The organism is Mesorhizobium sp. ISC25, from assembly GCF_042295465.1.
In the GTDB taxonomy this organism is placed as follows: domain Bacteria; phylum Pseudomonadota; class Alphaproteobacteria; order Rhizobiales; family Rhizobiaceae; genus Mesorhizobium.
Window position 1 is genome coordinate 4,286,397 of the sequence record NZ_CP135441.1, and the last position, 57,149, is coordinate 4,343,545.

Sequence of the window (57,149 nt, forward strand, 5' to 3'; positions counted from 1 at the left end):
ACCGAAGACGCTGACGCCGGCCGCCTTGTAGCCGGCAAAATCCTTGTCCGAAACGCCGCCGACGGCGCCGACCAGCACACTGGCCGGCAGCACCGCGCGCATCGCCGAAATGCCCGCCGCGCCAAGTACGCTCGCTGGGAAGAATTTCAGCGCTGATGCGCCGAGCCGAATGGCCTGGAATGCCTCGGTCGGCGTGAACACGCCGGGCATTGTCACCATGCCGTACTGCATGGCACGGCCCATGACCTCGGCATCGATATTGGGGCTGACCAGCAGCCGCCCGCCGGCCTTGTGCAGACCGTCGACATCGGCGGTGGTGAGCACCGTGCCGGCGCCGACCAGGGCTGTTGGAGGAAGCGCTTCGACAATGCTGGCGATTGAAACAAAGGGCTCGGGCGAATTGAGCGGCACCTCGATCGCTTCGATGCCGGCGCCGAAGATCGCCTGGCAGATCGCCACCGCCTCGCTTGGCTTGAGGCCACGCAGGATCGCGACCAGACCGCGCTCGAGCTTTGGAAAAGGTGCGGTCTCTGTCATGCGGCAACTCCATTTCCGGCGATCATGCCATTTTCGCGCGCGGCTTCGGCAAGCCCGGCACGCACCGCCTCGTCGGCGTCGACCGCCCTGAAAGCGAGCCCGGCAAGGCCGAGCGCCTCGGCATAGAGCGCGCCAAGTGCGCCCGACGCGATCAGCACGGCGGGCACAGCACTTGCTCCATAACGGCGATTTGCCGAAGCGATCTCGCCGCCGATCAGCAGGCCGGACAGGCAGGCGGCGGCATCCTCGGGCTTCAGGTCCTGCAACAGGCTGGCGGCGCGGATCGAGAACAGTCTTGAAACGATGTCACCGCCCTCGGCCAACGCCTTCAGGCACCAGCCCCGGAAAAACGGACTTTCGGTGGCAACCGGCTTCGGCGGCTCGCCCAGCGAATGGCGCAAGATCGAGTGCGCGGCGAGCACAGAAAACAGCTCGCCGGTCGGCCATGTGCCGAAGCCGGCAACGGAGCCGTCCTCGACCAGTACCCATTTCGAATGGGTGCCAGGCATGCAGACGAGGTGGCGTCCCTTTGCCGGCAAACCGGCGCCGGCAAGCTGGGTTTCCTCGCCGCGCATGACGTCAGGTGCATCGGCGAGGCGTTGGGCAAGGCCAGGCACGATGCGGATATCACGGCGCTGGCCAGGGATGTGGGCAGCGCCGGCGAGGATAGCGCCAATCGGCGCCGGCACGCTGACATAGGGCGCCTCCAGCCAGCCCTGGCGCGAACCGGCCATGCCGCAAATGATGACCGGCAGCGCCTCGGCTGCACCCATGGCGGCCAGATGCCCTTCGAGAATGGACGAAAATCCTTTAGCCTGGGCGGTGATCAGTCCGTCATCGGCGCGCCGCTCGGCGAGAACCTTGCCGGTGCCGTCGAGCAGCCATACCCTCATGCGGGTGGTGCCCCAGTCGACAGCCGCGACAGACGCCGCCTTGCTCGGCGAGATCACAGGAACCCCCCGTCGACAATCAGCATCTGCGCGGTCAGCATGCGTGAAGCATCCGACGCCAGGAACAGCACGGTGCCGACAATGTCTTCAGGTTGCATCACCTCTTTGATGCACTGCTTGGCGACATGGGCGGCGAGCGCCTGTTCGGTGACCCAGAGCTTTCTCTGCCGCTCGGTGATCACCCAGCCGGGCGCGATCGCGTTGACACGGATGCCGTCGACGCCGAGCTTGCCGGCAAGACCCTTGGTGAGGCCGACGATGCCAGCCTTGGCGGCGGTGTAGGCCGGCATATCGGGATGGTTGATGAGAAACGACGTCGAGGTGAAGTTGATGATCGAGCCGCCGCCGGCCCGCTTCATGCCCGGCGCCACCGCCTGTGCGCTGAAGAAATGCGGACGCAGATTGATGGCATGGTTGTTGTCCCAGAACTCCACCGTGACGTCTTCGACGGCATGACGGTCATCCTGAGCGGCATTGTTGACCAGCACGGTGACGTCACCATGCGCCTCGGCGGCCTTGGCGACTGATAGCCGCAAGGCCTCGATGTCGCGTATGTCGGTCTTGAGGTAGAGCGGCCGCCGGCCGAGCTCCTTGTCTAGCCGATCGGCCAGCGCCAGGCTCGGACGGTCCGCTATATCGATGAAGGCGACCTTTGCCCCCTGGCGGACAAAACCTTCGGTCAAGGCAGCACCAATGCCGGAGCCGCCGCCGGTGATCAGCACCGAAGCGCCTTCGAGGTCGGCAAAGCGTGCCGATGGCATCATGAATTCTCTCCCGGTCCAATGATCTCGGTCGGCCGGCGCGCATCCTATCCAGCCGTGTCGGGCGGGCAAGGGCGAACGAGTGGATTGTCAGGACTTATGTCCGACAAAGGCCGCACGGGCCGCCGATCGATCAACTGCCCAGCCGGACGCGGTACAATTCGACGGCGGCTCCGCTGGTCCCGGCAACCGGCTCAAGCCATTCCGGCACGCTGCCGCGCATCAGCCCGGCAAGAAAGCCTGCCGGCGCCTTGGCGGCGAGGAGCTTGCTTTCGGCGCTGCCGGGGCACAGCGCGACGAGGCTGACGTGATGGTCCGCCAGGATCGTCCTGGCATCGGCATCGGACCCACGGAAGGCATCGAGCGCCAGCAGGTTGCCGGCGACGTTGCGATGATAGGGCCCGGCGAAGACGCGATGTCCGGAATAGGCCAGGATCGGCGATCCGAGATTGGAAATTGCCAGCACGGTGGTGCCGGGCAGGCGGCCGAGTGCTGCAAAGGAGGCCATGCGCTGGCAAGCGACATCCGTGCCGTCGCCATTATCGGCGGCGGTGTTGCTGTCGTCGAAGGCTACCGAGGTCGCCGCGGCAGCCCCAGTCCAGACCGCATTCACCGAAACCAGCCAGACGGCAGCCATACGCAGCGCCACACCGCGCGACGGGCTGGCCTCGGCCCGTTGACGCCATTTGGCAATCCAGGCGGCAAGCGGGATGACAGCGAAGGCGATCGAGAATGTCGAACCGCGCACCTGCCAGGCGCTAACGATGAAGGCCACGCCAAGCAGCGCGCCGACAAGGCTGTCCTGCCGCCTCCAGTCGCCGCGGCCAAGGCGAAGCGCCATCAGCACGAGCGCAATGAACGGCGTGGCATAGCGCGCCACCACCCTGGCCGGATCTTCAGCGAGCAGCTTGAACAGCGATTGCGCCTCGTCGATGTGATCAAGCCATAGCTCCTTGAGGCGCGGATCGAGATTGGCATAGGGCGCTGTCAGGCATTGTGGGAACAACAAGACGACGACAGCGCCCAATATCAGGGCAAGCAGGCCAAGTGAGGCGATACGCCGTTGGCGCGTGCGGCCTGCCGGCTCGATCGACGCTATGGCTGCAAGGCCGGTTCCGGCAATCGCTGCGACGACGAACTGCACGGCCGAGAAGGCGTCGCATTGCGCCTGACCCCAGGCGGACCACGGAATGGTGACGACAAAGACGAGGGCGGAGACGCCGGCAAAGCCGAGGCCGAAATCCCTGGTGATCGACCTCTCGCCATTGACGTCGAGGGCAAACAGCATGGCGACAGAGGCGCCGATGGTGGCAACGTAAGGCGCGGTCTCCATACCGATGGCCAGCATCAGCCCGGCGCACAGGCCGGAGAGCAATGCCGCCGGCTTGCGCAATGGCGCTTCAAGCAACAGCCTCAGGCTGGCCATGCTCAGCATCAGCTGGACATTGTGGTGATCGAGCGCGCCAGGCGAAAAAATGCCGAGGAAATGCAGTGCGGCGGCGCCGACGACGACAGCCGGCAGCACGGCGGCGTCACCGGCAAAACTGCGTGCGGCGCGAGCGGTGAAAAATACGGTCAGGCAAAAGAGCAGCGCCGGCCACAGCACTTGGGCGACATGCTCGGCAAGGGCCGCGCTGCCGGTCAGGGCCGAGACGGCCATGATGATCGCGGCGATCGGCGCATCGACCAGCCGCGACCAATGCATAACGAAGCCGCCTTCCAGGCCCATCCTGTACTGGTGAAGATCGAACCAGCCCTGGCCGGCCAGCATGTCGCGAACTTCGACAAGGCGCAGCAGATTGTCGTTGTCGCCGCCGGCATTGGTCAATTCCGGGAAGCCGGCAAGGGCATTGACAGCAAGTGCCAGCAATGTGGCAAGCAGCGCCAGCGCGATATCGGACCTCCAATTGGAGGCGCCATCGTCGGCTGTGCTCATATCAGGACCTTTGGAAGGAATAAGGGGCGGTTTAAACCTAGCCTTAACAGCTTCAATAAATAGTAAAGCCGCCCGAGCGAGGCCGGCGTTTGAGCGGTCAGGGGCATCACAGGGCATCCGGAGACGAAAATGCCACAAGAAGTGCGCCATGAGCCGAGCATCGCCGTGCTGCTGCCTTGCTACAATGAGGAGCTGACGATCGGCGAAGTGGTGCGGCGCTTTCGCGAAACGCTGCCTGCCGCCGCGATCTATGTCTACGACAACAATTCGCGCGATCTGACGGCGCTCCGAGCCCGCGCCGCCGGCGCCATCGTGGTGCGCGAGCCGCGCCAGGGCAAAGGCAATGTCGTGCGCCGCATGTTCGCCGACATCGAGGCCGACATCTACCTGATGGCCGACGGCGACGGCACCTATGCGCCGGAGGACGCGCCGCAACTGATCAACACTCTGTTGACCGAGCGCTCCGACATGGTGGTGGGCACGAGGCGCGGGGTCGCCGACGATGCCGGCAGGACAGGCCACGCCTTCGGCAACCGCATCTTCAACAGCCTCTACAAGCGGCTGTTCGGCTCGGACTTTACCGATATCTTCTCGGGTTACCGCGCCTTCACCAGGCGCTTCGTCAAGAGTTTTCCCGCCGTTTCCGGCGGCTTCGAGATCGAGACCGAAATGTCGGTGCACGCCTCGCAGCTCAAATTGCCGGTCAGCGAGATCGGACTCGACTATGGCCGCCGGCCGGAAGGCTCCTCGTCGAAGCTGTCGACCTTTCGCGACGGCGCGAAGATCCTGTGGATGTTCGCCATGCTGATGAAGGAGACGCAGCCGTTGCGTTTCTTCGGCGCGTTTTCGGTGTTTTTCCTGGCATCGAGCCTGTTTCTGATGGCGCCGGTGCTGATCGAGTTCGCCGAAACCGGACTTGTGCCGCGCATGCCGACCTGGGTACTATCGGTCGGGCTGCTGCTGCTGTCGATGCTGGCGGCGGTGACCGGGGTAATCCTCGATTCGGTGTCGCGCGGCCGGGCCGAGCAGAAGCGCATCTTCTATCTATCGATGCCTTCCGGCCGCGTCGAACGCGAACGCGCAAGCGCGCTCGCGACTTTGAAGGCCGGACCGCGCAAGACCCCACGGGCGGCTTAGAGCCCCAAATGGGACGCCTCGCCCGCTTCATTGTCGCCGGCGGCATCGGCTTCGTCGCCGACGCGGCGGCGCTTTGGCTGGTGCTGACGATAGCGCCGCTCGGACCTTTCGCGGCTCGCATCATCTCGATCGGTTTTGCCCTGTCCGTCACCTGGCTGATCAACCGCCATCTGACCTTCTCGCCTTCCAGCCGCGGCGTCGCGCGAGAGGGCGCACGCTACGGCGGCGTCGGTATTGCCACCAGCGTCGTCAATTATCTCGTCTATTGCGCCATGCTGTTCGCGCTGCCGATGGTGTCGCCGCTCATTGCCCTTGCGGTCGCCTCGCTGATTGCCATGGCGCTGTCCTTCCTCGGCTATTCCAAGCTGGTCTTCGACCGCTAGAAGGCACATCGCATTGGGGTCTGCGCCAAGCGAAGCGCAGCCTCATCATGACCTTGGCCGATTGGCAGAAGCCGCCGATTTCCTTATATCGCTGTCGTCGATGCATCGGCCTGAAAAATCGGAATCGATTTTCGGGCAGTACGATGCATGGATTCAAAAGTGTTTGGAGCGTATGTGCGTCCAGGTGGACGCACGTCGCTTCAAGTGCGTCGGAGAGCACCCATGCCCCTGAAAGTCGCCGTCCAGATGGACCACATCTCCACCGTGTCGATTGCCGGCGACACGTCGTTTGCGCTGTCGCTGGAAGCGCAGCGGCGCGGGCACCAGCTGTTCCACTACACGCCCGACCGGCTGTCGCTGCGCGACGGCAAGGTGTTTGCCCGCATCGAGGCGATGCAGGTCCGCGACGAGAAGGGCAATCATTACTCGCTGGGCGAAGAAGACCGCACCGACCTATCGGAGATGGACGTCATCCTTTTGCGTCAGGATCCGCCCTTCGACATGAACTACATCACCACCACGCATATCCTCGAGTGCATCCATCCGAAGACGCTGGTGGTCAACGATCCGGCCTGGGTGCGCAACAGCCCGGAAAAGATCTTCGTCACCGAATTTCCCGACCTGATGCCCGACACGTTGATCACCAAGGACCCGCTCGAGGTCGCCGCCTTTCGCAAGGAGTTCGGCGATATCATCGTCAAGCCGCTCTACGGCAATGGCGGCGCCGGCATCTTCCATCTGCACGAGGCCGACCGCAACCTCGCCTCGCTGCTCGAAATGTTCGGCCAGATGTTCCGCGAACCGTACATCGTGCAGCGCTATCTCAAGGAGGTGCGGGCTGGCGACAAGCGCATCATCCTGATCGACGGCGAGCCGGTCGGCGCCATCAACCGCGTGCCGGCCGAGCATGATTCGCGCTCCAACATGCATGTCGGCGGCCGCGCCGAAAAAACCGAGCTGACGGAACGCGAACGCGAGATCTGCGCCCGCATCGGCCCCTCGCTGAAGGAGCGCGGCTTCATCCTTGTCGGCATCGACGTCATCGGAGACTATATGACCGAGATCAACGTGACCTCACCGACCGGCATACGCGAAGTGCAGCGCTTCGGCGGCGCCGACATCGCCAGCCTGTTCTGGGATGCCGTGGAGGAGAAGCGTAACTAGTCTCGCTTCGGAGCGGCCGCCTTGCAAACCATTGCAGCCGCTGCGTTCAGCTGTTCCCCAAATGTTCTTGCCTTCGCCGGAAATCTGTGGTTGTCTCCGGTGACGCCGTTCGCGGCATGATCGCAAAGGCTTGGGGCAAAGCCTGCATCGGGGTGAAGACATGGTGGCGCGGGTTCGCACGGTTGCTTTCCAGGGCATCGAGGCCGTGCCGGTCGACGTGCAGGTGATGATCGCGCCGGGCAAGGTCAACATGCACATCGTCGGCCTGGCCGACAAGGCTGTAGCCGAAAGCCGCGAGCGGGTGCAGGCAGCACTGCATGCATCCGGCCTGTCGATGCCGTCGAAGAAGGTCACCGTCAATCTGGCGCCTGCTGACCTGCCAAAGGAAGGCAGCCATTACGACCTGCCGATCGCGCTCGGGCTGATGGCAGCGCTCGGCGCCGTTCCTGGCGACATGCTGGCCGGCTATGTCGTGCTTGGCGAATTGTCGCTCGACGGCACCATTGCCGCGGTGGCCGGCGCTCTGCCGGCGGCGATCGGCGCCAATGCCGAAGGCAAGGGCCTGATCTGCCCGTTCGCCTGCGGGCCGGAAGCGGCGTGGGCCGGCAAGGATTTCGACATACTGGCGCCGCGCAGCCTGATTGCCATCGCCAATCATTTTCGCGGCACGCAGGTCCTGTCACGGCCGGAAGCCGGCATCCATGCTTCGGCGCGCGACCTGCCCGACCTTGCCGACATCAAGGGCCAGGAGACCGCCAAGCGGGCGCTCGAGGTGGCGGCGGCCGGCGGCCACAATCTACTGACATTGTGGCTAATTAAATGGCCTGCTGGAAAGGTCACAAACTCCCGTCGCGGCAACGCGTTCCAGGCTTATGCACCGGAAAGCTCGCAACGGTGCCACTAGGGGGCTTTGATCACAGGCGACGCCGCGAGATCTCGACTTAGTCGCAACGCAAGTCGGCTCCAAGAATTCAAAGTCGATGAGGACATTCCGGCAAAGCCCTGCTATTGGTTAGTTTACCGTCCCATCTATTACTTGCCAATTTTTTCATTAGGTGTATACATTAGGTTCGACTTAAGGAAAGCGACGGGAATCGCTACGATTTCGTGGCGAGTGTTATTTCATTTCACCGGCATTAACCGAGTATTTCTGGGGTGCTGTACGACAGACGACTCAGTTCACGGTTATCCAAGTGAATTTGAGTATCGTCTTACATGCCAGTTGATTGGTATTAGGCGGGAGGGGCATGTGATCCATCGGCGCGACGTAACGATTGGACTTGGGGCCTTAGGTTTCTTTGCAACGACAAAGTCTGCCCCTACTAGTGGCGCTGACTTAGTTATTAAGGTGAACCTCCCCCTCGATAGAACGAAGACAGGCACCCTCTCCCTCGAGGCAGCTGATGGGAGCCTCCTGGTCTCCGACCTTGACGTGCTTGGTAAGGCGGATAACCAAAAGGCGATTTCGGTGGGGAACGTGAATCGGGAGCCCACCCTGCCTTTCGGAGATACTCCGGAGGGCACCTACTCCGTTCCTCGACTAACGGCTACCGGTGATGGGACGAACTACAGCACCCACAGCTATGGACCCAATGGGGCGATAGTCTTGAAGCCAGAAAGTGGCCAAGCAAAGCAGGCGGACGCCAACAATCGGATAGGACTGCTTATCCATGGCGGCGACCTTGGAGGTGGCGGAAAGCTGCGTGCCACTCATGGATGCTTGCGGCTCTCAAACGACGATATGGCTAAGCTGATACAGGCGATCGGCAATGCCGGAAACAACACAACGTTCAACCGCTGCGAGATAGTTCGTGTCTCGGTGTTAGTTGGGGGCGACGCTGAAGAGGGCGCTGGCGATGATGAAATGGATCCGCCTCCTGGGATCGGCGACTTGCTTAACCCGATACCGATTGGGATTCCGTGACACCGCATTTAGGTGCGCAAACAACAGCGCATGGGCGTAGGCGATATCTGGCCGACACACCGCTTGTGACGACGCAATTTCCTTAAAGAATGACTGCGGGAGGCCTGCCAGCCACAACGTCGACGATCAACAGAGTTGCTGTGCAACTTCAAGGGGGGTGTCTGTGCTGGATGGTTGGGTTCAATCGCTATTCGCCACGTCCAGGATTGGGGCGATTAGTGTTCTGCTGGCCTCATCGAGCTCAGTGCTGGGTGATGACTTCTCAAGCTGCGGCTCCCCAAATGCGGATCAGCATTGGGCGCTGGCGCGACAGATCCAAGACTTGACCGAGACGCCCCCTTTGAACTCGCCAACTGTCTTTGCGCAAGAAGGCTGGGAACGGATCGCTCGCAAACTAGCGACGCAAAGCACGGAAGCGCTAAAAGAAGCGCTCCAGAAGCCCACCGTACTCGAGGGGGCTTTGCTGGCGGGCGAAGATACAAAAAAGTTCTGCGCACAGCTTGGCAGTTTCGGAAACGGTAGCAACCAGATCGACGTGCCGGTAGAGTTGGTCGAGGCGCGCGAGGTAGCGGCAGCGATTGCGCCTTACCTTCCGGCTCTCGCCTCCACCATTCTAAACAGCCCTGGCCCTGAAGAGGCGCTAAACGACGTACACCGGGTGGTGGAGCAGGTCGTTTCTGATGACCGACTCGCCGCCGAGATTGATCTCTTCAGCCAGGATCTTTCGTCCGGTGCACTGCCCGTCCTCAAACCAGGCGACTGGTCGACCAGTGAGCCCTGGCCACCATCGTCCGCTCGGCTAACCGCTCTTGCGAGTACGCTACGCCATGCGTCTGCCGATTCTTTCAAGATCTGTTCAGCAAACGCAACGCAGGCCAAGAGCCCTAAGGATCTAGAGGCAAACCGTAGTGTCGCGAAGTTGATCGCGACGCAAGTGGAAAGCTGGGCCAAAGGCTGCGCGCTACCCGTCGCAAACGTCGTGGCTCCCCCGGTGCCGACGCCTCAAAAGGTTGCCCCACGAGTCGTTCCGCCGGCCGATGACCAGGTGTCGGCGTCGCCGGACCGTGCCAAGCTCGCTTTCATCCCCTTTGCCGACGATGGGAGCCGCTACTCTGTCGAGCTTCAGGCAGTCATTTCGAACGATGCCAGCAATACGAAATTCACGGTGCAGTGGCCGCTCGGCATCACCATTAATCACGTGACGGTAGTTGATGATCATTTAGTCATCGGCACTGACCCTATGCTCCCCAACATCCCCGTCGTCGATGTGAAAGCACTGGTCGAAACATTGCGCAAGCTCGGGCTACCTAACGGCGTCTCCGTCGTCGATGCCCAACTCATTGGGGTCGACCAAACCCTCCAGAATATGAGTTTGTCGCTCTATGTTGTCCTTGGGAAGTTGTACACCAAGACGATCACCTTAGATCTGATGAAGAACGGAACCTCGGTTGCGGTCGAGCCGCAGTTTGTGACGATTGAGAAGATTCTCCTAGCAGACGTCTCGGCCGAGCTTCAGAGAAGCCTCCCACCTCTGCATTTTGAAAGTTCTGATTTCGCGGTCACCGTAGGTGCCGTCGAGGTCGATATGATCGGTGGCAACGCGGTCATCCATGGGGTGATGCGGTTGCCGCTCGGAGGGTTCACCCTCAATGGCGGTGGCAGCACGGTCGAGACATCGGTTACGCTTTCCATTCCGTTCGCCGATCCGACCCATCCTAAGCTGATCGAGGCACACTGGCCCGATGGAGTATTGGAAGATGCCAAACGCCAATTCCTGAGCAAGCTGCCGAGCATCGATATTGCCGCGTCTCAGTGCCTTGGCGTTACAGGGCTTTCGCTCACCCAGCTCCCGAATGGAAACCTTGGTCTTTCTGCCACAATCACACAAGATGGGGAAACGGTTACATCGGTCTCGCTTGATACCTCGAACCCCTTCGGAGCTATTGCCGACCAGATCGGGGTGCTGGTGAAGGGTAAGCCTGTGCAGGAGTGTATCGCACGGCAGGTCCTCGCGATGACGAACGCGGCGGCGAGCGATGCGGTAAACGCACTTAAGACGAAGACTGTCAGCGTCGCCGGCCAACAATTCTCGTTCCAAAACGTCACATTTACCAACTCGGCGGGGAAAGTACTACTCAAAGCAGATCTCGTGTCTACAGCTGACGAATCCCTGCGCATCATAGGTATCAGCATTGATGGAAAATGGAAGGTTGGGGAGGATCTTCCGCTCGCGTCAATTAGCGTCGAGGGAGTAAGCCTGCCAGCAAGCACCGTGAAGCGACTGCTGGCGGTTCTCAATCCGACTCTCGCCGAATGGACCTCGATACGGCAGATCGCCTTCGCTAAGGGCAAACTCACTGTACGCCTCCGGCGAAGGCCGCCTTGCGGGAGGATGGCACGGTAGCGAGGCTGCGCTCTTAAGGTCGTCCTTACGAGCGTAGTTAGCAGCACAGCATGAGCCATGTGACGTTATTGACCGGGCCGGAGCGGCGGCGCCGTTGGAGTGAAGCGGATCAGTGCCGGATACTGGCCGCGGCATTCGCGCCCGGGGCCACGGTGGCGGCGGTGGCGCGTCAGTACGATGTCGCGACCAGCCTGATCTACAAGTGGCGCCGCACGATGAGAGCCCGCGAGACGGGCTTTGCCGAAGTTGTCGTGGCTCCCGACGAGCCTGTCGCCGTTTCGCGGCCGGCGGCATCCCCAGCGGTGATCGAGCTGGAGGTCGCCGGCAAGGTGCGGCTGCGGATTCCGCTGACCACGCCGCCGACACTGGCGGCGGCGATGGTGAAGGCGCTGGGCGTTTCATGATCCCGGTCCCGAGCCAGGTGCGGATCTGGTTGGCGGTCGGCCGGACCGATATGCGTCGTGGGATGCAAGGCCTCGCTCTGCAGGTTCAGGAGACGTTGGGCCGGGATCCGCATGCCGGCGATATTTATGTCTTCCGCGGCCGCAGCGGCAATCTGATCAAGATTATCTGGCATGATGGGCTCGGCATGTCGCTGTATGCAAAACGGCTCGAGAAGGGCCGGTTTCTATGGCCGTCGCCGGCGGACGGCATGGTTTCCATATCGCCGGCGCAGCTCGCCTACATGCTCGACGGGATCGATTGGCGCAACCCGGTTCACACCTTCCGCCCGCAGCGCGCGGGCTGAGTTTTTCTTTGAGTTTGCGCCATTTTCCGCGAGTCAGCGGACGCGTTTTATGATTCACTCCAGGGCATGGTTGCCACCGCCCAGGATGCTGTTCCGGACGATATCGGCGCGCTGAGAGCAGCGCTGACCGCGGCGCTGGCCAGAGCCGAAGACGAGGCTGCGCGCGCTGCGCTGGTCGAGGCCGAACTGGCGGTCGCCAGGGCCAAGGCATCGGATGATGCGGCGCTGATCGCGCATCAGCATCTGACGATCCGCAAGCTGCAGCGGGCGCTGCATGGTCAGAGTTCTGAACGCTCAGCCCGCCTGCACGATCAGATGGAGCTCACCTTCGAGGAACTCGAGAGCACCGCGACGCAAGACGAGATCGCCGCCGAACAGGCCGCGGCCCGGACCACCGAGGTGGCGCCTTATGTGCGCAAACGACCGGCGCGCCAGCCATTTCCCGAGCATCTGCCGCGCGAACGCGTGGTCGAGCCGGCGCCGACCGCTTGCCATTGCTGCGGCGGTCATCGGCTGCGCAAGCTGGGTGAGGATATCACCGAGACGCTGGAGGTGGTGCCGCGGCAATGGAAGGTGATCCAGCACGTGCGGGAGAAGTTCACCTGCCGCGACTGCGAGACGATCAGCCAGGCTCCGGCGCCGTTCCACGCCACCCCGCGCGGCTGGGCCGGTCCCGGCCTGCTGGCGATGATCCTGTTCGAGAAGTTCGGCCAGCATCAGCCGCTCAACCGCCAGGCCGAACGCTATGCCCGCGAAGGTGTGCCGCTCAGCCTGTCGACGCTCGCCGATCAGGTCGGCGCCGGCGCCGCGGCGCTGATGCCGCTGTTCAAGCGGCTCGAAGCCCATGTGCTGGCCGCTTCACGTCTGCACGGCGACGACACGACGGTGCCGGTCCTGGCCAAGGGCAAGACCGATACCGGCCGATTATGGACCTATGTGCGCGATGACCGACCGTTCGGCGGCGCCGATCCGCCGGCGGCAGTGTTCTACTATTCCCGCGATCGTCGAGGCGAACATCCCGCGGCGCATCTCGCCGGCTGGAGCGGCATTCTGCAGGCCGATGCCTTTGGCGGTTATGGCGATCTCTATGCGACGGGTCGTCAGCCGGCGCCTGTTCTGGAAGCCAGCTGCTGGGCCCACAGCCGGCGCAAAGTGTTTGAGCTGGCCGATGTCGAAGCGGCGGCGCGCAAGAAGGCGCACGGCGAGAAGCCCAACCTGGTCTATCCGCTAGCGGTTGAAGCCGTGAAGCGCATGGATGCCCTGTTCGATATCGAGCGCGCGATCAACGGCCTGTCGCCGGCCCAACGCCACGCCGGGCGCCAAGAGCGGAGCGCGCCGCTGGTCACCGAGCTCGAGCGCTGGATGATCGAGACGCGCGACAAGCTCTCGCGCGGGCACGACCTGACCAAGGCGTTCAACTACATGCTGCGCCGCTGGTCATCCTTCACCCGGTTCCTCGAGGATGGGCGGATCTGCCTATCCAACAATGCTGCCGAGCGAGCCCTGCGCGGCATCGCTCTCGGCAGAAAGTCCTGGCTGTTCTGCGGTTCCGATCGCGGCGGACAGCGCGCGGCCGTTCTCTACAGCCTGATCGTCAGCGCCAAGATGAACGATATCGACCCGCAGGCCTGGCTCGCCGACGTCCTCGCCCGACTGCCCGCCTATCCGGCCCATCGGATCGATGATTTGCTGCCGTGGAATTGGAGATCCGCAAAATTGCGGACCCAACCAGCGGCGGCCTGATCATGCAGCGCAATAAGGTGCATCACGTCTACACCGTCGAACGTGTCGCCAGGGACCTCGGCGTCAGCGAAGCGCTCATCCAGGAACTGACCCTCGGTCTCGAGCCCGAGGACGGCGTCATCTGGGTGTACGGCGCCAACGATGACGACGAGATCTTGGCCTTCACCGATGAAGGCTTCGAGGAGGTCAAACTCCTCCTCGAAGAATATCATCGCGTCTCCCCATCGAAAGCTTGACCCAGCACTCCGGTGCTCAGGTCCTCATGGCCACCAGATACGGACGTCTGCGGTCTTCACCGGATGGGTACAACTCACTCTATATGGGTCGCTCGCTATTCCGGGAATTGCCGAGCAGATCGAACTCGATGGGCTCGTCGTCGACCTGTCTGAGACGAAAGATGCGATACTTGATGTACTGGAGCACGCAGCGCTCGAAGCAGTCGACCATCAAGCAGTCAGTTTCGAGCAAGAGCTCGCATCGCTTGGCAAACTAAAATCGATCCAACTCGATGTCAGCAAGTCGTCGCTCATCAGGAAACTGGCACTGGTGTTCCATGTCGAGATCGAGCCTATCGACAACGTCACACTGCCGTTCTTGGTGCAGTTGATACCAACGTTCGAGGTCAAAGCAGAAGGCGACTTCACTTCCACGATGGTTAGCGGCGCGCTTGGCTTTCTTTCACAAGCCATAGGAAACCTGACCATCGACGACAACGGCATTGGAAACATCCAGCCGCTAATTGACAATGAGCATCGCCGATACGGTGTCACCTTAGACGCCGGGGTCAAACTTGCGGACATGATCGGTGTTAAACTGGGAGGCATCGTGATCGAAAGTCGCGGACTCAGCCTACCCGATAGCTTCTCGGTCACTATCAAAGAGTACATTCCGATTCCGCCCTACCTTGCCATCGGCCAGATCGACGGCAGCGTCTGGGTACACCCACCAGGCAAGTTTCGTGTAGGCGCCACTGTGGTCCTGATTGTCGATCCCGACGGGTTTATCCTGCAGATTATTGCTGCAGTTACAGGAAATGGTCCTGCGCAGACGATCGAAGTTGACGGCAGCTTGCGAATCTTCACTATTCCGCTTTTCAAAGCCCACGGACTCGCGGATTTTCGCGCGCAAATTTTATCGTTGGATGCTGAAACGCTGCCGCCATTATCCGCGATCCTAGCGATGAAAACTGTCGCCAAGATCGACGGCAAGGCGAAGAACATCACTGCCACTTCCGATCTGTCGCTGCTGGGACTCAAGACAACCGGTGGGCTCGTCATTCATCTAGGCGACGACAAGCTTGTAGTTGTTACCGGTTCAGCCGATTGGAAATCGCTGGGCGTTAAGGCCGATCTCTCCCTGAGGACGACGACCGAATTCCACCATCCCTCAGCGGGCGGTCACGCCCAGTTGGGGTTCATAGGTGTCAGCAGCGATTTCGATATCGACACCGGCCACGTAAAACTGGGCTTCAAATGGAAAGGCATTGGACTGACGGTGATCGCTCCGAATGTCGGTAGCGTCACGCCAGATCTAATCAAGCGCCTTATCGAATCTCTGTTCGATTTCAAGTTCAGTTTTGACCAGCTCAAGAACATGGATATCGTCGTCAATCTTCTCGACAAGAATGGCAACAAGACCGGCTCATATGGCGAGGGCGATGCTCCGGGTGGTAATAATGGTGATGGGCAGGGCATTAAGACGGCAGAGGAAAAACATGGCGGACTGGCCGGCGGAACGGTCAGTTCGACCGAAGCGGTCGTGCCTGACAGTTGCCCGCAGAGAATGCCGGAGAAGGGAACAACTCGCGTTTGGGCCAAGGAGCCCCAAATCGGAGCGGGAAATAGCATCGAGGGCGACCACGCTGGAAATGTCATCCTTATTTCGGACGACGCCCGCGTCATATCCGATGCAATGAAAAACATCCTTAATAGTAGCGTTGTGGTTGCCTGTTTCAGGCGACCCGACTCTCCACATCAACCTGTCCACTTCAAATTCAGCGACGGAAGCTACGCCGATATCCGAAGTGATCTAGTTGCGGTGCTAGTGCCGCGTGACGGTTTCAACAAAGTGCTTGCACTGGAGTTCGTCAAGGGATCAGCAGCAGTTGAGATCGCGCTGCCGACTGGCGCAGAAACCGCGATTTTTGGCGACAGGGGCCTTGCAGGCGTGGCTGCTTGGGAGGGAACTCCGTTCGGGCACCGCCTGCTTCGGAAGATCGTATTGGCCCAGCTCGACGCGGGAGTGAAAATTAAGGCGGTGCACGCGGTGCCCCAGATACCTATCATCCCAGGCTGGGAAGCTAAGCCGGTCAGTCTGATCGAGGAGACCAAGGATGGCCAAGATCAAATCGAGCTAACCGGAGCGCTTGAGAGCGACAGCGTCATATTGACACCCGACTCCGACCTTTACAGCCTACTGAAAGCCGAACCAATGGGAACACTTGCCCAACTCGCGGCGGGTTTCCACCCACTCCAACTTCTTAGCAACAATCCACCGCCTCTCATAGTTCGCCCAAAAATCGATCCAGCTTGCCAGTTGATCCTGATCGATGATCGTCAGGTCTCCTCCCGTTACGCCTTGGCGTTCGGGGATGCGGGATTGAGCATTACCAGACTTGTCGACTGGGCATCTTGGTCGCAGGCTATGAATGGCTGGCTCGATTCGCAGTGTGGACGTCTCGTTTCTTTGGGTGCGCATACCGATCTCAGGATTGCTCCCGACCAGCCGGTCGACGCGGCTCATTCACAAGCGGTGATCACTGGCCGAACTACGGACAAGGAGGATCGATCGCAGTCGGGCCTGTGGTGGCTAACTACTATCGCAAAACCTCCTGGAACGGCAGGCGACTTTGCGTGCGTTACCGAAGCGAACTTGAAGGCGCTTTTTCCGGATAAGTCGGCCGTTGTCCGCAACCCGTCGATCCTGAACTGGGGAGACATTGGAGCGCGCGCTGACATGCTTGCGAGCCTGTCCGGCTCAACCGACGTTTGGTCTCAAAATTTCTTTGTCAACCCGCTTGGCCTTTTCCGTAAGGCTTACTCCAACCCTTCCGATGGCAAACCATGTCCAACGACGGCAAATCAGACCAAGTAACATCGATTACCGATACCCTTCGCGGCAATTGGGTTGCCTTGCAGGCCTGGTTGACGCCACACATCACCAGTTTGCTTCGTCGTAGTCGGCTGGGTTTCCGGACCATTATGCGAAGACGACTGCGTGTAACATCGGTCGAAGATGGCCGAGTCCATGTCGCGCTCTCAATGCGAGCATCGTGGGTGCTCGCGACGGCTTCGCTGGCATTCAGCTCGTTCCTATACGCTGGGTTCATGTCCGACTTTCAGAGCTCACTGCATTCGAGAATTGAGACAACACCCATTGTCCGTGACATCTTGGATCCTTCGCTCGGCGAGCCACTCATGCCCTTGCCGGGTAGCGCGGTTTCCTGGGCGACGGTCTCTAAACCGGGAGACCAGCCAATTCCCGACTACGCAGACCAGTACGCGGTCACGCCAACGCAATGGCTCGAGGTTCTCAAACGCCTGGGGCTTGTGGAACCCGACCGTTCGATCAAAGATTTCGTTGGTGAAAAGGCCGAGGGCGACGAAGACTTTGCAACACAGGACCTGATCAACAAGCTGCAGGTAGCAGCGAAGGGAAAGTCGCTTGTCCAGATCAGACCTTTGCCACTGCTTACGAACCTGTCAGTGCAACTCAAAGGCGCGGGAATCACGAACGGCTCCGCGTCATCGCCGGATTGCTGGTCTGCTGCGATGTCGCAAGTGATGGCTGGATTCCCCGGCCGTTGGGCAGCGCTCGCCAACGCCATGCGAGAAAGCCGCCAGCCGCTCCCGGCACCCACTGCTGCCAGCAAACAGGGCCTCGCAAGCGACCACGAGACTGCTTGCGCCTGGACAGATGGTGGCAAATTCGCAGAGCAACCTTGGATGCTTCACTATGCGGATGTCTTCTCGACCGAGATTCCCAATGAAGCCGATCTCGCTCGTGCTCTGCTCGAAGGAATGGGCGCGCTTGTAGATAGCCATCCCAGCGACGTCCCCATCGATACGTTGCTCAATCAAACCGTATCCCTTAGCACTGTCAGCGAATTCGATCGTGTTGTCCCAGCTACTACAGTCTTGGCGGAGCAGTTTGCGCGACAACTCATTGGCGCGACGATGACCACCTCGGACGTCCGGGGTGCAAAGATCTGGCTCGACATGCTGGTGGGCCTGCCGCAGTTCATTCTAAACTGGTGCATCGTCATGCTCACAGCCTTCGTATTCGGTCGGATGTTGCTGTTTTGGAAGATGCGCCGCGAAATCGAAAGCGTGAAAGGATGGCTGGGAGCTGCTGAGGAAAAGCTCAAGGAACCCGACCCGGATCAGCGCTCAAGCCGCGCCCTCCAAATGGCAATACAACTTGAAAGGATGCAACATACCGGCCGGCCGCCAAACCAATACCCCGACCCCGGCTCCGTCCGAATAGATTCGCTTGTCATCCTCATGGCTGAGAAAGCGATCAGGCGCCTGATCGTGGGGGAGGCCCAGCCCGAGCTTTTCCGAGAATTCTGCGCAGCGCGTCGTGCCATGGTCGATGAATCCGCATGGTTGTTGCGGTATCTCGCGCGAGCACTCCCGGCGCTAGGCTTTGTCGGGACTATCTTGGGGATCCTGCTCGCACTCAATGGGGCCGACGGCATCGTCCGCGCGTCGACACAGGCCGAGCGTGTATCGGCGATGGCCGCAGTAACAGGGCCATTGGCCTTCGCGTTCTCGCACACCTTCATCGCTCTCGTTGGCGGACTGATCACAGGATACCTCATCGATTGGGAGACCGCTCGGGAACGTCTTGCTCTCCTCGCATATGAGGAGACGCTCATCGAGAAGATTGACCTTGCTGAGCGAGAGACGGTGCCGGGCACCCGGCACAGACGGCCGCAGACAGATGCGCTTCCAGCTGAGGGCATACCATGAACGAAGACGAAGGGGAGGCCACGTTATCCATCAGCTTGGTCGACGGGATCAGTTGTGGCCTCGCGGCGACTCTGCTGCTCTTCATCATTTTTGGTGTAAACATTTCGGTTTCGACAAGTTCCCTTGGTGGACAAGCTGGACATGGCACGGTGACGAAGGTGCCCAGCGATCTGACCAGAGAGCCGGTCGATATCATTGTTGAAGTCCGAGGTCCGACGTCCGCTATTGCTGGAAATAGCCCTTGGCGATCCCAGTCATCGGCCGACCACAGAGTCGTGAATGCGCTGGAAGGCAAAACAGTCTTCGTGCGTGAACTCCGAGGGGGCTTCAGCACACCGAACGGAGTCCAGGCCAATCATGGTGACATCGACTTCAACCTAACTTGGCAGGGTCCGGTGCCTTTCAAGGGAGTGATCCACATTTTCCGGTCTGGCACCGATTCCGCCTTTGATTTCGAGTGCCATCATAGCAAGGGGCCTTACGCGATCATTCAGGGGTTCGACCTAAAACATGCTGTGTTGCGCAGCGCATGCAACTGGAAGCCGCATAGTTAGAACGAAAAGGTCAGGTCATGAAAGCCCCGCGACGTGATGTGACTGGCGCCAATACCGCGCTGAGTTTCATTGATGTGTTGGCAAGCGCGCTCGGCGCGGCCGTCCTGCTGTTCGTGATACTAGCGTCGACGCCGGTCAGCGTTGCTGGCCGCGCACAGGCGGCGGGCGGATTCATACGCTACGAATGGACGATTTCCGATCCGGCCGCGTTACTACGACTCTCGATAAGATCTCCCAGCAGTTCAGGCGGCGACCCTCGCTTCATCGACCTCAAGAATTTTGACGGTGAGACCGTGAGTGCCGATGGGCTCGCAGGGGTTTCTTCGTATCTGCTCATGGGGTTTGCCGCCGGTGCAGAAGACACAGAAAGTCGACAGTCGGGTAAGCGGACCTATGTCCTCCGGCTTAACCAGCCTGAAAAAGGGGTTTGGCAGGTTGGGGTGCTGTACTATGACCGGGCCGACAGTATCCCGACAGGCCCGAGCGACATCCAGGTTACAACTAGTGTATGCGCCGATTCCGATGCGCTTGTAGGCACCGAACTGAGGAAGACGGAGCTGTTGGGAAAGGAATCTTCGTTTGTTCCGAATGACGCAGTTAGTCTTAGTTATGGAGACGAGCTCCTTGCCCCGGCTGTAGAAGCTGACAAAAAGAAAGGCGGTCGGCGCTCCTGCTGAATTTGCCTGGCCAATTGCCGCGCTCTGAACGTCTGGCGGCCCGGATTCTAAACCGGGTACGGGAGCCTGCGGGACTCTAGCGGCCTGTGCTTGCTAACATTGTGGCCGATTAAACGCGGTTCTCCGCTGGGCAAAGAACCTCGATGTAACGCCCTGAAAGCCTGGCGGTCCGGCTAGCAGTAATCTGCTCCCTACCAGGTCACGGAGCTCTCCATAGGCACGACGGAAAAGCTGTTCCAAGCCAATCGGGATCTGAACGCGACCGCGCCAGGTCTGACAGATAAAACCAGAGCCCTGATTCGATCGAGCGGCAGGTCGCAAAGCGGGCCAAGTATTACCTCAGCCAAGGAAAGATCGGGACCAAATTGTTTGAAGTGGAGGCCGCCTTCCTTGGAGGCTGTCGTCAACGGAAACATCATGCGTGTTTCGCCCTCATATTTCCAGTGGCTAAACTTAGTCCGTGAGAGCTTGGCTAGGAGTTCATCAGACACCGCAGGTGGTGCTGACTTGTCGGGCAGGGGGTCCAACACCCGATCATCGGCATAAATGACGTCGAGCAAGGTGTTCCGATCGATATCGAAGCCGAGGCAAATTCCCCGATGCTTCGCCGCGTAGTGGCTCCACAATGTCGGTGAAATCCAATTCTTGCTGAAGCATATCAGTCCGGTGGACTGATCGTATTGCTCCCGAAGAATGCGGCCAAAATCTCTGACGTGCCTGTCGCTTCCCCGGAGTGCCAGAAGTTCGAAGGGGTCATTCAGGTCAGAAAATCTCGAAACCTTAATTCTACCTAGAGCAATGTTGCTGATCGCATATTCTGCTGAGGTCAGATAGTAGGCCCGCAACCGGCCAGCCGGCGGTGGCTGGACCACTTCCGCGCTACCCATATGGCTGTCATAGCCTGCATCGGTCCACTGGGCGCGAAATTCCTTGTGCATGATGCCTCCCCCCACAAGGAGTTTAAACCCAGAGTTCAACTGGGCACCGCCGGTGATCCTGGTGCCTGGAGGTCCGCTGCCGCTTCTCGGCTTGTACGAGGATCTCAGCTTCTTGGTTAACGCTCTCCTCGCTTTCAGTCGCTCCATGAAGACTCTTCATCGGATTCACCACGAGACGATTGAAAGGATGAACAGCACAATAGCCGCGCTCATGACCATCCACGAGCGCTGTTTTGGAAAGGTAGCATCTTCAAGCCAACGTCCGCTTGCGAGAAGGCTTCCGACCTGGAGAGAAGCCACCAGCGCAAAAACCATCAATATCATTATGGAGAGCGTTGAGATTTCACCACTGCTGCCGCCCAAGCCCCGGACCAGATCAGCCGAGAACCAAGCGATCCCTACGAAAGTGATCACACCTGCTAAAATCCCGACGTAAGTTCGCATCTTGCACGCCTTTTTATCCGGACACCGGCTTTCCCGGCCCGACAACCCGTACGCTTGGCGCCTGGGCATTCTCGTCGACGAAGATGACGCCAGCCGCCTCCAAGGGCGCGTCAATTTTTCAGGCAGACGTAGGTGTGTTCAAATTCCGGGCGCCAAATTTCGATACTGGTCTTGATCTCGCACGTCCGGCCAGTCTGAGTAAAATACTGGAACGCCACCGCTTGGTGCGCTGCAACGACAGGATCGAGCTTCACCAGACCGATCGTTGCTCCGCTGACGATCGCCGGCGCGGCGATTGTCCCTGGCGATGGCGTTGTCATGATCTTGCTAAGGTCCGGCCGATCGAAAACCCAGAATGAACCGCCTGCGGTCTGGACGACGTGCTTAGGTGCGACTGAAGCGTCGTATGTCTTCAGGAGGTATCCGGTATTCTGACAGCCGGTGATCGCCAGTGCTGCGGTCAAAGCCGCGATTATTCTCCCCCTGCCCATTCAGTTTCCCCCATCGTCTTGCGATAGAAGCACAGGCAATTATCCAAGTCGATAGAACGGTGGAGCGTCAGCGATAAGAACGGTTATCGCCAGTGTCGCCGCGCATGTGGGTGATTTTCGCCGGCTATTCAAAACGACGGTCGCTTTCAGACGGACGCGTTCGGCGGATCAGGCTGCAGCGGTTTTGGCGAAGTTGAAGGGTAGCAGATCGTCGATATCAGCGTCCGCGTTGCGTTGAGGCAATTCGGTGAGGACGTGGCGCAGCCACGCTAACGGCTCGACGCCACAGGCGCGGCAGGTCAGCACCAAGCTGTAGACGATGGCGCTGGCCTTGGCTCCGTCGACGGTATCGCTGAAGAGCCAACTTTTCCGGCCAGTGGCAAAGAGTCTGATGTCACGCTCGAGAAGATTATTGTCGATCGGCATGCTGCCGTCCTCGGTGTAACGAGTCAGATATTCCCATTGGTTCAGGGTGTAAGAGACGGCGTCGCCGAGCTTGCTGTCAGGCAAGACCTTTGGGGCGATGTCGTCGAGCCATCCCTTGAGAGCATGGAGGATGGGGACACTATGTTGCAGGCGGAAGCGGCGGATGCAGTTATCTTGCGTTTCGCCTTCATCGGGGATTTCGTTCCGGGCCGGCCTTTCAACCCGATAGAGCTGTTCGAAGAACCGGAGCGCCTGTTCCGGCGGCCCGCCGCCTTTCTTCCTCGCCTTTAGGGCATCGACGAAGCGCCGCCTCAAATGGGCCATGCATCCAAGATGCGTTGCCCCTTCCAGCGTGCGCCACGCGGAATAGCCGTCGCTCATCACTACGCCGCGGTAATCGCCCAAGAAGGTCTGCGGGTGTATCTGGCCGCGGCCCGGCTGATAATCGAGCAGCACGATCGGCTGGTCACTGTCCGCGCCGCTCCGGTATGCCCACATATACGAGGTGCTGGCGGCCTCTCTGTCCTTTTCCTTCAGCACCTGGACCGTGGTCTCGTCACCATGGATGAGGGGCTGCGATCTTAGCCGCAGCTTCAGGACGTCATAGGTGCGGGAGAGATGCTTTTCGCTCGAACCGGTCACCCAGTGCCCCAGAGCGCCACGGCTGTCACCGAGAAGGCAGAATGCCAAAACCGCCGCTGTGGTAAGCAGCCGATTTCTGCACGGCTCCAAGTCTCCAAGTGTGTTTCAGTGTTCGATCGAGCATTTTCCCCCTTTTAGTCGTGCGCTGATTGCAACTGGTATCTGTATTCAAATCAAATGACGCAGGCGAAGGCTGTAACGTAACTGCTCTCTAGGAATGGACAGATTGTCCTGGCATTGTGTTAGCGTGCTATTGGTCTCCAAGGGCTGTGATAGGGGTGGCGGGAGGAAGGGACTGATACCAGGGTACCCAAATCGCCATGTCGTTGAGGCAATCGCCAAAAGAGACCCCATTGTATTCGTCGCGGCTACAGACTGCCATTCCGGCTGTCGGCTGTTGAGAAACTTCGACGTAGCAATATTTTGCCTCCATCCCTCCCGTATCAATTTTCGCAAATGTACGAGTTTCTCCCCAAAGCTCCGCCTTTGCGGTTTCTAGCGGCTGGGTCTCATAATACCCAATTCCAGATTGATCCGTGCTCTTATCCAGCATCCATGCTTGAAAATTCAGGCAGGTCTGAACCGCGGCTTTGTGACCGATGATCGCTCCCGGTTTGGTTCCTTCCAGAAAAATTCCCCACCGCACCGCCTTCTCAACCGTATTAACCTCGGCGATCTCTTTCGGTCCTGAATTCAACGTTTCAGCGAGCAGGGAAAGCGAAAACATCGGTTTGGCGTCGAATTCCGATGAGAACGAACCGAATTTGATGAATTCGGCAATCACCTTCTCACTCAGCGTGAGCATTTCAGACACATCCTTGCCGCTAAATTTGTCGCCTTCAGCCAATGTGAAATAGGGAGCATGAAATCCGAGATGTCCTGAGACATTTAGATACCGGCTAGGCCCGTCCGTTTCAGCCCCGTGTGCCCTCCCAGCCATGAATAGGAAAGCACAGGACGAATAGCAGGAAGCTCCCGCCGGTATACGTGTTGTGATACCATAGTCGTGAACAAACCCGGCGATTAACCGGCCTTCAACATAGTTTCCTCCGGGACTGTCGAGGCAGATTGCCGCGTCCGTGCTATTCGACTCTTCCCCGCTATTGCCTGGCGCCGTCAAACCAGACGAGGTGGCAAGGGCTTGCAACGCCTTAAAATCGCCCGGTACGATTTCGCCCGACAGGTTGATCAGGCAACCCTTCCCATGCCCCTTAGCTAGCTCTGCGGCATTTGCGGCCCCGATGAGCATACCGACCAGCAAGAACAAAAAAAACCAGATCGTTAACTCGCTTGTCGTGCGTCGGGATTTCGCGGCAGCTTTTAGAGAATAGAGACGACGTGCGAACGGCCGAAAATGCATTGTCTGTGCCTCCCCTACCTAGATACATTACGGAGCGACGAGGAGAGCAAGTCAATGCCGGGGTCGTGCAGGCTTTGGGCATACAGCCGCAAAGAGAACGCCACAGAGCCATGACGCAGCGTAACGACTCAGCCCCGCTTGGCGCGGGATCCCGCCTGGCCGGAGCCGCCTCTCTCCTCCCAATGTGCAGCGTCGGCCAATTTTTTTTCTTCGAACTGGCTAGTTTTAGCGCTGTCCTGGCGATGCGAACAAAGGAGGAACATTTTCCTTGCTCGTCAAAACGGTTTGTGGAATCTATCCATGATGAGCGAAGAGACCGTCATCCCCTGCCAAAGGGTGGGAGCCGCCTCAGTCTCGCGGCTCGATTGAAAACCATTCCTGCGAGCGTGCGGTTGGGGCAAGGCCAAACCTGTCACATGACAGTTTCAATAATTTAGCGCAGAACCTATCACCGGCGGTGACAGGTATGACGCGTTTGCGTGACGGGTTTTGGAGGGGTGAGATGACAGAAGACGCTCGGCAACTCATCGAGAAAATTTGGGCCGACGACCTTCTAAATTGCCGCAAAGCTGAAGCTGAATTTTTACACCAGTTTTTGACGAGTAGAGCAACGGACAGAGCTCTTTCAAAGAAACCAGGCGCCTATGTGCTCAACATCGATGCCGAGTGGGGGTCTGGAAAGACGTTCTTCCTCGACAGAATGGCCAAGCAGCTTGGAATTCGCCACGTCGTTGCGCAAGTCAATGCCTGGCGAGACGACCATATGGATGACCCGTTCATTGCAATTTTAGCCGCCATCGATGAGGCATTGAAGCCTTACCTGAAGAAGGAAAAGAAGACAGCGAGGCTTTGGACCGCAGTTAAAAAGAATGCAGCTCCAATCGTTGTTAAGGGAATAGCCGGTGTTGGCAAAAACCTCCTTCAGAAAGCCATTTCTAAGGAGATCGTAGGTGACATAGCCAATGTTATTTCGGACGCTATGACTGAGCTTCCGACTGCAATCAAGATCGATGCAGAAATAGTGAAAAATGCGGCCGAAGCCGCCGCTGATGAGATCGTTACCGAGATCGACAAGGTAGTCGATGCTCAAGCTCAGCACCTGATTGACAGCTTCAATGCCAAAAATGCAGCGTCGTCCGACTTCAAGACCAGGCTTGAGGCGGCAATTGGAGCTCTGACAGTCAAAAGGACGCCTCTGTTCGTAATCATTGACGAGCTCGATCGCTGTCGACCATCCTACGCCGTGGCACTCCTCGAGCGAGTTAAGCATCTCTTTGACGCGAAAAACCTGGTGTTCGTTTTTGCCACCAACAGCGAGCAGCTGCAGCACAGCATTGCTGGCGCCTACGGCACCGGTTTCGACGGATTTCGCTATCTCAAAAGGTTCTTTGACACGACTTATCGACTTAAGACGCCATCGACCGAAGACATCGTCGAAGCCGAAGCCAAAACGATGTTTCTGGACCGGGTGACATCACCGCTCGAAACGCCTGTCGCGTACCTGAAATTCGCATGCAGCGTCTACAAAATGGAAATTCGACAGATAAAAGATGTTTTGGACACAATAAGGAGTGTTTCTGCCGCGTGGAACGCAGAAAGCAAGATCGAACTAGTTTCGCTTTTCGCTTTAGCATTCGAGTTTGACAAAACTGGCAATTGTTCATGGCAAACTTCTTTCTCTGCAAAATACAATAACATAAATTTCTCCGTTGAAACTGGTTCTGAACAGTGGAGAGGAAATAAGCCTGTTGAGTTTAACGTAGCGAATTTTATGAACATTTTTTATACAAATACGAAGATATTGAAGAATATGATGAATGTTGCCAATGGCGAGATGGACCGCGTACAACGTTACGCCTACAACACTGTTAGCTCAGAGTGGGGAAGTGATAGGGGAGTTAATACCGACGCGCCGAGTGTTCAATTTCAGCTGCCAGAGATGGTGATGGCCGCAGGGCGAATGACTGGCGGAAACTAGACGCCCGCGTACCAAAACGTCGACGGGCCGGTCGAAGCCTCGACTTCACGGGATACGCCAAACGGGTCATGGTCTCAGAGCATTAAGCAGGTCAGGTGTAAGTGCTGCGGGCCAACGTCGGACACGACGACGAACTGAGGCTCTTTAACGCTGTGCCCATGTCGCGCCATTATTTTGCTTCACGAACGTCTTGCAAGGAAGCATGGCGAAGGTCTTCCTCGCCGCGAAGGTGCTTCACGGTGGCCACCAGGCCCGGCTCACCCGCCGGTTCAATTAGCATGTGAAATGGTTCCGAAATGCGAACCTTGCGAAGAGGTATTGCCCACACGGCCGAAACAGCCTACCCTATGTAGACATTCTGTATAGCCCGCTCGGGTCGGAAGGGTTGAGAGGCAATGGCCAACAAAAATGTCAGGCTGACGAGCGTCTCGCTGAAGGTCCTGAAGATTTTTATCGATGCCCCCCGTAAGCCTAGATCCGGCATCGAGATTTCGCGCGAGTCAGGTATCGCATCGGGCACTTTGTACCCGATTTTGGACCGTCTGGAAGACGCGGGTTGGTTCGCTAGCGCATGGGAAAACGTCGATCCGGCGGAGGTCGGACGACCACGTCGACGCTACTATACAATCACCGGCGAGGGCTACAACGCGGCGAACGAGGCGCTGGCGCCGTACCAGATGCCGAACGGAGCGGTGGGATGGCAGATATAGCAAATTGGGCGCTCTATAGCATCTTGACCCTCATCGGAGCGGTGACTGTCAACTTAATCGCTAGCGAAATCTACGACCGGGTCCCCTTGTGGACGTGGAAGCTGGTGGCAGCGGCTGCGAAGGGCGTTCCAGCTAAAAAGCGCGCTCGGTACGCCGAGCAGTGGCTCGCCGACCTGAACGACGTCCACGGCAATTTTCACAAACTGGCTTTTGGCCTTAACTGCTTTCGGGCAGCACGCGTGATTTCCAAGAATCGCTTCGGAGAAGACATCGTCTATAGCGTCACTAATCTGTTCTACACGGTGTACTTCATGACGATCCTAGAATCTTTCAGGTTCATCACCGAATACCGCATCGGAATGTCTTTTGGGCAAATGATAGGCGATGGAGGAGTCCTGTTACTGGGCGGGCTGGCCGCGTGGAAGCTGCATAAATTTAGCAAGCGGCGCAAATTCATTCGAATTCGCGCACGCAAAAGGGCTTGACGTTGCGGACGTTCCTTTGACGAACTGCCCGTTTAAGAATTTCTAGCTCGGCTGAAGACAAGCCCTGCTGCAATCGCAATTCGTCCACCCATAGGTTCACCATTGACCAGGACGCGCGCGCTGCAAGGCGCCCACCGGAAAATAGCGGCAGGGACCGATGAAGAACCCGCCGTTGGCCATCGACAGAGCGAGGCTATCGAAGTTCCGAGGTCAAACGAAAAAGCCCGCCGGCGAGTGCCAGCGGGCGAATACTCAGACTGAACCGCCTAGGTTAGTAAGAGGCGGCGATCCGACAACCGCCAAGATTTTTGCCAGCGTTTCGCGCTTCACCAACGTCGGCCGTTCATATGTCTTCTTCATAAGGTTTCCCCAAACGCCCGATCGTTCGGGCCAGACATGCTTTTGCTGATCTGAATTTGTCAAGCTGGCGCTGATACAAACGCCACGCGCGATGAGTGGATGCGGCGTGTTAAAGCGACTGTAAGAACATCGGTGAATCTGAAGCGTTGACCCGCGCAAAATAAAAAGGCGGTTGGAAGAAACAAAAACTCTAGACTCGCGTGACGAATTCGCCCCACTATTTGCCCGGGGGAAATCAAATGAAAAAATCATCGCTTTTTGTGAGTGCAGTGCTGAGCATCAGCGGCTGCTCTACGAGGCCCGCCGTATCTGACGGCGATCTCACAGCAATGAATACCGTGACGCTCTGTCACGTTCTGGTCAGCAGCACCGACGAGCAATATCGAAGCCGAGTGGCAGCTCTTCTAGTGCGCCGGGGCGCAACGGCAGAGAAATGCGTCAGGCTTGTACAAGCTGACAACGCTGTAGCGACTGGAATAGCGGTGGCGGCTGTAGGTGGCGCAGCCGTCGGGGTCGCCGCCAACGGCTATGGCGGTGGCGGATATTATCGTCCACCTCCGGTTTACGGTGTGGCCTGGGATCAATTCTACGGCCAGAACTACAGTGTGATCTGGCGATGTCGAGACCGGTCTACGGGGCGGTTCGTTGATGACGGCTACTGCGCTGGCATGCCAATGGTCGACAGCGCATGGCCCGGCTGGTCCGCGTAGCGGATGAGCACGCGGTACCGGAAATATCGATCCAATCGGTGGCAGAGACCCACCGGCGCAAAGCTGTGGCGGCGCCAAGTCGCCAGCGGGCGGATAATGCTCGGCCTTTTGGCGGTGGCGGCAGGGACTGCTTTCCTGGCGCCGTCGGGCGCGCAGCGCAGCGATGATGTATCGGTCGTCAGCCCACCAAAGGCGGTGCGAGGGCAAGCCCTGTCGCTTACCGGCGCAGCCTCCATAGTCGACGGCGACACGATCGAGATCCACGGGCAGCGCATCCGTCTCAACGGCATCGATGCGCCAGAGAGCGGGCAGCACTGCAACGACGCCAAGGGCGATGACTATCCATGCGGCCGGCGATCGGCCGAAGTGCTGGACAAATTCCTGGCCGCATCGAGGCCGGTGCAATGCACGTTCGTCACCTGGGACCGTTACGGCCGCTTTGTAGGCGACTGTCGGCGCGCCGACGGCGCCAACGTCGCCACATGGATGGTCGAACACGGCCAGGCGCTGGATTGGCCCCGCTACAGCCACGGTGCCTATGCAGGGCAGCAAGCAAAGGCGGAAGCCGCCAAGCTCGGCCTGTGGAGCGGAACGGTTCAGGCGCCTTGGGATTGGCGCGCGGAGCACACTGAAAATACGCAGGCGTTCGCAAGCCAACCTATCGGCATCATCAGCCGGCAGGTAGCGCAAAGCTACTCGTGCCAGCCGCGGCGAACGTGTTCGCAGATCAGCTCCTGCGAGGAGGCGCAATGGTATCGCAGCAATTGCGCCTGGGGCGGAAAGCTGGACCGCGATGGCGATGGAATTGCATGCGAAACGCTGTGCTAGGAAGCTAGCTTCTTTGTAAGGGTCCGATGGAGAATAACGGCGGTGCCTTGCTAGTGATTATTACGCTCGGCGCATGGTTCGCCTTCGGCGATCCGCCGCGCACCGTAGCGGGTTGGTGGTGGCAGAGACTTCGGCGCCCTGGGAGACTGTGGATGCATTTTCTACCCCGACCGCAACAACCTGTATCTGGTGCAAGAGCAGGACGGCTTGAAAAACCTCCAGGCGTGCCAACAATGGGTTAGGGCGGCGGCATACGCAAACAACGATCCGACCATAGGGCGATCGGACTATGAATGTGGGCTCGGGACGCCGAAGCCGTTCGGTACGCTGAAGGTCTATCGAACACTGTTCGGTGACGATCAAAAACCACAGACGCAATGCGATCGTCAGTGCGGCGCGCCGCCAGCCAGGAGGTACTTATACCCGGTGGTGGTCATCCAGCGAGCGCGGGCGAGATGCGTCTCCCAAGCCCGAAACGCCCTCTCCAACTCCTTCTCCGGGTCGATATGCAGGACGATCCTGGCTACTTCGCGCCAGTCCGCGTCTTCAGCCGCCGCGTCGAGCAGGCGGATATAGGTGAGCAGACGCTCTTCGTTGTAGCCAGTCAAGACTGGAGATGTGGGCGCCTCGTCGGCGACGTCAGGGTCAAGCAAAGGTTTCAGCATCGCAATCTCGCGCCAGTGTGGAGACGCGGCATCGTGGCAAGCCGCCAAGAAAAGCAAAGCGCACGAAGCGAACCGCGCGCCATGGTTGCTTATGAATTCCGGTTGGGAGATTGTCACAACGTCTTGGGAGGGGCCGGAAATGGCGGGGGACGACCACGAATTCGGCGGACAACACACTGAGATAAAGCTCGCGATGGTTGAGGCATACCTGAAACGCTATTCGGCCGCTCTGCACAATTGGTGCGATCACGTCTGGTACATCGACGCATTTGCTGGCACAGGTAGACGTACTGTTCGTGTGAAGGCTCGGGCTGGTGACCTTTTAGAGGAACCCGCGCCGGAGCAAGTCGAAAAGCGCCGAGGTTCGGCCCAAATTGCGATCGACATCACCCCGCCGTTCGACCGCCTGGTTTTCATGGACACTCGCCGAAAACACGTAGCAGCGCTGGAGGGCTTGAAGGCCGCAAACCCTCATCGCGACATTTCAGTTTTGAAGGGTGACGCGAACAGTCTGATACAGAGTGAAATCGAGTGGGACGGCTGGAAGAAAACCAGAGCAGTAATGTTCCTCGATCCTTATGGCATGGAGGTCGAATGGGAGACGTTGAAGAAGATCGCTGACACCAAGGCGATCGATGTCTGGTATCTCTTTCCTTTGGCTGGCTTGTATCGACAGGCCGCCAGGGACATGTCGAAGATCGACGCAGTCAAGGAAGCGGCCATAACTCGCATGCTTGGGACTGACGAATGGAAAGGCGAACTCTATTCGAAGGCGAAGGCGCCGCCGACAGTTGATCTGCTTGGCTATCTTGATGACTCTGAAACGCTCCAACGCAACGCCGACGTCGGCGGGCTGCAGCAGTATGTGAGGCAGCGGCTAAAGACGATCTTCGCTGAGGTCTTAGACCCCTACCCCCTTCCAGTTCTTGAAAAGCCTCAGCGTTTCTCGCTCTTCTGCGCGATATCGAATCCCTCCGAACGAGCGATCAAGCTCGCCAAGTCTTTCGGCGCTGACATTCTCAAATCGACAGACTCGGCATCTCGTCATAGGTCCGGCCGTTGAGTGTGCGGCCAGTCGCCTTCTTGTTGCGACCGCCCCATTGCTTAAAGAAAAACGCCGTGCCGGAACGCCGACACATGGTTTCGATTTCATCGACCCAGCGCGGATCCATGTATCGCGAGCCCGGCCCGGATTCGCCGCCCACGATCGCCCAATCAATATTGGTTAGATCGGCGCCGGCCACTGAGCCGATTAGAGGCTCGAGCGAAACAAACCTGATGGCCGCTGGCACTTTTCGCAACTCGTCCAAACGATCGAGAACGCGATTGTCCTCGACGCTTGTGCCAAGCCAGGTATTCGACAGCACCGGAAAATCTCCGCGTGCCAGAACTTCCGCCATGCGCTCCGGCCGCTTCGTGAGGATCTGATAGGTATGCCACGGCGTTTCTGCCATCGCGGTCCAGACCTGTCGGATGAAATCGGCAGGCACGTCGATATGAAACAGGTCGGACATCGAATTGACGAAGACCCGGCGAGGTTTCTTCCATGTTGCGGGCGTCGCCAGAGATTTAGAGTCCGTCGTCACCTTGCCCGTCCACTTGGCACGGCCCCCGGTCTTACGCGTCAGGCCTTGGTATTTCTCCACGCCCATCGCCTCAAGCCGAGCTGACATGCGCATTGCATAGCAATTAGTGCAGCCAGCGGTCAGGATAGTGCAGCCTGCGACTGGGTTCCACGTCGCGTCGGTCCATTCGATCGAAGTTTCAGCCATAGGACGATGCTCCTAGTTCGCCATCATGGTTAATCTGGGGTTATGAAATTTCCGTTTCGCTGAGCAAAAGGCGGGCTCAACGGCCGCTATGTGGGAGTGGCGTGTGGGACGCAGCTACTAAGGCAGCCAAAATATCACGTAAGTCTTTGAAATAATCGGCGCACCCGACAGGATTCTAACCTGTGACCTCCTTCAGAGGGCTGTGGGTCGAGCCTATCGAAATTCCGTTGTCCTGACCTGCCAGATTTTGGATGCCCGCAAACATAAACCAGCGTTTATGTTTGACGATGGACTCAAGAGCCCACCGTTTTAGTTCCCTTCGCAAATCGTGATTGTAGGGCTTGCAGGGGATAGGATAGGCATGTTTTGAAGTCACATTGCGATTTTTTACGGCTTTGGGGAGGCTGTCATGAGCGTCTGGTGGGTCAATCTCGGCGAGAGGTTCGCTGAACAACGAGCGGCCCGAGCATTGTGGTGCCCCAACAAAACGGTTCTCAGTGACGGATCTCTCGCAGCTCCTCAATGGCATTGGTCCATCATCCAAGATGTTCGAGCGGGTGAGTTTGTCGTTCTCGCGCGTGACGGAAGCATCGAAGGGGTTGGCATCGTCCGACACACCGCGATCCCTGACAGCCCAAAGCCGGCAGGATTTCCGGACGGCAAGTGGCACAGTCTGGGATGGTTATTGCCAACCACGTTCATCTTATTCAGCCGGTCCAGGTCCCGGGATGAGCTAACCGCTGGGCTGTTTCTGGAGCAGGTTAAATATAGCCCTCTCTTGAATCAGCTCGACGGGAAGGGTCGAGGAGCACAAATTTATCTGACGCGTATACGGGATATCGACGGCGTCGCACTGTTCGAGCGAATTGCAGCGCTCCTCGACGTTGAGCAACCGGGATGGCTGGAACGAGGGATTGAGGGGGCGTTGGAGGACCAAGGCCCTGTTGGGGCCGGTTCACCTGCAGCGACGTCGCGGGCCGCAATAGTTCAGGCTCGTGTGGGCCAGGGGCAATTCCGCAAGAGCCTGGTAGACCTATGGGGCGGAAAGTGCAGCGCAACTGGGTTGGATGTTCTGGACCTGCTCACGGCGTCTCACATCCACCCATGGGCCGCGGCGAGCGATGTCGAGAAGCTAGACCCATTCAACGGTCTGCTGTTGTCACCAGCTTTCGAGGCCGCATTCGATAAAGGCCTTATCAGCTTGCACGCAGATGGAACTTGGTTAAACGCCGCGAACTTGTCGGCTGAGCAACTGGAGCGAGCGGGGTTAGCCAACATGGAGCGTTACCCAGTCTCGGGACTCACAGAACGCCACGCCATCTATTTGGAGATGCATCGTCAGAACGCTCTAGAACGCGCAAGAGCGCTGACGCCAGGATTAGCTTAGCTACTGCGACCTACGGCTGACTTGAGCGCTGATGGAGCGTGTGTCGCTCCGCGGCCGTTGTTCTGGAGCGAATAATGCCAGACGCCGTCATCTATGAAATACGTCGGCTATTATCGCGTCTCGACCAAAAAGCAGGCTCGATCCGGCCTAGGATTAGAGGCTCAGCAGCAGATGGTCCGGCAGTTTGCCGCGACCAATGGCCCACTGGTCGCAGAGTTCGTCGAGGTGGAATCAGGCAGGATCGATCAAAGATCTGAGCTGGCAAAAGCGATGATAGCGTCAAAAAAGGCAGGAGCATCGCTGTTAATCGCCCGCCTCGACCGTTTTTCACGACGTGTCAGCTTCATTGCAGCAATGATGGAGAAGGGAGTTCAGCTTGTCGTCGCTGAAATGCCCCATGCAACCGACTTTCAGCTGCATATTTTTGCAGCGCTGGCACAAGAGGAGCGGAGGCTGATATCAGAGCGAACCAAGGCGGCTCTTGCCCAGGCAAAACGCAGAGGAACCATCCTCGGTCGGAATGGAGCTGTTCTGGCAAAAGCAAATCGAGACGGTGCCATTGCCTTCGCTGAGCAAATTGAAAAATTCCTGCCTCCACAATGGTCGACAATGTCCTATTCCGAGCTTGCTCGCCGGCTAAATCAGATCGGCGCGACAAGCCCGACAGGCAAGCAGTTCCATGCGCAAACAGTTAAGAGCTTCGCCACTCGACTGCTTAGGCTGCAGGATCGTAAAATCGTCTGACCTTTTTGTGCTGCCAAAGTCCATCCGGACGATTGGGCTTCAGCACACGTTGGACGAGCCTATCGCGCTTGGGCTCACAATGGAGCCGGCGGTTGTTGATGAAAAGCTTGGGCGTGGCAGCACGGTCGACCTTATGCGGGCCGTCGGAGAACTCATCGATCTGCTCGCCAACAGTGGTCGACCAGTTGAGGACGCTAAAGAATGGGCGGCCGCTCATTAGCGAGAAAGACGGTTCTCGCTACCTGGCCCGCCTTGCACGACAAGTTTGCGCACCCTGATTGTTCCCGTTAACTTCGACCAAACCGGAGGGGACGAGAATGCGGGCTTTCGTGACGTTGGCTTTGATCATGTGCGCAGTCACCGCTCGTGCGGATGAAGCGAGCCGGCTCGAACGGCAAATCTCGAAATGTTTGGTGTTGCCGGCGGCCATCCCGGATATTCTGGGATTCAAAGCTGATTTTCAGGTGGTAATAAGCAAGGCCGGCAAGCTGGAGACGATTGCCGTCACGTCCTACAGTCCACGTGATGAGGTCGCCAAGAGCGTCGCCGACGGCTCTCCCTGTCGATACGGAAGTGTTGGCCACCAGGCGTCAAGAACGGTCCAGTGAACATTCACCTCGATGGTGGCGAGTGGCGCTAATTATCCTGCACGCCTTCCCGCCCCCGGTGCGCCGGCCGCTTCAAAAGCATCGCCCAAGGCCCCCTCCCACGAAGGCGGCTTAGGCCCTTTGTAGTGCCGAGATGAAGTTCGGCGAAGCGGTGTTGATAATCCTCCCCGGATGCCTAGGCACATCAGTGGTTTTCACGGTCTCGCCAGTCTCTTGGATCGAACGCCGCACCTGCAACGGTGCGCTGTCGGCAAGTTTGATGAGCGGAGGCTCATAGCTTTCGACTACGCCGCTAAAACTGACCTCATCCCCGTCTTCGAGCATTCTAAACTGATATCTGGCGCCAACTGTGAACATTGTTTCTCTCCCTCATTGATCCGCTGACCAGATCACCGAAAACCATCAAGGGCAAGCTGAGTAATGCGCAGCATGAGGCTGAGAGTCCTCTCCAACGGCAAAACGTGAAAAGTAGGCTTACAACGTGCGATCCTTGCGAAATTTCGCTTTGTGGTGCAAACATCAGGCGTCTGTAAGTCGGAGACGCTTGATGCTTGCGCGAAAAGGCTGGAGCCGCGGATCTCCCCTCGACGTCGATCCGCGCGTTGCCGCGCTCTGTGCCGAGTTCGCAGTCGAGATCATTCCCCATGGGCCGCTATCCAGAGGAAGGCCAGACCGCGCCGTGGCCTCTATCCGCCGGCTGATCGACAAGCACGGCGCCGAGCATGCGCGCCTCGTCATGTGCATCCTGGCCGAAGGGAAGGGCAATCACGCGCTGATCGACGGAACGAGCCTGTGGGCTATCAGCGACCTGCTGGTGGCCTGTCCTGACCTCGTTGAGACGAGCATGTCGGAAATGCTCGACATGTTCGATCGTGTGCCGCTCGGCCCGCACATGGCCATAGCGAACGAGCTGGCCGGCAAGGTGAAGCAACGGGACGCGCTGGCGGGAATGCTCTACCTGCACCTGCGCAGCCTCAGGAATGGCCTTCCCGCGGCCAAGGGGCCGTCTCGGCGCCGAGAGGCCTCCGCGAGCACTAGCGAAGCCGAGAAGGGCCGTGGCAAGCCCACCAAGCGTCAGCGCCGCACTGTGGAGCTCCTCGAGATCGGAAAGCGCCTGCTCGCCGCCAAGGCGTCATTGTCACATGGCGAGTTCGGCCGCTGGCTGGTTGACCAGCCGATGACCTACGAGACGGCGCTAAAGGCTATGCGGTTGGCGCGCGCGGCTTGACCGCGATCCTCGGCGCTCTCAGTTCGCCGATCAGCGCCTGGACTTCGACAAACGTCATTGCGGCGCTAGACCACGACTCCGAGTATTCACCCAGTTGATTGTAATCGAATTCCTTCTGCGTTCGGCCATTGTATATTGCCATCGTCACCGGGCATCCAGGGTGCTCGGGTTCATCGTTGTCGAAGAACAGTTGCTCCAAGACGTAGTTGGGGAATTTTGGATTGCCGCACACGCCAACTCGGATCTGAATATCCTTTCCGTAGCCGGTCATATGACCAAGTGCCTGGCGTACGTACTCTAGCGGCGAGGCAAGCGATTCCAAGACAGAGCGGAGTGTAGCGTCAGCAGGCATTGTCAGGTGAAACTTACGAGGAGCTTTCACAACGCGCGCTCGAATATCCGGCCCTGAGCGCTGGCGTGTCACAGCGGCCTCAACAAAAAAACCTTTGCCGGCCCAAGCTCCATCGCAAATTCATAGCCCAAAACTTCAAACCATCGTTGGACGTCTGCCCGGCCGGACCAGTTGGAGGCCACGAGGGGCACGTTGCCGAGCCGCTTCTGTAGCCCCCTAACGTAGGCAGCCATGAACCGCACGTGTCGGGCTGCGAAGAAAATCTCTGGTGAGGCAAAGCCAGTATGAGCTTCACCATGTTGAATCTGCCATCTAACGATTGCCAAGGGTGCATCATTTTGGAGAAGGGTGTCTGCTCGATTTTCACGAATGGCTTTTCGGAATCCGTTTTTGGCTTTTCGGAACGCGTCTTCAAAGGTTGCTTGGGCATAGCGCTGATAGCGTTCTGCAGTTAGATATTCGTCTGAGAGCCGAGGCGCTAAAACGTCAAAGACCCGGGGCAAATCAACCATCGCAGATCGACGAACGATCATGCTTCGCTCGCTGCGGGGCCATCGCCTCTGGCGATCTCGCTTTGCATGCGTCTGATAAATTCTTCCGTCGGCTGGTCTGTGGATTCGTGCCAATCAGCAGGAAAGAACTTGAACTTGATCATGAAGATGACGCCGAGAAGCAAAGCCCAGATCGCAACCACCACTGCCAGCGAGGCAATTGCTTTAGCGATCCATCTCGCATCAGACGATATGAGATCAAGGAACACACGAGCGATCATAAAAGGCGGATAAAGGTACATCGCGGCCGAAATCACGAGAACCACAACGCTCAATAGGCGAACAGCCATCGTCTGGCCTCTGCCAGATTTCGGGCCAAATACCCTGGGCACAATGGCATCTCCCCAAAGGTTGTGCGCCATCTTATCGACCAGCAGTAACTGAAAATTCTGGATCTTGATGTGGCCGCCGAGTTTAAGAAGGATGCGAAACAATATTTGGTCGTCGATGAACGCGAACGTGGTGTTGAGCAATGCTCCGGCAGTGAGTAGGGATATTATCGGAGTTAGATCTTTCGTTATCTGAAGCGTCAGCCCGCCGTAGGTAAAACTGCTTCCTGATATCAAATCGAAGAATGCTAAGATCGTGGCGAATATGAATGCTTGGCTCGATCCTTTGCCGATACGGGATATCACTTCGAGCCGTCGTGCACTTATCCCGTCGAGAAATTCGGGCTGGTAGAACCTGTTTCCAAAGTCCCGGCTCAGGAACGATTCGAAGGTAAGCGCGCTGCGCTCAATCAACGACATTTTCGTGTAGGGCTTGTCAGCCATCTCACTCCCCCCTTCCCCTTTCATCAACCGCATCAAGTCTTTTGAAGTACAATCAGAGCGAAATCTAAAAGCCGCGGCTGGTGCACTATCCGCGGGCCGTAGCGGTCATTTGGTCGGTCGGTCACGAGGCAAATCAGGCGGGAAGCAGATCACCATCGCAACGCTGGCACAAGCGCCTGAGCAAGAGCATTAGCGTTTGAAAACAATTAATCGAAATCAAAACCATGCTGGTCGTGGCTCCGTACGGACAGGACAGGTCACTGAGGTGGTGTGTCTAGCCGTCCCTCTGCATCTGCCGAGATGGCGGCGAGCCAGAACTCATAGGCGTCATGGTGCGCCTCGTTGAGATGCTCCTCAGGCTCGTCGTTGTTGCCAGAGATCATAAGGGTCAGTTGGCCCGCCATCTCGCAGCATGCACGGACCACCACTTCCACCTCGGAATAGGTGATCTTGGCTTTTTCAGCATCGGGCCAGGCAATGTGTGCGATCTGGCCGTTTCGGAACGACTGAATTCTTCCGAACGCTGCGAAGTCGACCTGGCTATAAACTGACAGGAACTTCGTCCGCGCTTTCGAACAAGTAGCCAGTGCGCCTGGTGATGGATCATGGCCACCTGAGTAATGTCGGGCCGTCGGCTGTTTGATAAATCGGTATGCAGATTGCAGTGAGACTTCCGATTGCCGATCCATGACTGCAAACAGCCGGATCAGGGTCATCATGATCATTTCCTGGCGAACTTCGTCCGCGCGATTCTTGGCGACAGCACTCTTGCCCCGCGACATCTTCAACGCCTCGTTGACGCCGGCATAGAGGCCAAAAGCTCGAGCGGCCATGGAGGTCCAAGCGTTCAATTCGGGCGCCATCCGAGCGACTTGTTGGATGGTGGGTATAGGCAAATCAACCTTGGCCATCAGAGGAAGCCGTCCCCAGCGTGATCATTGTAGCGATCGGCGCGGCGTACATAGGTCATCCACCGATCGGGAATCCCGGTGGCGCTCCATGATGCGACTGATCGAGGCCCGGTTGACCGCCGCCGAGCGTTGCTCTTTGGTATCGCGCTGTTCATTCGCTCGTAGTTCTACCCCTTAAAAAAGATAAGCTGAGCGTCAAGCACGAGGAAAGCGAGTATCGAGGCTTTCACAATAGGGTCCTTAAACTGATCGGCCACTTCTCTGGCATAGTGGCTCCTCGATGCAAGAAATTCCCCTGTTTGCCCCAGGGCTTGGCGGTTAGTGGCCGCATTGCGACGCCGGCTTGACAAAATCTCTACCAGCCGGCTCCAGTTCGGAACCTTTCGCTCAAACGCTTCGCCTTCTTCGGAGTATAGCTTGAACGTGTTGCCGTCTGCCTTGAAAGTGACGTGGTGCTTCTCGGTGGTATCGGGAAGCACGATCTCATTCGGCGCGATGACCGCTGTCGCCTTTGCGAGAATGTCTCCCTTGCGGTAGCAGCGAGATAAATCGTCCGGGCCCTCTATCTGGCTGGTAACGTAAAATACGGCTTCGCCGCTAGTTTCAAGACTTTGAAGCGCCTTGTGTTGACGGAATCCGTCCCTTTCCCGAAGATGCATCCGATAGAGAGGCGTCGAACTGAAATCGCCGTTCTTTATCTCTTTTGCATTTCCGGTCGTCAGTACGAATGACCGCTTGAACTGGAAATAGACTGGCGTGCTATTCTTGAGCACCTTCACGTCATAGCCTTTGGTTGCTTCGATGGCTTGGCTAATAAAATCCGGCGCCGCCGGAAACTTTCCGCCGGCCGTATGCAAGCGCTCGAACTCACGCAGAAAGCTATATCCAAACGACAGTGACGTTGCCCCCAGTTTCTATCCAGTTTTGAGTTCGTTTCCGGCGTGGGTTGTGCCCTGCTGGGCGGGTGAAGCGACGGGCGCTGGCGCGGAGCCTTTGGCATAGCGCAGCGCGAGCGACGGTCGCGGATTGAAGGTGCTGGCGAACTCGGCCGGGGTCTGCCAGGCGATTTGGGAGTGCGGCCGCGCGGTGTTGTAGTCGGCGTGCCACAGGGCGATGGCGACGCGCGCCTGAGCCAGCGAGGTAAACAGCGTCTCGTTGAGCAGTTCATCGCGCAGTCGGCCGTTGAAGCTCTCGATGAAGCCATTCTGCATCGGCTTGCCGGGCGCAATGTAATGCCATTCGACGCGATTCTGATCCGCCCAGGCGAGGATGGCGTTCGAGGTGAACTCGCTGCCATTGTCGCTGACGATCATCCTCGGCCGGCCCCGCTCGGTGATGAGCCGGTCCAATTCGCGGGCAACCCGCATGCCCGAGAGAGACGTATCAACGATGAGTGCCAGGCACTCTCTCGTGCAGTCGTCGACGACGGCCAGGATGCGGAAGCGGCGCCCGTCGGTGAGCTGGTCCGATACGAAGTCAAGCGACCAGCGCTCGTCGGGCCTCAGCGGCACCAGCATCGGCGCCCTGGTCCCGATCGCCCGCTTGCGGCCGCCACGGCGGCGAACGGCGAGCTTCTCCTCCCGATAGAGCCGGAACAGCTTCTTGTGGTTCACGACCAGGCCCTCCCGCCTCAGCATCACGAGAAGACGCCGGTAGCCGAACCGGCGACGCTCTTGCGCGATCGCCTTCATCCGCTCGCGAACCTCGCGGTCGTCCGGCCTGCTGGTCTCGTAGCGAACCGTCATGCGGCAACAGCCGATGGCTTTACACGCCCGCCGTTCGCTCATCCCGAAGCCTTCCTTCAGGCGAGCGACAGCTTTCCGCTTGGCCGCGGGCGTCACCATTTCTTTCCCACAAGATCCTTCAACGCGGCATTGTCGAGCATGGCGTCGGCCAGAAGCCGCTTCAGCCGCGTGTTCTCGTCCTCCAGCGCCTTCAGTCGCCGAGCCTCGGACACATCCATCCCGCCGAAGCGGGCCTTCCAGTTGTAGATCGAGGCGTCGCTGACCCCGTGCTTGCGGCACAGATCGGCAACCGATACCCCGGCCTCGTGTTCCTTCAAAATTCCGATGATCTGCTCTTCAGAGAAGCGGCTGCGTTTCATATCCTGGTCCTCTCGATGGGCCAGAACGAACTTCAAACCGGATTAGATCAGAGGGGCAAGGTCACAACCAATGGGCTGAACGGCTGAATGGCCGAGGGCACACTCAAATCATCATCAATGAACACGTGTCGACAAAGGGCAAGATCGAGGTCTTTACGTCCGAAGAGCACTTGATCGGCGACTTTGTCACCTCACTGAAATCGGGTAAGCGATGCTTCTTCACCGCAAATTCCAAGGAACGAATCCAGGAGATCGCTACCCAAGTCAGGGAGGAATGCCCAGACACCCCGATTCTGGTGATAACCTCTGAAGAGACGGCCGTGAAAGACCCCGCAGCAGCAGAGTTCATCAAGACCCCCGCTGTCGAGGCGAAGAAGTATCAGGCGATCTTGTGCTCACCGTCGATCAGCTCGGGCGTTGATATCACGTTCGACGGTGACGAACGCTTCTACGACGTTGTCTATGGCTTGTTCGTGCCTCAGGTGCTGACACATTTCGAGTGCGACCAGCAGTTGGGACGAGTTCGCCATCCGAAACATGTGAAGGTCTTCGTATCGCCAGCCAAGGGTGCGTTCGAAACCAACCTCGGTGTTGTCAGTCGGGACGTTCTCAAGACGTACCTCATGGATGCGACTATCGAGGGCTACACCAACGACCTTAATCCCCAAGCCATCTATCGCGCTGACCCGCTAACAGACATCGCTGCGGCAATCATCTCCCATCAGCGCGCTTCGAAGAACGAGTTGTGGCGCAATTTCCTGCACTACAAGAAGCAGCAGGGCTGGCAAATTGAGCATGTCGGCCTAGATGCCGAACTCATTCACGTGGGCGGTGGCATTCTAGGTGCCGGCAAGGAACGCCGTTCGCAGTTCCAAGTCGATCGTCTCATGCATGCGGAGCCACTCACGCCGGATGAGTTCGAGCGAATCAATCGACGGATCAAGAACTATGAGTTTGCCAGCGGCCGTGACCTCGCTCGCTACGAGCGATCTGCGATCGAAGCATTCTACAACAGAGCGATCTCTGATGAGATCATCACACTCGATAACAGAGGTCGGTTCCGTTCGTGCGTGAGCAGCTTTGAGATGATGCTTGATCAAACGACTGCTCTGTCGCTTCACGGTGGAATTTGGGATCCCGAACGCCGTAACCAGAGGGCGATGTTGATCCCGAATGCTGGAGTGTCACGCATTTTGCTAATGGAGACGCTTTCCACGACCCCGGTTTATCAGGACTTCGCGTTCAATCCCGAGGCCAAGTTTAGCAAGACCGATCTTACGCCGTTCATCGATTGGATGAAAAGCCAACGGATTGCGATACAACAGCAGTTCAACATCGCCATCCACAAGGGCATCGAGGACAATCCGATTACCCAACTTCGACCACTTCTGGCGATGGTTGGACTCGATCTGCAAAAGCTTCCCAAGACTCGTGCTGGCGGTTCGGCGGTCATTCCGTATCGGATCAGTCAACTCAGTTTGGATCGGATGATGGAGATTTCTTCATGCCGTCAAATCCGGGAGGGCTCCGAACGTCCCAAACTCGCTGCTTGAGGGGACTGGCACTCATTTAGCTATATCAACACATGCCCTGTCCCCTCTCTGTTAGGGGGTGGGGCATCTTCTTTCCGATCGATGACCACGCATTCCTGAAGACAGACCGCCCGATGGCAATAAGTCATTTCCTTGCTTTGCAACCTCATTCTCAATGAAAACCACACCAAGGCACACACGCCGGGTTTACCGAGAATTTCTTAGCTCTGTAAATCCTGGCAGGGTGATCGCCAGGCCAACGCGGATTCCTGATAGGGGGGTCACACTCGATCCTAAGCACAGTGATCCGACCTCCCAACTGCCGGCACCCTGCCTAAAACCCGTTTCAGTTCACCGTTTTCTCGACTTGAAACGGTAGCACCCTGAAATCGTCAGCGACTTTCAGCTCATGATTATTGTGCACCATGAATTTCGCCATGTACGAGGATGCACGACTCTCACCCGTCGAATTTCGATGGTCATAATCCAGCTGTTGGACATCCAGTTCTCGAATCGAAAACCGTTCTTTGATGGATGTGAGCCGTTCTTTGTCGGCTAATAACGTGTGAAATCCATCTCTAGTTTTATCGGTGAAAATCCAGATCGAATGGATGTGGGCGTTCTCTAGCTCTCCCATCGATCTCCAGTATCTCGATCCGTTCATATCCAGACAACCGATAGTTATAGGTTTGAGGTCGTGGAATGCTGGTCGGTGGTAGTTCCGTCCAACCAGGTCACGGCAGATTAAGTTGTACAGATCGGTGAACGTGTCCATCTCCGATTTCGTATCTGGCCCGTCGATCCGTTCGGAATCCTTCTGCCGCTGTTTGCGACTGACGTGATCGAATGAGATCGTGATGAAAAACCCGTTCCGTCGTTTGAAAAATGAGGGTGGCTCGAATCTGCTTTTGTGAGCTTCGATGAACTGCTCGATCCTGTCATCGAACCACGATGCATATTGAGATGAGATGGAGTGAGCAGAGGTGTGTGGGTGGCTTTGGAGCATGTGAGTTGGTCTTTTTTCATAGGGATATAATCCCATCAAATCGACGGGTTGAGATTGCGTCTAGGTGTTGAAGCCGTGCGAGGATAGCCGTCTGCACGGCTCAAGGACCGATTGGAACTGAGAAAACGGGGGAGGATCTGAAGGGTAAATTGGTTCTTAGGGAATGACGGTGCTGCGGATTGCCAAAGGTATTTATGCGGTTCGCAATCGAATCTCCCGATCGGCACGCAATTTGCGCTCTCTTCTTGAAACGTTTTACGCAAGACCAGCCGAAAGAAGTGGTTAATCAGGAATTCCGCAGCCTAGACAATTTTGGGCGTGCTAAGCCTCTTTCCAGAGGAAAATGATATGTCTGACGTGACGCGAGAACGCGTAAGAGATGAGCTTCTCCGCATGGAAGAGGATTGTATCCATTCCGGGAAAGCGCACTTCAACGCTTCAGCGCGCTGGGCGGTTTGGAATTATGTCTTTGGCATCCCTTCCGTGATCCTCAGCACGGCCGCCGGGGCCGCTTTTTTCAAAGACTATCCTGTTGTTGCAGGCTCGATGGCACTTTGCGTTGCTGTGCTTACGTCGCTCATGACTTTCCTGAAACCTGGTGAGAAGTCAGCCGATCACAAAAGCTCTGGGGATCAGTATCTGGCGTTGCGGAACAACTCCCGGGTCTTCCGTGAAGTTGAGCTCGACAACACGCCCGACGCAGAAACCGTACTCACGGCGCTGAAGGGCTTCACCACACGGCGCGATGAACTCAATCAAGCAAGCCCTTCTTTTTCCGATGGCGACTTCAAAAAGGCCCGCGACGGTATCGACGCCGGCGAGGCCAAGCACGCAGTTGACAAGGCTCATCAAGCATGACGGTAAACAGCTATCTCGTAGCCCGAGCGAGCAACACGGTGCTTTCCGCCGACGAGAAGGCCTCGATCGCGACATCTATCTCGACCCTGAGCTCGCGCCTGGACAGCTACTTCACAGTCGAAGGCGATGGGCTAACGTCGCATTTCCGGTTTGGCTCGCATACCCGGGGCACGATCCTTCCACGCAAAATGGATGCGCACTCGGACGTCGACTACATGATCGTTTTCGAGAAAGGCGGCCTCAAGCCGCAGACCTACCTCGATCGGCTGCGCAAATTTGCCGAGAAGAAATATGCCAGCTCAGAACTTTATCAATCGAGCCCCACCGTTGTGCTCGAACTGAACCATATAAAGTTCGACCTGGTGCCGGCGTTGGCCTCATGGGGGACATCGTACCAGATCCCCAAAGGTCCGCATGAGTGGCAGACCACGAACCCGAACGATTTCAACAGTGCGCTAGAGACCGCCAACGGTAATCATTCGTATCTGATCAAACCAACTGTTCGGCTTGTGAAATTCTGGAACGCTGAGGCTGGCTACGTTTTCGACTCGTATGGCCTGGAAAAATGGATTGTCGGGCTGGGTTTCTACGGCTGCCATGCCCAGAAAGACTACCTTTTCAAGGTGTTCGACAACCTGTCTGCCAATGAAACGGCTCAATGGCGCAATGACAAGATCAATCGTGCGAAGGACATCGTCGCAAAGGTCCGTAAATATGAAGCGGATGATATGCCAGTTTCGGCAGAATTCGAAGTCCAAAAGCTAATCCCGGCGTAGGCTGCTCATAAACTCAAATCGCGTCGTTCGCCGACTTGAAAAACGACATACCTACGCGGGCAGTTACCCAAAAAGTGTTTCCAAGGCCTTCCCACGATCGCTGCCTGAAATTGCCCCGCTGCCGTCAATGAGAACCTCAGCGACGAAGTCCGTTGGGTCGTCATTGTTCAGCACGATTCTACGCGAAATTCCGTCGGCTAGGACGATGGTAAAGCTGCGGCCATATCGGTTTGCCTCAACGTTGGTTCGTTCGATCACTTCAAGAATGCTCTGGCGCTCTAACGGATGGGTCCCTGCCTGATCGAAGAGCGCTTCCGCCTTCTTCAACCGGGGTTTGGTGCCTTCAACATCTAATCGCAGGTCGCTGACGATTTCGCGCAAGCGGCCGGCAAGCATTGTCCTTTGCGCGAACGCGTCGGGACCTTCTGTCAATTGAAGCTGGTCGATCAAACGGTGCAGCTCATCAGGCGAAATCGACTGCTGTTCGCGGATTGCAGACAGCTGTAGCTCGACGTCGGTGATCTGCACGTCGACTCCGGCTAGATCGTTTTCGCATTCCTTCAGTTTCGCCGACACGAAATCGATCGAAATCGCGTGACTTATAAGAGCGTAGGATCGCTCCCGTTGAACCTCCAACTGATTACGTTTCTCCTTCAGCGAAGTCAGTCGATTGCCCAAGGCGATTGCATCAGATTTCGTGGCTGATGCGGCAAGTATTTCGCCTAGATCGACCTCCTTGACGTACAGAAAGAACGACCTCTCAAAATCCTGGTAGCGCCATGGGGTTGAAACGCAATCCAGTCCACGTAATGCCTGACTGCATTTCAGGTATGTTCCGCCTCCCGGCCCAAACCCCTTGTTGAGGAAATGCATAGACGAACCGCAGTACCCGCACTTAGCCAGGTGGGTGAACAGGTTGCGCAGCGCTTCTCCCTTACGCCCCCCGCCTTCTATCCGGCGTTTACCCCTGGCGAATTGCGCTCGAAGAAATAGTTCTTCGTCGACGATTTGCGGATAGTAGCCAGGAATAGGATCGCCAAACGGTATCCGTTTTCCATTCTGCTTGGTGTGAGGCTGAAACTCTCCCAATACGGCACGCGTCTGAAGGATCTTAGTGACATATGACTGCACCCAGCCGTTCGACCTGCCAAAGGCTGGGGTGCCTAAATCGTTCAATCGTCGCGTGATGATAAACGACCCTTGGCCGCTTGCGCTGTCTTCGAACATGCGCGCGACAATCCGCGCACGATCCTCGATCACATGAAAGCTCTTTCGGTCGTCCGATAATTCCATCCAAGCGGGGCACAGTCCGGTCAGTTTCTTGTCGCCGATTAGCCTTCGTTTGGCGCCCCACGCAGCCGACAAACGCTGGCTTTTGATTTCAGATTCCTCGTTTGCACGAGCCATCACAACGATCGACAATATCAGCTGCGTAAATTCGGCTTCTCCGGCCTTGTACAACTGGTTGTCCGACAGTGTGACGAGATTGATCCCGTTTGAGATGATGGCGAAGAACAGCGCCACCGAGGCATTCAGTTTTTGGCGTGACAGTCGGTCAAACGACTCAACCAGGAGATACGAGCCCTTCGGTATCCTGCCTGCTTTGACCGCGTCCAGAAACTTGCCAAGCGCGCCTGATGATACGTTGTCACCCTTGAATGCTGAGACGCCAATGTCTTCTAGTCCGAAGTCCTCGACGAGTTGGAGATCGTGATCCTCGGCATATTTCTTCGACCGCTCCGTTTGCCGTCGCAAACTGTCGCCCTTCAGCTGGATGTCGGTCGACATGCGGACGTATGAATAGGCGAGCGGCTTTGTCAGGGGGAAACCTCCAGATTGGCGGATTAATACCCTACAGTGTTGTCAATTTTCAACCGCCGCAGTCGACTTTAATATCACTCACTATCTTGAGGATGTGTCCCATTAAATTTTTTAATACACTACAATATACTGATGGTCGGCCCGCCGGGATCGGGAAAGTCGATGCTGGCGCAGCGGCTGCCGTCGATCCTGCCGCCGCTTGCGCCCAGGGAATTGCTCGAAGTCTCGATGATCGCGTCGGTGGCCGGCGAGCTCGGCGAAGGAAAACTGACAGACCGGCGGCCGTTTCGCGCGCCGCACCATTCTGCCTCGATGGCGGCGATGGTCGGCGGCGGGTTGCGCGTGCGGCCGGGCGAGGCCTCGCTTGCCCATCACGGCGTGCTGTTCCTCGACGAGTTTCCCGAATTCTCGCCGCAGGCGCTCGATGCGCTGCGCCAGCCGCTGGAGACCGGCGACTGCATGATCGCGCGCGCCAACCACCGCGTCACCTATCCGGCACGCATTCAGCTGGTCGCGGCGATGAACCCGTGCCGTTGCGGCATGGCCGGCGAGCCGGGCTATCGCTGCCTGCGCGGCGACCGCTGCCGCACCGACTACCAGGCGCGCATTTCCGGCCCGCTGCTCGATCGCATCGATCTCAGGATCGAGGTGCCGGCGGTCTCGGCCAGCGATTTGATCCGGCCGGACCGGGCGGAGAAGAGTGCAGCCGTGGCACTTCGCGTAGCACGGGCGCGGACGATCCAGCGTGAGCGTTTCGAACGGCTCGGCGCGACCTCCGCCACCACCAACGCGCATTGCTCGCCCTCCGTCATCGAGGAGATCGCCATGCCCGATGCCGCCGGCCTGTCGCTGCTCAGGGATGCCAGCGAAAAGCTCGGCTTTTCCGCACGAGCCTATCACCGCGTCTTGAAGGTGGCGCGGACGCTGGCCGATCTCGAGGCCAGCGAGACGGTCGGCCGCATCCATCTGGCCGAAGCGATTTCCTACCGCATGAGCTCGGAACGGATGGCACAAGCGGCGTAGGTTTCCCTCCCCCTCGAGGGGAGGGTGGCCGCGAAGCGGCCGGGTGGGGTCGCCGGTGACGTGCTCTGCCTTTAACGTCTGCGCCACATGCGGCGTCTGCGCATATGCGGCCGATCAAGATGGCACCGAGTATCGGTCGCTAAGACAATCCTCGTTCCCGTTCTTGTCGCCGGAATGGGAGTCGGCGCACTTCATGCAGGACCCCTCCCGGCCCTTCGGGCCACCCTCCCCTCAAGGGGGAGGGGGACGCCGGCTCCCGCGCCTTCGCTTCAAGCACCTTGCTTCGCCTTCAATTCCAGCCGCCGCGCGTGCAGCACCGGCTCGGTGTAGCCATTGGGCTGGACGCGGCCTTTGAAGACGAGATCGCAGGCGGCGAGGAAGGCGACGGAGCTGTCGAAATCCGGCGCCATCGGCCGGTAGAGTGGATCGCCTTCGTTCTGCCGGTCGACGATATCAGCCATGCGCTTCATCGTTTCCATCACCTGCTCGGGCGTGCAGACGCCGTGATGCAGCCAGTTGGCGATGTGCTGCGAGGAGATGCGCAGCGTGGCGCGGTCCTCCATGAGGCCAACGTCGTTTATGTCTGGCACTTTCGAGCAGCCGACGCCCTGGTCGATCCAGCGCACGACATAGCCCAGAATGCCTTGCGCGTTGTTGTCGAGCTCCTTCTGGATGTCTTGCGGCGACCAGTTCGGCCGCCTTGCTACCGGCACCGACAGGATGTCGTCGAGCTTTGCCTTGGGCCGGCTCTTCAGCGCCACTTGGACGGCGTGGACATCGACCTTGTGGTAGTGCGTGGCGTGCAGCGTCGCCGCCGTCGGCGACGGCACCCAGGCGGTGTTGGCCCCGGCCTTGGGATGCGCGATTTTCTCGTTGAGCATCGCCGCCATCAGGTCGGGCATCGCCCACATGCCCTTGCCGATCTGGGCGTGGCCGGCCAGCCCGCATTCCAGGCCGGTATCGACGTTCCAGGCTTCGTAGGCGGCAATCCAGGCGGCCTGCTTCATGTCGCCCTTGCGGATCATCGGGCCGGCTTCCATCGAGGTGTGGATTTCGTCACCGGTGCGGTCGAGGAAGCCGGTGTTGATGAAGACGACCCGGTCCCTGGCGGCGCGGATCGCCTCCTTGAGGTTGACGGTGGTGCGCCGCTCCTCGTCCATGATGCCCATCTTGATGGTGTTTTTCGCCATGCCGAGCAGCGCTTCGACGCGGTCGAAAATCTCGACGGCGAAGGCAACTTCGTCGGGCCCGTGCATCTTGGGCTTCACGATGTACATCGAGCCCGCGCGAGAATTGGCGCGGCGCCCATTCGGACCGATGTCATGCAGCGCGATCAGCGCCGTCAGCGCCGCATCCATGATGCCTTCCGGCACCTCGTTGCCGTCGTGGTCGAGGATCGCCGGATTGGTCATGAGGTGGCCGACGTTCCTGACCAGCATCAGCGAGCGGCCGGGCAAGGTCAGCGTGCCGCCATCGGGCGCGGTATGGGCGCGGTCGGGGTTGAGCCTCCGGACAAAGCTCTTGCCGGCCTTGGTGATCTCCTCGGCCAAGTCGCCCTTCATCAGGCCGAGCCAGTTGCGGTAGACCAGCACCTTATCCTCGGCATCGACGGCGGCCACCGAATCCTCGCAGTCCTGGATGGTGGTCAGCGCCGATTCCAGCACGACATCGGCAATGCCGGCCGGATCGGTGCGGCCGATCTGGTTGCTGTGGTCGACAACGATTTCGATGTGCAGGCCGTTCTTGACCAGCAGGACGGCTTCGGGGTCGGCGGCATCGCCGCGATAGCCGGCAAACTGTTTGAGGTCGGCGAGCGTGGTGGCGCCGGCACCCTCGCCCAGCCGCAACATGCCGTTGGCGACCGAGAGCCCGTTGACGCCGGCCCATTTGCCTGTCGTGAGCGGCACCGCCTCGTCGAAGAAGCTTTTCACCCAGGCGACGACCTTGGCGCCGCGCGCCGGATTGAATTTGTTGCCCCTCTCGGCGCCGTCCGTCTCCGGGATGGCATCGGTGCCGTAGAGCGCATCGTACAGCGAGCCCCAGCGCGCATTGGCGGCATTCAGCGCATAACGCGCATTCATCACCGGCACCACCAGCTGCGGCCCAGCAACCAGCGCGATTTCCGGGTCGACATTTTCGGTGGTCACGCTGAACGCCGGCCCCTCGGGCAGGAGATAGCCGATCTCGCGGAGAAAGTTCTTGTAGGCCTCCATGTCGACGGGCGCGCCATTGTCGCGGTACCAGCGGTCGAGCTTGTCCTGCATGGCATCGCGCTTTTCGAGCATCGCCCGGTTTTTTGGCGAGAGATCATGGACGATCGCCGAAAAGCCGCCCCAGAATGCCTCAGCTTCAATGCCGGTGCCCGGCAGCGCCTCGTTCGCGACGAAATCATGAAGCTCGCGGGCAATCCGCAATCCGGCGATCTCGACGCGATCGGTCATCAGGGCTTCTCCAGACGAAAGGCTAGGCCGGGCCTTTGACATGTCACGGTTGCAGGGTCAATTCGGCATAGGTGAAGGTAGGGCGTTTTCGCTGCCGATCTCCCCCCTCGAGGGGGAGATTACGCGCTCACACCGCAATCCTTGGCCGTCCCGACGCCACCGCCACGACATGCGCCTCGATGAACATGCGCTGGCCCTCTACGGTGGAGACGCGGAACTCGCTGGCGATTTCGATCTCGGCGCTGTCGGTGCCGGCGTCCTTCGCCCGCCCGGCGGCAATCGCCCGCACGTCTTTCTCCGCCGCGGCGATCGCCGCGGCCTCGTCGTTGAAGTCGCGCACGCTTTCGCCTGAAGCGACGCGGAACAGCCCTTCCTTGGGCTGGCTGACCCGCGCCTCGGCCGAGACCCGGACCTGGCCGACGACGGCGCCGAGCGCGTTGGCGACGTCAGTATCCTCGGGCACCACGCAGTTATTGCCGACCAGCTCGGCCAGCCCGGCATAATGCAGCGGCGCCGAGGCGCCGAGGCCGATGACCGGACGGTCGAGCGCGACGCTGAGGCGAGCGATGCCAGGATGCGCATCGACGGCGCGCTGGACCAGGGCATGAGCGACGGTCGCGGCGCCATCCAGCCCATCCTCGGCAAAGGCGGTTTCGAGGATGACTTCGGCCGACAGGCGGGTCAGCGCGGTCAGCACCCGTTCCGAGATCGCCTCCGGCGAGGCGGCGATAAACTGGCCGCGGCCGTCACGCCTGCGCGCGAACAGCTCGGCACCCAGACGCGCGGCGGCCGGATCCCAATTGGCCTGCCTGCCCAGCACATGCGCGGCATCCGACGGCGTGAAGCCGGCGACATGCACCAGCCCGCGCGACACCAGCCGATTCAAGGTGGCGTTCTGGGCATTCGAGGTCAGCAACCTGTCGAGAGCCTGCGGCACGGCACCGATCAGCTCGTAAAGCTTGGCCTCTGCGCCGGTCAGGCCAGCCGCCAGCCGCTCCGGCACCCCGGTGCGCACCGCGAGGCGGCCATCCATGCGGCCGGGATTGGGCGCGCGCAGCTGGCGTTCGAGCTCCGCCGTGACGACCTCGCCATGCATCAAGCCGGCCAGCGCCAGCGGCACCAGGCGGCGCGGCCCGAGCAGGATCCTCGGGCTGAGCGCGCCATCCTCCAGCGCCACTTCGGAATCGCCGCCCAGCCCAAAGGTGCGCATGGCGACCGCCTCGACCATGGTGCGGAAGCCGCCGACGGTGGCGCCTTCCGGATCGAGCCGCGGCCGGCCCTGGTCGAGCACGGCGACGTCGGTGGTGGTGCCGCCGATATCGGAGACGACGGCATCGTCGAGCCCCGTCATGTGGCGGGCGCCGACCAGGCTGGCGGCCGGGCCGGACAGGATCGTCTCGATCGGCCGCTGGCGGGCGAAGGCGGCCGAGACCAAAGCACCGTCGCCGCGCACCACCATCAGCGGGGCGGCAATGTTGCGCGCGGCCAAAAAGCCTTCGGTCGCCGCCACCAGCCGGTCGATCATCGAGATCAGCCTGGCGTTGAGCAATGTCGTCAGCGCCCGGCGCGGGCCGCCGAGCTTGGCCGACAGCTCGTGGCTGGCGGTGACCGGCAGGCCGGTCCTGTCGCGGATCAGATCGCGGGCAGCCAGCTCGTGCGCCGGATTGCGGGTGGCGAAATAGGCGCAGACGGCAAAGCCGGACACCGATTTTTCCAATTCCGGAAGCGCCGCCTCCAGCCCGGAAAGGTCGAGCTTTGCCGCATTGCCATGGACATCGTGGCCGCCGGGGCAGAACACCACCGGGTCGGAGCCGAGCGCCGCCTTCAGTCCGTCGCGGGCCAGATCGCCCTCGGCAAAGCCGATCATCACAAGTGCTACGCGCCCGCCCTGGCCTTCGACCAGCGCATTGGTTGCTAGCGTCGTCGACATCGACACCAGTTTTATCGCAGTCGGGTCGGTGCCGGCCTCTTGCAGCACCGCATCGACCGCGCCCGATATGCCGACCGCCAGGTCGTGACGGGTGGTCAGCGCCTTGGCCTTGGCCAGCACTTTTCCGCCGGGGCCGCCGGCCTCCGACCACAGCACCGCGTCGGTGTAGGTGCCGCCGGTGTCGATACCGAGGAACAGGGGTGGCGATTTGGTCTTGGCGGTCATATTTGGGTCCGGAGAATTCGTCTCCGCCCCTTAGCGGATACCGGCCGATCGATAAAGCCGTGATGGCTGGGCCAAGCTGCGAATCTCCCCCCTCGAGGGGAGATGTCGCCGAAGGCGACAGAGGGGGTCGGTACGTCCGGACGCGACCCTCCTGTCGCCGACGGAGGACGATGGCGCTCCACGCGCAGCGACCCCCTCTGGCCTGCCGGCCATCTCCCCCTCGAGGGGAGAGATTCGCAGCTTGGCCGCCTACCCCACAAGAAAGGCTTGTTGGCCGAATAGGGCTACGCCCGGCTGCCCGGCGAGCCTTCGAGCGGCCTGCCGACAGAAGCGGTGGGCCGTTCGCGGCAGAAATACAAGATCGTCAGCATCACCGCGACAAGCAGGGTGGCGTAGTAGATCGACAGTCGGGCATAGAGCTCCGCCTTTTCCACCGGGAACGAGCGGCCCTGGCTGGCGGCGCGCGCCACCATCGAGGCAACCAGCGCGTCGCGGGAGAAGATCAGGTTTATCGCGGTCAATGGCAGGACCGAGGCGAACAGCAGGGCATTGCAGAGCTTCGCCTTGGGTTCGAACCGCAACAGCATCACGCCACACCAACTGTATAGGGCACTCTAAAGCGCAATGGCCGCGGTCTTCAGCGGCGTGTCCTCCACCATGAAAAGGAACGGCGCGCCGTCGTCTGGTCCGGTGAGGCGCAGCAGGTACCAAATCCCGGACAGGACACCAAGCTGGCCAAGCAACAGATTGGCCCATTGTCGCTGGCCGGCCGGCTGCTCCATCTGCGCATAGGATAGCAGCCATTCGCCCACCGAGACGTTTGCCACCCGTACAAGGCTGAGCAGGATCAGCGAAAGGACCTGCCGGGCCGCCCATGACGCCGGCTGGCCAAGAACGGTCTCGGCAATGCCGGGAAACAGCCGGTCGGCCAGGACGACGGCCGCATTTATCCAAACGTAATCGATACAAAGGCTGAGAAACAGCAAGACATATTTGCGCAATTTGAAATCCCCCAAGCCCGACGAAGCCACTCCGGCACATGCACGCACCGGTAGCAAAGATCTAACATCAACCGGGCGCAATTGTCGAAGGCCGAGATTGGCAGCTTGGCCGCACAGCCCTCCTACCCGACAAACCCCACTCGCTTGTGCGACCCATCACAAAACGGCTTGTTGGCCGAATGGCCGCAGCGGCAGAGGAAGGCGCGTTGCGTACGGTCGACCGTGTGGCCGGTGCCGGTGACGATTTCGACATTGCCCTCAAGCTTGAGCGGGCCGTTGGTCGTCGGCGTGACGGTGAGCGGGCCATCCCGCACTTCCAGCGCCGGCGTATCCTTCAGCGGCGGCTCGCCGGTGGCGGTGAAGCCCGCCTTGGCGTGGCTGCCGTCGCAGAACGGCTTGTTTTCCGAAGCGCCGCAGCGGCAGAGCGTGGCGCGGCAAAACGTTTCGCCGCCCAGCACGATCTCGGCATGCAGCGCCAGCGGGCCGTTTTCCCTGATGCGCACGGTGTTGACCACCGGCGGCTGTTCCTGCGGCCCGCCATCCTTGCGGACATAGGTGATGGCGCCGGACGGACAGGCTTCGGCGAGCGCCACGATCTTCTCGACGCTGGCCGCCTCGGGGTGGATCCACTGGCCGGGCGCATTGGGCACGAAGACACGCGGATCGCCAAGCACGCAATTGCGCGAATGCATGCAGCGGCGCCCGGAAAAGCCGATATCGATTTTTTCGCCTTCAACCACTGCCATGGGTGCATCTCCTGTCGGACTACGCTATGGCCACGGTCAGGACGACGTCAAGGCAGCATTCTCCGCCTCTTGAGACCGACCTCGAGCGCGGCAGGGAAGCGAATTCGCATTTTGTGCTCGCTGCACCACATTTTGTTCTTGCTTTGTGCCGGCAGCTATGCTACTAATTTCGGTATGGTGCCAATTGGCTCCAACGACCCGCCCGCCCAGGCGGGTTTTTTGTTTCAGCTTTGAATTCCGGTGTTGCCGGCCCGACATTGGCGGGACAGCGCGCTCCCCCCTCGAGGGGGAGATGGCCGCGCAGCGGCCAGAGGGGGTCGGCACGACCGGGCTCGGCCTACTGCTGAAGAACAGGTTGGCGCTCTATGCGCGGCGACCCCCTCTGTCGCCTTTGGCGACATCTCCCCCTCAAGGGCAGGGCTATCGCATATGACCGATAGCCCTGCCCTCAAGGGGGAGATCTGCCACGTCACGGAACCAGATCGATTTCCTCGGTCTCGCCGCCGCTGCAGGTGTAGCAGCAATCGTCGCATTTTTCCGTGTTGCCGGGGCCGACACCCCAATAGGTATTCTCGTCACCGTCGACCCAGGCGCCGTAGCAGATCGATTCGCCGTCATTGCAGGACAGCGGGATCGACTTGGTCTCGCCGTCATTGAGATAATAATCCTGATTGTTGCCCGGCCAGACATGGTCGCGCTCCTGGCTGTAGAGTTCGACGCGCATGGCATTGGGATGGCTGTTCTTGATCTCGAAAGTGACATCGCCGGCATGCGCGACGGGCGCAAACAAAGCGGCAAGGCAAAGCGCCGCGACGGCGCGGCGCGCGAAAGCGTAAGACAACATGATGATTCCCCCCGGAATGAAACGGCCTGCCCGGCCGCGAGGGGAACATGGCATGGCGACTAAACGGGTGGAAGAGGCGATTGCGGCATTTGCATCGCGAAAGGCGCAGCGTTGCCAAGGAAGACCCCTCTCCGGTTTGCTTCGCAAAGCACCTCTCCCGACTTCGTGGGTCGAGGAACCCAAGTCTTGCAAGGATGCAGCTTCGGCAATTGGCGTTTCCTCGCCCCCACAAGTGGGGGAGAGGTGGCCGCGAAGCGGCCGGAGAGGGGGCGGTCCGACCGGGCTCAACGCTTCAGCAGCGTCCAGATCCAGCCGATGAATGTGAGCACCAGGAACGGATATCCGGCAGCTGGCAACGGCGCCGAGGTCGGCAGCAAAGGCGCACCCCACAGGATCAGGCCCACCGAGACGACAAACAGCAAAGCCGCCACGACAGCCGTGAGCCGTATCCAAAGGGCGAAGGTTTTCGGCGCACTGACCATGACCAGCGCCGCCGCCCAAAGCGAGATACCGCCGACATAGGAGGGCACGCTGGCCTCAAGGCCCGCCGCATTGCCGGCGAGCAGCAGGCTCTCGCCGGCGAGAAAGGTCAGAAATCCGGCCGCTACGCAGTCGTTGCCTTGCCGCTGATACTTCATCGTCAACAGCGCGGTCGCCACCACGAGCGCCACGCCGTCGATCGTCCAGAGCGTTTCGCGAAGGGCGGCGCTCTCGACAAAGGTGCCGGCGAGGCCCAGAGCGCCGCCGATGGCAAGGCCGATCGCGGCGATGGTGTCGGAGATAGCAGGGCTGGCGGGACGCATCGAGACCTCCCTTTCCAAGCTCAAGGATACTTCAAGACGGGACGTTCTCCAATGGCGGCCCGCTGCCTAGTGCGAAGGGCATTGGCCGGCGCGTATTTGATCGCATCGGGAGGCGGTTCGGTCAGCTCGAAATCGGGAACGGCCCGGCTCAATCGCCCATCTTCAGCGCCTGGATAAACGCCTCCTGGGGAATATCCACCTTACCAAACTGCCGCATCCGCTTCTTGCCCTCTTTCTGCTTGTCGAGCAGCTTGCGCTTGCGCGAGACATCGCCGCCGTAGCATTTGGCGGTGACGTCCTTGCGCAGCGCCGAGATCGTCTCGCGGGCGATGACCTTGCCGCCGATCGCCGCCTGGATCGGGATCTTGAACAGATGGTGCGGGATCAGTTCCTTCAGCTTCTCGCACATCTGGCGGCCGCGCTTTTCCGCCGCCGTGCGGTGGACCAGCATCGACAGCGCGTCGACCGGCTCCTCGTTGACCAGGATCGACATCTTAACCAGGTCGCCCTCGCGATAGTCGGTCAGGTGATAGTCGAAGGAGGCATAGCCCTTGGAGATCGACTTCAGGCGGTCATAAAAATCGAAGACGACCTCGTTGAGCGGCAAATCGTAGATCAGCATGGCGCGCTTGCCGACATAGGAGAGGTCCGCCTGGATGCCGCGGCGGTCCTGGCAGAGCTTCAGGATGCCGCCGAGATAGTCGTCGGGGGTGAGGATGGTGGCGCGGATCCAGGGCTCCTCGATGGCCGAGATCTTGACCACGTCGGGCATGTCGGCCGGGTTGTGCAGTTCCTTGACCGTGCCGTCGTTCAACAGCAGGCGGTAGACGACGCTCGGCGCGGTGGCGATGAGGTCGAGGTTGAACTCGCGCTCCAGCCGCTCCTGGATGATTTCGAGATGCAGCAGGCCAAGGAAGCCGCAGCGATAGCCGAAGCCGAGTGCGGCGCTGGTTTCCATTTCAAAGGAGAAGGAGGCGTCGTTGAGGCGCAGCTTGCCGACCGCAGCGCGCAGATCCTCGAAATCGGCGGCGTCAACCGGGAACAGGCCGCAGAACACCACCGGCTGCGCCGGCTTGAAGCCGGGCAGGGCCTGTGCCGTCGGGCGCTTGTCCTCGGTGATGGTGTCGCCGACGCGGGTGTCGGCGACTTCCTTGATCGAGCCGGTGAAGAAGCCGAATTCGCCGGGGCCGAGCTCGTCGACATTGATGCGGGCGGGCGTGAAGACGCCGGTGCGCTCGACCAGGTATCTGGCGCCGGTGCCCATCATGCGGATGGTCTGGTCCTTCTTCAGCACGCCGTCGATGATGCGCACCAGCACGATGACGCCGAGATAGGCGTCGTACCAGGAGTCGACCAGCATCGCCTTCAATGGAGCCGCTATGTCGCCCTCGCGCGGCGGCGGCAAATCGTTGACAATGGCTTCGAGCACATCGGGAATGCCGAGGCCGGTCTTGGCCGAGATCAGCACGGCGTTGGAGGCGTCGATGCCGATCACCTCCTCGACCTGCTCGCGGATGCGCTCGGGCTCGGCGGCGGGCAGGTCGACCTTGTTCAGCACCACGACGATCTCGTGGTTGTTGTCGATCGCCTGGTAGACATTGGCCAGCGTCTGCGCCTCGACCCCTTGCGAGGCATCGACGACAAGCAGCGAACCCTCGCAGGCGGCCAGCGAGCGCGACACTTCATAGGCAAAGTCGACATGGCCGGGCGTGTCGATCAGGTTGAGGATATAGTCCTGTCCATTGTTGGCGCGGTACTTCAGCCGCACCGTCTGCGCCTTGATGG

Annotated in this window: 53 protein-coding genes and 3 pseudogenes (2 of these 56 cut by a window edge); 28 read left to right on the plus strand and 28 right to left on the minus strand. The window is 59.2% G+C overall.

The genetic code is table 11. From position 1 onward, the window contains the following. From RQ479_RS21175 to RQ479_RS21190, 4 genes are all read right to left on the minus strand, one after another. Positions 1–537 carry the 5' portion of a 2-dehydro-3-deoxy-6-phosphogalactonate aldolase gene (locus tag RQ479_RS21175; protein WP_376702499.1) on the minus strand. Its footprint begins 102 nt before the window's first position, so the window shows 537 of its 639 coding nt (coding positions 1–537); the start codon lies at positions 535–537; its stop codon lies beyond the left edge, outside the window. Beyond that, positions 534–1,430 carry a 2-dehydro-3-deoxygalactonokinase gene (locus RQ479_RS21180; protein WP_376705987.1) on the minus strand — a complete coding sequence of 299 codons (897 nt, stop codon included), beginning with the start codon at positions 1,428–1,430 and terminating at the stop codon, positions 534–536. The genes RQ479_RS21175 and RQ479_RS21180 overlap by 4 nt, the downstream gene beginning before the upstream one ends. Before the next feature lie 53 nt (positions 1,431–1,483). Then, on the minus strand, positions 1,484–2,251 hold the full coding sequence (locus tag RQ479_RS21185) for an SDR family NAD(P)-dependent oxidoreductase (RefSeq protein ID WP_376702500.1): 768 nt from the start codon (positions 2,249–2,251) through the stop codon (positions 1,484–1,486). A 130-nt stretch (positions 2,252–2,381) separates the two neighbouring features. Then, positions 2,382–4,184 (minus strand): GtrA family protein, encoded by a 1,803-nt coding sequence (locus RQ479_RS21190; protein ID WP_376702501.1) that lies wholly within the window; start codon positions 4,182–4,184, stop codon positions 2,382–2,384. 129 nt (positions 4,185–4,313) lie between these two features. Between RQ479_RS21190 and RQ479_RS21195 the strand changes: the two genes are divergently transcribed. The 14 genes and pseudogenes from RQ479_RS21195 to RQ479_RS21260 all read left to right on the plus strand — a co-directional run bounded on the left by RQ479_RS21195 (position 4,314) and on the right by RQ479_RS21260 (position 19,891). Then, positions 4,314–5,321, plus strand: coding sequence for a glycosyltransferase (locus tag RQ479_RS21195; protein ID WP_352571550.1), 1,008 nt, complete (start codon positions 4,314–4,316; stop codon positions 5,319–5,321). Positions 5,322–5,329: 8 nt separating this feature from the next. Continuing rightward, positions 5,330–5,704 carry a GtrA family protein gene (locus RQ479_RS21200; RefSeq protein ID WP_376702502.1) on the plus strand — a complete coding sequence of 125 codons (375 nt, stop codon included), beginning with the start codon at positions 5,330–5,332 and terminating at the stop codon, positions 5,702–5,704. 222 nt (positions 5,705–5,926) lie between these two features. Next, positions 5,927–6,868, plus strand: a complete 942-nt coding sequence (gene gshB, locus RQ479_RS21205; protein WP_376702503.1) for a glutathione synthase — start codon at positions 5,927–5,929, stop codon at positions 6,866–6,868. A 160-nt stretch (positions 6,869–7,028) separates the two neighbouring features. After that, a pseudogene (locus RQ479_RS21210) lies at positions 7,029–7,670 on the plus strand (magnesium chelatase domain-containing protein); the annotation flags it as partial. A 447-nt stretch (positions 7,671–8,117) separates the two neighbouring features. Beyond that, positions 8,118–8,792, plus strand: coding sequence for a L,D-transpeptidase (locus tag RQ479_RS21215; RefSeq protein WP_376702504.1), 675 nt, complete (start codon positions 8,118–8,120; stop codon positions 8,790–8,792). A 322-nt stretch (positions 8,793–9,114) separates the two neighbouring features. Further along, the gene (locus RQ479_RS21220; protein ID WP_376702505.1) at positions 9,115–11,196 is read left to right on the plus strand and encodes a hypothetical protein; all 2,082 of its coding nucleotides are present in this window, start codon (positions 9,115–9,117) and stop codon (positions 11,194–11,196) included. A gap of 50 nt (positions 11,197–11,246) precedes the next feature. After that, on the plus strand, positions 11,247–11,600 hold the full coding sequence (locus tag RQ479_RS21225; protein WP_376702193.1) for a transposase: 354 nt from the start codon (positions 11,247–11,249) through the stop codon (positions 11,598–11,600). Further along, positions 11,597–11,944 carry an IS66 family insertion sequence element accessory protein TnpB gene (gene tnpB, locus RQ479_RS21230; protein WP_376702194.1) on the plus strand — a complete coding sequence of 116 codons (348 nt, stop codon included), beginning with the start codon at positions 11,597–11,599 and terminating at the stop codon, positions 11,942–11,944. Before RQ479_RS21225 ends, tnpB begins: the two co-directional genes overlap by 4 nt. Before the next feature lie 66 nt (positions 11,945–12,010). Further along, a complete protein-coding gene (locus RQ479_RS21235) occupies positions 12,011–13,687 on the plus strand; it encodes an IS66 family transposase (protein WP_376702195.1) in 1,677 nt (558 codons plus the stop codon). Between the two features lie 2 nt (positions 13,688–13,689). Then, complete coding sequence (locus RQ479_RS21240; RefSeq protein WP_376702196.1) at positions 13,690–13,923, plus strand: hypothetical protein; 234 nt, start codon at positions 13,690–13,692, stop codon at positions 13,921–13,923. Continuing rightward, positions 13,856–16,780 carry a hypothetical protein gene (locus RQ479_RS21245; RefSeq protein ID WP_376702506.1) on the plus strand — a complete coding sequence of 975 codons (2,925 nt, stop codon included), beginning with the start codon at positions 13,856–13,858 and terminating at the stop codon, positions 16,778–16,780. Before RQ479_RS21240 ends, RQ479_RS21245 begins: the two co-directional genes overlap by 68 nt. Next, positions 16,750–18,660, plus strand: a complete 1,911-nt coding sequence (locus RQ479_RS21250) for a hypothetical protein (protein WP_376702507.1) — start codon at positions 16,750–16,752, stop codon at positions 18,658–18,660. Before RQ479_RS21245 ends, RQ479_RS21250 begins: the two co-directional genes overlap by 31 nt. Beyond that, positions 18,657–19,214 carry a hypothetical protein gene (locus tag RQ479_RS21255; RefSeq protein WP_376702508.1) on the plus strand — a complete coding sequence of 186 codons (558 nt, stop codon included), beginning with the start codon at positions 18,657–18,659 and terminating at the stop codon, positions 19,212–19,214. The genes RQ479_RS21250 and RQ479_RS21255 overlap by 4 nt, the downstream gene beginning before the upstream one ends. 17 nt (positions 19,215–19,231) lie before the next feature. Next, the gene (locus RQ479_RS21260; protein WP_376702509.1) at positions 19,232–19,891 is read left to right on the plus strand and encodes a hypothetical protein; all 660 of its coding nucleotides are present in this window, start codon (positions 19,232–19,234) and stop codon (positions 19,889–19,891) included. Positions 19,892–20,082: 191 nt separating this feature from the next. Here the strand turns inward: RQ479_RS21260 and RQ479_RS21265 are convergent, their stop codons facing one another. From RQ479_RS21265 to RQ479_RS21285, 5 genes and pseudogenes are all read right to left on the minus strand, one after another. Beyond that, on the minus strand, positions 20,083–20,829 hold the full coding sequence (locus RQ479_RS21265; protein WP_376702510.1) for a DUF2971 domain-containing protein: 747 nt from the start codon (positions 20,827–20,829) through the stop codon (positions 20,083–20,085). Between the two features lie 165 nt (positions 20,830–20,994). Continuing rightward, a complete protein-coding gene (locus tag RQ479_RS21270) occupies positions 20,995–21,273 on the minus strand; it encodes a hypothetical protein (protein WP_376702511.1) in 279 nt (92 codons plus the stop codon). A gap of 110 nt (positions 21,274–21,383) precedes the next feature. After that, the gene (locus tag RQ479_RS21275) at positions 21,384–21,737 is read right to left on the minus strand and encodes a hypothetical protein (RefSeq protein WP_376702512.1); all 354 of its coding nucleotides are present in this window, start codon (positions 21,735–21,737) and stop codon (positions 21,384–21,386) included. 195 nt (positions 21,738–21,932) lie between these two features. Then, positions 21,933–22,856, minus strand: a pseudogene (locus tag RQ479_RS21280) (IS66 family transposase); the annotation flags it as partial. Between the two features lie 226 nt (positions 22,857–23,082). Beyond that, a complete protein-coding gene (locus tag RQ479_RS21285) occupies positions 23,083–24,192 on the minus strand; it encodes a hypothetical protein (RefSeq protein ID WP_376702513.1) in 1,110 nt (369 codons plus the stop codon). A gap of 502 nt (positions 24,193–24,694) precedes the next feature. On the opposite strand from RQ479_RS21285, the gene RQ479_RS21290 reads away from it, so the two are divergent. From RQ479_RS21290 to RQ479_RS21310, 5 genes are all read left to right on the plus strand, one after another. Beyond that, complete coding sequence (locus RQ479_RS21290) at positions 24,695–26,170, plus strand: P-loop NTPase fold protein (RefSeq protein WP_376702514.1); 1,476 nt, start codon at positions 24,695–24,697, stop codon at positions 26,168–26,170. Between the two features lie 395 nt (positions 26,171–26,565). After that, positions 26,566–26,880: a PadR family transcriptional regulator gene (locus RQ479_RS21295; RefSeq protein ID WP_376702515.1), complete on the plus strand. Its 315-nt coding sequence runs from the start codon at positions 26,566–26,568 to the stop codon at positions 26,878–26,880. Then, on the plus strand, positions 26,868–27,365 hold the full coding sequence (locus tag RQ479_RS21300) for a hypothetical protein (RefSeq protein WP_376702516.1): 498 nt from the start codon (positions 26,868–26,870) through the stop codon (positions 27,363–27,365). The genes RQ479_RS21295 and RQ479_RS21300 overlap by 13 nt, the downstream gene beginning before the upstream one ends. 599 nt (positions 27,366–27,964) lie before the next feature. Beyond that, on the plus strand, positions 27,965–28,435 hold the full coding sequence (locus RQ479_RS21305) for a hypothetical protein (RefSeq protein WP_376702517.1): 471 nt from the start codon (positions 27,965–27,967) through the stop codon (positions 28,433–28,435). Positions 28,436–28,531: 96 nt separating this feature from the next. Then, complete coding sequence (locus RQ479_RS21310; protein ID WP_376702518.1) at positions 28,532–29,263, plus strand: thermonuclease family protein; 732 nt, start codon at positions 28,532–28,534, stop codon at positions 29,261–29,263. 386 nt (positions 29,264–29,649) lie between these two features. Here the strand turns inward: RQ479_RS21310 and RQ479_RS21315 are convergent, their stop codons facing one another. Next, on the minus strand, positions 29,650–29,928 hold the full coding sequence (locus tag RQ479_RS21315; protein ID WP_376702519.1) for a DNA -binding domain-containing protein: 279 nt from the start codon (positions 29,926–29,928) through the stop codon (positions 29,650–29,652). 139 nt (positions 29,929–30,067) lie between these two features. Here RQ479_RS21315 and tcmP point away from each other — a divergent pair, with 139 nt between their 5' ends. After that, the gene (tcmP, locus tag RQ479_RS21320; RefSeq protein WP_376702520.1) at positions 30,068–30,991 is read left to right on the plus strand and encodes a three-Cys-motif partner protein TcmP; all 924 of its coding nucleotides are present in this window, start codon (positions 30,068–30,070) and stop codon (positions 30,989–30,991) included. On the opposite strand, the gene RQ479_RS21325 is transcribed toward tcmP, so the two are convergent. Then, positions 30,948–31,700: a DUF5131 family protein gene (locus tag RQ479_RS21325; protein ID WP_376702521.1), complete on the minus strand. Its 753-nt coding sequence runs from the start codon at positions 31,698–31,700 to the stop codon at positions 30,948–30,950. The two genes, tcmP and RQ479_RS21325, sit on opposite strands and share 44 nt — an antisense overlap. A 409-nt stretch (positions 31,701–32,109) precedes the next feature. On the opposite strand from RQ479_RS21325, the gene RQ479_RS21330 reads away from it, so the two are divergent. The 3 genes from RQ479_RS21330 (at position 32,110) to RQ479_RS21340 (ending at position 34,439) form a co-directional block, all read left to right on the plus strand. Next, entirely contained in the window at positions 32,110–33,087 is a 978-nt protein-coding gene (locus tag RQ479_RS21330; protein ID WP_376702522.1) for an HNH endonuclease, read from the plus strand. A 93-nt stretch (positions 33,088–33,180) separates the two neighbouring features. Next, a complete protein-coding gene (locus tag RQ479_RS21335) occupies positions 33,181–33,831 on the plus strand; it encodes a recombinase family protein (protein WP_376702523.1) in 651 nt (216 codons plus the stop codon). Positions 33,832–34,148: 317 nt separating this feature from the next. Next, positions 34,149–34,439 (plus strand): hypothetical protein, encoded by a 291-nt coding sequence (locus RQ479_RS21340; RefSeq protein WP_376702524.1) that lies wholly within the window; start codon positions 34,149–34,151, stop codon positions 34,437–34,439. 111 nt (positions 34,440–34,550) lie between these two features. On the opposite strand, the gene RQ479_RS21345 is transcribed toward RQ479_RS21340, so the two are convergent. Then, positions 34,551–34,796: a hypothetical protein gene (locus RQ479_RS21345; RefSeq protein WP_376702525.1), complete on the minus strand. Its 246-nt coding sequence runs from the start codon at positions 34,794–34,796 to the stop codon at positions 34,551–34,553. A gap of 190 nt (positions 34,797–34,986) precedes the next feature. Here RQ479_RS21345 and RQ479_RS21350 point away from each other — a divergent pair, with 190 nt between their 5' ends. Beyond that, entirely contained in the window at positions 34,987–35,667 is a 681-nt protein-coding gene (locus RQ479_RS21350) for a DUF3102 domain-containing protein (protein WP_376705988.1), read from the plus strand. Here the strand turns inward: RQ479_RS21350 and RQ479_RS21355 are convergent. The 6 genes from RQ479_RS21355 to RQ479_RS21380 form a co-directional block, all read right to left on the minus strand. After that, positions 35,642–35,938, minus strand: a complete 297-nt coding sequence (locus RQ479_RS21355) for a hypothetical protein (RefSeq protein WP_376702526.1) — start codon at positions 35,936–35,938, stop codon at positions 35,642–35,644. The two genes, RQ479_RS21350 and RQ479_RS21355, sit on opposite strands and share 26 nt — an antisense overlap. 149 nt (positions 35,939–36,087) lie before the next feature. Then, positions 36,088–36,552: a hypothetical protein gene (locus RQ479_RS21360; RefSeq protein WP_376702527.1), complete on the minus strand. Its 465-nt coding sequence runs from the start codon at positions 36,550–36,552 to the stop codon at positions 36,088–36,090. After that, positions 36,549–37,343, minus strand: coding sequence for a hypothetical protein (locus RQ479_RS21365; protein WP_376702528.1), 795 nt, complete (start codon positions 37,341–37,343; stop codon positions 36,549–36,551). Before RQ479_RS21365 ends, RQ479_RS21360 begins: the two co-directional genes overlap by 4 nt. A gap of 257 nt (positions 37,344–37,600) precedes the next feature. Then, positions 37,601–38,254 carry a hypothetical protein gene (locus RQ479_RS21370; RefSeq protein WP_376702529.1) on the minus strand — a complete coding sequence of 218 codons (654 nt, stop codon included), beginning with the start codon at positions 38,252–38,254 and terminating at the stop codon, positions 37,601–37,603. A 167-nt stretch (positions 38,255–38,421) separates the two neighbouring features. Continuing rightward, on the minus strand, positions 38,422–39,111 hold the full coding sequence (locus RQ479_RS21375; RefSeq protein WP_376702530.1) for a hypothetical protein: 690 nt from the start codon (positions 39,109–39,111) through the stop codon (positions 38,422–38,424). Positions 39,112–39,168: 57 nt separating this feature from the next. Beyond that, positions 39,169–40,358, minus strand: a protein-coding gene (locus RQ479_RS21380) for an IS3 family transposase (RefSeq protein ID WP_376702531.1) whose coding sequence is annotated in 2 segments (ribosomal slippage) — positions 39,169–40,109 and positions 40,109–40,358 — 1,191 coding nt in all. Because the reading frame shifts where the segments join, the coding sequence is not laid out codon by codon here. Between the two features lie 125 nt (positions 40,359–40,483). Between RQ479_RS21380 and RQ479_RS21385 the strand changes: the two genes are divergently transcribed. Further along, positions 40,484–41,911 (plus strand): plasmid replication protein, CyRepA1 family, encoded by a 1,428-nt coding sequence (locus RQ479_RS21385; protein WP_376702532.1) that lies wholly within the window; start codon positions 40,484–40,486, stop codon positions 41,909–41,911. Between the two features lie 325 nt (positions 41,912–42,236). Here the strand turns inward: RQ479_RS21385 and RQ479_RS21390 are convergent, their stop codons facing one another. Further along, positions 42,237–42,665, minus strand: a complete 429-nt coding sequence (locus RQ479_RS21390; RefSeq protein ID WP_376702533.1) for a hypothetical protein — start codon at positions 42,663–42,665, stop codon at positions 42,237–42,239. Between the two features lie 579 nt (positions 42,666–43,244). Here RQ479_RS21390 and RQ479_RS21395 point away from each other — a divergent pair. Both RQ479_RS21395 and RQ479_RS21400 read left to right on the plus strand, forming a co-directional pair. Beyond that, on the plus strand, positions 43,245–43,754 hold the full coding sequence (locus RQ479_RS21395; protein WP_376702534.1) for an SLATT domain-containing protein: 510 nt from the start codon (positions 43,245–43,247) through the stop codon (positions 43,752–43,754). Further along, positions 43,751–44,530 (plus strand): nucleotidyltransferase, encoded by a 780-nt coding sequence (locus RQ479_RS21400; protein WP_376702535.1) that lies wholly within the window; start codon positions 43,751–43,753, stop codon positions 44,528–44,530. Before RQ479_RS21395 ends, RQ479_RS21400 begins: the two co-directional genes overlap by 4 nt. A 63-nt stretch (positions 44,531–44,593) precedes the next feature. Here the strand turns inward: RQ479_RS21400 and RQ479_RS21405 are convergent, their stop codons facing one another. Continuing rightward, on the minus strand, positions 44,594–46,318 hold the full coding sequence (locus tag RQ479_RS21405) for a recombinase family protein (RefSeq protein ID WP_376702536.1): 1,725 nt from the start codon (positions 46,316–46,318) through the stop codon (positions 44,594–44,596). A gap of 153 nt (positions 46,319–46,471) precedes the next feature. Here RQ479_RS21405 and RQ479_RS21410 point away from each other — a divergent pair. Then, a pseudogene (locus tag RQ479_RS21410) lies at positions 46,472–47,374 on the plus strand (YifB family Mg chelatase-like AAA ATPase); the annotation flags it as partial. 269 nt (positions 47,375–47,643) lie between these two features. On the opposite strand, the gene RQ479_RS21415 reads toward RQ479_RS21410, so the two are convergent. The 8 genes from RQ479_RS21415 to lepA all read right to left on the minus strand — a co-directional run. Beyond that, the gene (locus RQ479_RS21415) at positions 47,644–49,815 is read right to left on the minus strand and encodes a malate synthase G (RefSeq protein ID WP_376702537.1); all 2,172 of its coding nucleotides are present in this window, start codon (positions 49,813–49,815) and stop codon (positions 47,644–47,646) included. A gap of 127 nt (positions 49,816–49,942) precedes the next feature. Further along, positions 49,943–51,970 carry a hydantoinase/oxoprolinase N-terminal domain-containing protein gene (locus RQ479_RS21420; RefSeq protein ID WP_376702538.1) on the minus strand — a complete coding sequence of 676 codons (2,028 nt, stop codon included), beginning with the start codon at positions 51,968–51,970 and terminating at the stop codon, positions 49,943–49,945. A 284-nt stretch (positions 51,971–52,254) separates the two neighbouring features. Next, positions 52,255–52,551: a hypothetical protein gene (locus tag RQ479_RS21425; RefSeq protein WP_376702539.1), complete on the minus strand. Its 297-nt coding sequence runs from the start codon at positions 52,549–52,551 to the stop codon at positions 52,255–52,257. Between the two features lie 33 nt (positions 52,552–52,584). Next, positions 52,585–52,971 carry a hypothetical protein gene (locus RQ479_RS21430; RefSeq protein WP_376702540.1) on the minus strand — a complete coding sequence of 129 codons (387 nt, stop codon included), beginning with the start codon at positions 52,969–52,971 and terminating at the stop codon, positions 52,585–52,587. Between the two features lie 122 nt (positions 52,972–53,093). Continuing rightward, positions 53,094–53,717: a CDGSH iron-sulfur domain-containing protein gene (locus RQ479_RS21435; RefSeq protein ID WP_376702541.1), complete on the minus strand. Its 624-nt coding sequence runs from the start codon at positions 53,715–53,717 to the stop codon at positions 53,094–53,096. Positions 53,718–54,186: 469 nt separating this feature from the next. Continuing rightward, a complete protein-coding gene (locus RQ479_RS21440; protein WP_376705989.1) occupies positions 54,187–54,558 on the minus strand; it encodes a hypothetical protein in 372 nt (123 codons plus the stop codon). 287 nt (positions 54,559–54,845) lie between these two features. Then, a complete protein-coding gene (locus tag RQ479_RS21445) occupies positions 54,846–55,364 on the minus strand; it encodes a hypothetical protein (protein WP_376702542.1) in 519 nt (172 codons plus the stop codon). Between the two features lie 148 nt (positions 55,365–55,512). Continuing rightward, a protein-coding gene (lepA, locus tag RQ479_RS21450) for a translation elongation factor 4 (RefSeq protein ID WP_376702543.1) crosses the window boundary here: on the minus strand, positions 55,513–57,149 show its 3' portion. Its footprint extends 169 nt past the window's final position; the window shows 1,637 of its 1,806 coding nt (coding positions 170–1,806); its start codon lies beyond the right edge, outside the window; the stop codon is at positions 55,513–55,515.

Bases quoted from the DNA above. Each gene is read 5' to 3' on its own strand.
- RQ479_RS21420 (WP_376702538.1), bottom strand. From the start codon at position 51,970: ATGACCGCCAAGACCAAATCGCCACCCCTGTTCCTCGGTATCGACACC.
- RQ479_RS21350 (WP_376705988.1), top strand. From the start codon at position 34,987: ATGCTTGCGCGAAAAGGCTGGAGCCGCGGATCTCCCCTCGACGTCGAT.
- RQ479_RS21360 (WP_376702527.1), bottom strand. From the start codon at position 36,552: ATGATCGTTCGTCGATCTGCGATGGTTGATTTGCCCCGGGTCTTTGAC.
- RQ479_RS21390 (WP_376702533.1), bottom strand. From the start codon at position 42,665: ATGGACACGTTCACCGATCTGTACAACTTAATCTGCCGTGACCTGGTT.
- RQ479_RS21335 (WP_376702523.1), top strand. From the start codon at position 33,181: ATGAAATACGTCGGCTATTATCGCGTCTCGACCAAAAAGCAGGCTCGA.
- RQ479_RS21340 (WP_376702524.1), top strand. From the start codon at position 34,149: ATGCGGGCTTTCGTGACGTTGGCTTTGATCATGTGCGCAGTCACCGCT.
- RQ479_RS21330 (WP_376702522.1), top strand. From the start codon at position 32,110: ATGAGCGTCTGGTGGGTCAATCTCGGCGAGAGGTTCGCTGAACAACGA.
- RQ479_RS21235 (WP_376702195.1), top strand. From the start codon at position 12,011: ATGGTTGCCACCGCCCAGGATGCTGTTCCGGACGATATCGGCGCGCTG.
- RQ479_RS21240 (WP_376702196.1), top strand. From the start codon at position 13,690: ATGCAGCGCAATAAGGTGCATCACGTCTACACCGTCGAACGTGTCGCC.
- RQ479_RS21300 (WP_376702516.1), top strand. From the start codon at position 26,868: ATGGCAGATATAGCAAATTGGGCGCTCTATAGCATCTTGACCCTCATC.
- RQ479_RS21395 (WP_376702534.1), top strand. From the start codon at position 43,245: ATGTCTGACGTGACGCGAGAACGCGTAAGAGATGAGCTTCTCCGCATG.
- RQ479_RS21345 (WP_376702525.1), bottom strand. From the start codon at position 34,796: ATGTTCACAGTTGGCGCCAGATATCAGTTTAGAATGCTCGAAGACGGG.
- RQ479_RS21310 (WP_376702518.1), top strand. From the start codon at position 28,532: ATGCTCGGCCTTTTGGCGGTGGCGGCAGGGACTGCTTTCCTGGCGCCG.
- RQ479_RS21260 (WP_376702509.1), top strand. From the start codon at position 19,232: ATGAAAGCCCCGCGACGTGATGTGACTGGCGCCAATACCGCGCTGAGT.
- RQ479_RS21190 (WP_376702501.1), bottom strand. From the start codon at position 4,184: ATGAGCACAGCCGACGATGGCGCCTCCAATTGGAGGTCCGATATCGCG.
- RQ479_RS21185 (WP_376702500.1), bottom strand. From the start codon at position 2,251: ATGATGCCATCGGCACGCTTTGCCGACCTCGAAGGCGCTTCGGTGCTG.
- RQ479_RS21285 (WP_376702513.1), bottom strand. From the start codon at position 24,192: ATGCATTTTCGGCCGTTCGCACGTCGTCTCTATTCTCTAAAAGCTGCC.
- RQ479_RS21370 (WP_376702529.1), bottom strand. From the start codon at position 38,254: ATGGCCAAGGTTGATTTGCCTATACCCACCATCCAACAAGTCGCTCGG.
- RQ479_RS21400 (WP_376702535.1), top strand. From the start codon at position 43,751: ATGACGGTAAACAGCTATCTCGTAGCCCGAGCGAGCAACACGGTGCTT.
- RQ479_RS21245 (WP_376702506.1), top strand. From the start codon at position 13,856: ATGAAGGCTTCGAGGAGGTCAAACTCCTCCTCGAAGAATATCATCGCG.
- tcmP (WP_376702520.1), top strand. From the start codon at position 30,068: ATGGCGGGGGACGACCACGAATTCGGCGGACAACACACTGAGATAAAG.
- RQ479_RS21445 (WP_376702542.1), bottom strand. From the start codon at position 55,364: ATGCGTCCCGCCAGCCCTGCTATCTCCGACACCATCGCCGCGATCGGC.
- RQ479_RS21270 (WP_376702511.1), bottom strand. From the start codon at position 21,273: ATGCGAACTTACGTCGGGATTTTAGCAGGTGTGATCACTTTCGTAGGG.
- RQ479_RS21415 (WP_376702537.1), bottom strand. From the start codon at position 49,815: ATGACCGATCGCGTCGAGATCGCCGGATTGCGGATTGCCCGCGAGCTT.
- RQ479_RS21315 (WP_376702519.1), bottom strand. From the start codon at position 29,928: ATGCTGAAACCTTTGCTTGACCCTGACGTCGCCGACGAGGCGCCCACA.
- RQ479_RS21180 (WP_376705987.1), bottom strand. From the start codon at position 1,430: ATGAGGGTATGGCTGCTCGACGGCACCGGCAAGGTTCTCGCCGAGCGG.
- RQ479_RS21255 (WP_376702508.1), top strand. From the start codon at position 18,657: ATGAACGAAGACGAAGGGGAGGCCACGTTATCCATCAGCTTGGTCGAC.
- RQ479_RS21265 (WP_376702510.1), bottom strand. From the start codon at position 20,829: ATGCACAAGGAATTTCGCGCCCAGTGGACCGATGCAGGCTATGACAGC.
- RQ479_RS21195 (WP_352571550.1), top strand. From the start codon at position 4,314: ATGCCACAAGAAGTGCGCCATGAGCCGAGCATCGCCGTGCTGCTGCCT.
- RQ479_RS21355 (WP_376702526.1), bottom strand. From the start codon at position 35,938: ATGACCGGCTACGGAAAGGATATTCAGATCCGAGTTGGCGTGTGCGGC.
- RQ479_RS21305 (WP_376702517.1), top strand. From the start codon at position 27,965: ATGAAAAAATCATCGCTTTTTGTGAGTGCAGTGCTGAGCATCAGCGGC.
- RQ479_RS21225 (WP_376702193.1), top strand. From the start codon at position 11,247: ATGAGCCATGTGACGTTATTGACCGGGCCGGAGCGGCGGCGCCGTTGG.
- RQ479_RS21200 (WP_376702502.1), top strand. From the start codon at position 5,330: ATGGGACGCCTCGCCCGCTTCATTGTCGCCGGCGGCATCGGCTTCGTC.
- gshB (WP_376702503.1), top strand. From the start codon at position 5,927: ATGCCCCTGAAAGTCGCCGTCCAGATGGACCACATCTCCACCGTGTCG.
- RQ479_RS21250 (WP_376702507.1), top strand. From the start codon at position 16,750: ATGTCCAACGACGGCAAATCAGACCAAGTAACATCGATTACCGATACC.
- tnpB (WP_376702194.1), top strand. From the start codon at position 11,597: ATGATCCCGGTCCCGAGCCAGGTGCGGATCTGGTTGGCGGTCGGCCGG.
- RQ479_RS21325 (WP_376702521.1), bottom strand. From the start codon at position 31,700: ATGGCTGAAACTTCGATCGAATGGACCGACGCGACGTGGAACCCAGTC.
- RQ479_RS21365 (WP_376702528.1), bottom strand. From the start codon at position 37,343: ATGGCTGACAAGCCCTACACGAAAATGTCGTTGATTGAGCGCAGCGCG.
- RQ479_RS21295 (WP_376702515.1), top strand. From the start codon at position 26,566: ATGGCCAACAAAAATGTCAGGCTGACGAGCGTCTCGCTGAAGGTCCTG.
- RQ479_RS21405 (WP_376702536.1), bottom strand. From the start codon at position 46,318: ATGTCGACCGACATCCAGCTGAAGGGCGACAGTTTGCGACGGCAAACG.
- RQ479_RS21435 (WP_376702541.1), bottom strand. From the start codon at position 53,717: ATGGCAGTGGTTGAAGGCGAAAAAATCGATATCGGCTTTTCCGGGCGC.
- RQ479_RS21290 (WP_376702514.1), top strand. From the start codon at position 24,695: ATGACAGAAGACGCTCGGCAACTCATCGAGAAAATTTGGGCCGACGAC.